The sequence below is a fragment of the Microbacterium wangyouchuni genome (assembly GCF_051546305.1).
Classification (GTDB): domain Bacteria; phylum Actinomycetota; class Actinomycetes; order Actinomycetales; family Microbacteriaceae; genus Microbacterium.
Genome location: NZ_JBPTMA010000001.1, coordinates 1 through 57,145 on the forward strand (window position 1 = coordinate 1; position 57,145 = coordinate 57,145).

Consider the following 57,145-nt stretch of genomic DNA (forward strand, 5'->3'; position numbering starts at 1 on the left):
TCCCCGCCGTCCCCGCCCATACCGGTGGTCACGGTATCCGCACCGCCAACAGCAACGGTGCTGTCTCCGTGCATGGCACGATCTTCATCCTCGGACGCGAACACGCCAGCCACCGCATTTACTCGCTCTGGGACCTCACCGAAATCTCCTTCTACGACGACCGCGGCACCCACATCATCACCCACCCCAGGCCCCCGAAAGGCACCACCTACGTCGGCAACGGCAAACCCCGCGGCTTCATGAACCGTTACCCATCTCCTGAGACAGAAACCGTCACCAATGTTCTGAGACAAGAACCGTCACCGAAGACCTGAGACATCACACATGAGACAGGTGTTCCTACGACGTTTCTCATGCGGGAAACTGTTTCTCGCGAGCTCAACCCCGGGCGCGGCCCGCGGCCGGCCTCAGCGCGCGATGGGCGGGGTGGAGTTCCAGGCCGCACGATCTGCGGCCGTAGGCGCTTCGGGGATGCGGCCCCGGCCGTCGGGCTCCGGGATCGCGGCGAGCAGTGACCGGGTGTACGGATGCTGCGGGTCGGCCCACAGTTCCGCGGTGTTACCCGACTCCAGCACCTGCCCTGCATACATCACGAGCGTCCGATCGGCGATGCGACGGACCACCGCGAGATCGTGCGAGATGAACAGCATCCCGGCGCCGACCTCGGCGACGAGATCGCGCATGAGGGCGGCGACGCTCGTCTGTGTCGATGCATCCAGAGCCGAGATCGGCTCGTCCGCGATGAGCAGCTTGGGCCGAGCGGCCAATGCGCGGGCGATCGCAATGCGCTGCTTCTGACCGCCCGAGAACTGGTGCGGGAAACGGCTCGTCCACGCGGGGTTCAGCCCGACGCGCTCCAGCCATTCCTCCACGCGCGAACCCTCATCGCCGCGTGCGACGGCGGTCTGGATGCCGTCCTGGATCTGTTCGCCGATGCGCCGCCGCGGGTTCAACGACGTAGACGGATCCTGGAACACCATCTGGATGCCGGTGAGCGCGAGCGAGCGACGCCGCAGCCCCATCGTGGTCACGGGCATCCCGTTGAACAGCACCGAACCGCCAGCAGTCTTCTCGATTCCCGCTGCCGCGCGGGCCAGCGAGGACTTGCCGCTTCCCGATTCGCCGACGAGAGCGACCGTCTCCCCCACCGCGACCTGAACCGAGACGGCATCAACCGCGACGACCGGCGGGTTTCCGGGGTAACGGACGACGATGTCCTGCGCATCCAGCACCAGTGCGTCACTCATCGCCTGCTCCTTCGATCCCATCTTCGGAGGCGATCCGCGAGCCGGGAAGCGCCGCCAAGAGCGTCCGCGTGTACTCGTGCTGCGGGTCGGCAAACAGGGTCGCCCGATCCGCGCGCTCCACGATCCGGCCGTCCTTCATCACCGCGACATCGTCCGCGATCGCGCTCATGACGCCGAGGTCGTGCGTGACCAGCAGGACGGCAAGATCGCGTTCGACAGCGAGATCGCGCAGCAGCTGCAGAATGCCGGCCTGAACGGTGACATCAAGCGCCGTGGTCGGCTCATCCGCGAGCAGCACATCCGGATCGCAGGCCAGAGCACATGCGATCGCGATGCGCTGTCGCTGACCTCCGGAGAACTGATGCGGGTAGCGCCCCAGCGACTCGGCCGCGCGCGGCACCTGCACCCGCTCGAGCATCTCGACAGCGCGAGCGTCTGCCGCCTTGCCCTTGAGCCCCAGGTGCACGCGCATGTGGTCGGTGAGCTGCTTGCCGATGGTGAGCTGCGGATGCAGTGACGCCGAGGGGTCCTGAAACACCATCGCGATGCGGTTGCCGCGAACGCGGTTCAGCGCGCGGCGGGGCATCCCGAGGAGTTCTTCATCACCGAGGCGGATCGAACCCGTCGTCGTCGCTTTGGGCGGCAGCAGGCCGAGCACGGCGAGTGAGGTGAGGGTCTTGCCCGAACCGGACTCGCCGGCCAGACCCTGCACGCGTCCGCGTTCCAGGTCGAGCGAGATGCCATGGACGAGGGGTCGGCCGATTGAGATGTGCAGATCACGGATGCTGAGGGCGGTCGAGGTCATGCGCTCGCTCCCTTCGCGGATGCTGGCGCCGCAGATGTCACGAGCTCGGCCTGGTTCTCATGAGTGATCTCAGCGGTGGGATCCAGCACGTCGCGCATGGCGTCGCCCAGGAAGTTGAAAGCGACCACGACGGTCAGGATCGCGAGACCCGGGAACACGCCCAGCCACCAGGCGTCGAAGTTCTGCATGGCTGCGGAGATCATCGACCCCCACTCGGCCGTCGGCGGCTGGGCCCCCAGACCGAGGAACGACAGGCCGGACAGCAGCAGGATGGCGGTTCCGATATCGAGCGTGGCCAGCACCAGCACGGGGCCGGCGATGTTCGGCAGGATGTCGACGAACAGGCTCCGTGCTGGAGAGTGCCCGAGCAGGCGCCCCGCGATCACGTAGTTCTGCCGCCGCAGGCTCAGCACCAGGCTGCGCGTGACACGGGCGTACTGCGGCCACGAGACGATGACCGCAGCGATCACCGCATTGAACAGCGAGGGTCCGAGGGATGCGGCGACCACCATCGCGAGGATGACCGTGGGGAAGGCCATGAACAGATCGGTGATGCGCATCAGGGTCTCATCGAGCCACCCACCGAAGTAGCCGGCGAGCGCTCCGATGACCGTGCCGATGAGGAGGGCGGCAACTACGAGGGTGAGCGCGAGTGGAATCGTCACGGTCGCACCGGTCATGAGCCGGGAGAAGATGTCGCGGCCGTTGCCGTCGGTGCCCATCAGGGTGTCGATCCCGGGCGCCTGCAGGCGCGGCAGCACCTGGGCGTTCGGGCCGAATGGCACCCACCACTGCGCGGTGAAGGCGATGATCACCCAGGCGAGGGCGATGACCGAGCCGATGATGCCCAGGGGTGTGCGCCAGGCCCGCGGCCAGCGGAAGCGGATCTTCCACCGCGATGCCACGCGGCGGTCGTCGAATGCACTCATGCGATCCTCACTCTCGGATCCAGCACGCCGTACAGCAGGTCGACGATCAGGTTGATGACGAGGTAGATGACACCGACCACCAGGCCGACACCCATGATGCCGGTGAGGTCGAGGTTGGCGGCCGCGTTGTAGGCGTAGGTGCCCAGGCCCGGCCAGGCGAACACCGATTCGACGAGCACCGTGCCGCTCAGCAGCGCACCGAAGGCGACACCCACGACAGTCATGATCGGCAGTGCGGCTCCGCGCAGCACGTAGTCGAGCACGACGCGAGTGCCGGAGAGACCCTTCGCCCGGGCGGCGCGCACGTAGTCGCTGTCGAGGACCTCGAGCACTGAGGTGCGCACGAACCGGGTCAGCAGTCCGATGGTCACGAGCGAGAGCACCATCACCGGAAGGGCGAGGTGAGCGGCTGCGTCGAAGAAGCCGACGCTGTCGCCGTTGAGCAGATAGTCGATCGTGTAGAAGCCGGTGATGCGCGGCGGCGGCGTGATCGACGGCGAGACGCGTCCGGATCCCGGTGCGATCCCCAACTCGAGGAAGAAGAAGTAGTAGCTCACCAGCGCGAGCCAGAACGTCGGAACGCTCAGTCCCACCAGGGTGACCACGCGCACGACCTGGTCCGTAACGAGCCCGCGCCGGTACGCGGCGAGGGTGCCGAGCACGATGCTGACCGCGAGGCTGACGACGATCGCGCAGACCGCAATTTCGATCGTCGCCGGAACGGCTGTTGCGAGATCTGCCGTCACCGCGCGCCCGGTCACGAGGGATGTGCCGAGGTCGCCCTGCAGCAGGTTCGCCATATAGATGAAGTACTGCACGATGAGCGGCTGATCGAGACCGTGCGCCTTGATGAACGCCGCCCGCGTCTCGGGGTTCTGCGCTGCACCCTCACCGAGCGCGGCCGACACCGGGTCGCCGGGTACGAGGTTGGTCAGCAGGAACGTCACGATCGTGACGCCGATCAGCAGCAGCACCGAAGTGCCGAGTCTGCGCAGCAGGTACCCGACCAGCGGAGAGCGGGTCGGGAGCCTGCGCGCGATGGTGGCAGTACTCATCGAGTCATTCAGCCGGCGGGTGCGATCTCGGCGATGTCAATCTCCCACACCGAGTTGTACACGGCGCCGGTGACGTCACCGGCGGTCGCGATGTTGCGACCGGGCACGATCAGCGGCACGAACGGGCCTTCGGCCTGCATGGCCTCGGCGAACTCTGTGAAGGCGGCGGTGCGCTCGTCGGCGTCGGTCGCACTGGCCGCCTCAGCGGCAAGGGCGGCGATCTCGGGGTTCGCCTCGGCTGCCCAGCCGGAGCGCAGGCCCACCTTCAGTCCCGGACCGAACGGCAGGAAGTTTGCCGAGTCGGCGTAGTCCGGGCCCCAGAACCACAGGCCGAAGCCCTCGGTTCCGTTGACGTAGGCGTCGAGCTCGGTCGCGAACGGTGCGGGTGCGAGTTCGACGTTGATGCCGGCGTCCTTCAACTGGGCCTGCACGCGCTCGGCGAGAGGCGTGAATTCGACACCACCGACGGGGTAGTCGTTCGGGAACTGCAGCTTCAGGGTCTGCCCGGTGTATCCGGCCTCGGCGAGCGCCGCCTGGGTGCGGTCGAGATCCTGCTCGACACCGGCATCCAGTGCACCCTCGAACCCGGGCGGGATGACGCCGGTGGCCTGCACGGAACCGGCCCCGGCGAGCTCCAGCAGCGCGTCGTAATCGAGGGCGTAACGGATCGCCTCGGCGATCTTGACGTTCGCGAGCTCGCCCGCGTTGTCGGCCGACTGGTTCAGCAGCAGGAAGATCGACTGACCCGAGGGGACTGCGTCGACGTTCAAGTCATCGCCGAGCGTGGCGACCTGGTCGCCGTTGAGGTCCATGGCGACCATCGTGTCGCCGCCCTTGAGGTTGGCGAGCTGCGTGGCGCTCTCGCTGACGTTGCGGATCACAACGCGGTCGTAGGCGCTGTCTTCCTTGCCGTCGTACTCGTCGTTACTGGTCAGCACGATCTGCGACGCGAGGTCGAGCGTGTCGAGCACGAACGGTCCGGATCCGGCCGAGGTGCCATCCAGGAATGCCTGGGCGGTGTCGGTGCCGTCTGTGGTGCCGCCGTTCTCGATCACGACGTCGGCGTTGACGATGCCGAGAGCAGGGTTCGCGAGGATCGCCGGCAGCTGCAGCAGCGGGGTCTCGGTGGTGAAGCGGATCGTCTTGTCGTCGACCTCTTCGATCGTGACGCCGTTGAGGAGGAAGTTCGGCTTGGCTTCGACCATGCCCTGGATCCGCTGCAGGGTGAACACGACGTCCTTCGCTTCAACCGGCGTTCCGTCGGAGAAGCTGCGCTCGCCCTCAAGCGTGAAGGTGAACTCTGTCGCGTCGTCGTTCTGCTCCCAGGAGGCAAGGCCCGGGATCGGTGTCGACACGTCAGATCCCTCGAAGTCGACCAGCGTCTCGTAGAGCGCCTTCGCCAACATGTTGCCGGTCGGGTCGTAGCTGTGGCCGGGGTCGGCGGTCTCGACCGAGAACGCGGTGTCGATCACGAGCGAGGCGGCAGAGCTGTTGCCCCCACCATTCGCGGAGTTTCCGCCAGAGCATCCGGTGACGGCCAAAAGCGCGACTGCACCGATGGCGATCAGGGACTTGCGAGACAACGAGGACATAGACCCTCCTAGGGAAGGGAGTGTTTGGGAAAGGTCGGACGGCTGTGGACGACCGAGTTCAGATTGTCATGATGCGTGACGAAATGTCCAATGAGAGCAGACGTTGTGAAACATATCGTTCTAGAATCCGAGCATGGTAGACACTACGTCCAATATTCGGCCCACCGATTCGGCATCCACTGGACGAAGTGCGTCGCCTGCTCTCGACGACGTCGGCTACCGCATCCTCGCCGCCCTCCGCGAGAACGGTCGAATCTCGATGGCGGCGCTGGCCGAACGCGTCGGAGTGTCGCGCGCCAACGCCTATTCGCGAGTGGAAGCACTCATGGGCAGCGGAGTCATCACCGGGTTTTCAGCATCCGTCGACCCGGCGAAAGTCGGCCTCTCCATCGGCGCACATGTCTTCGTCACCGTGCATCCGCAATCCTGGCCGGCATTCCGCGAGCGGGTGCTGGAGTTGCCCGAGGTCGAATATTGCGCCGTCACCACAGGCGAACACGACGCGATGCTGATGATCCGCGCGACCGACGTCGGTGGGGTGCATGACTTCTCCACCGCCGTGATCGCGCAGTTGCCCGAGGTGCGCACCGTCGTCAGCGTGGTGATCCTGGACGAGGTGGTGCGGCGGACATTCATCCTGCCCACCGACATCCCCCAGCGCGAACCAGCAGGGACGATGGGGATGACGCGATGGACACCGGCTCCCGGAGCCCGGGAACCGCTGCCGCCGCGGTAGGCGTCAGGCCGCGGGAACCTCGACGCAGATGCTGAGCTGCGGCTTATCGAACATCTCGTAGTGCTCGACCAGGCGCAGCCCGTTTTCGTCCTGCTCGATGTCGCTGTCACCCGATCCGGTGACAACGGAGCCGTCCGCGACCAGCACGTGAACGAAGTTGATGCTGATGACGTTCCCGGTGCGCGTGCCGACGAACTGGCCGAAGGTGACGGTGTCACCGATGTAGTCACCCCAGACGACGCCATCCTTCTCGAAGTAGCGGAATGTGCTCGGCGCGTCGTGGTTCACGACCGACGTCGTCGAGGAGGTCATCTTGAAGGTACGTCCGTCCAGTGACGGGAGAAGTGTCTGCGTGCTCACCCCTTGATTATGGCAACACCACGCGCAGTCGCTGACCATCAGGCTCCTGCGGTTACCGTGGACGGGTGACCATGCCCGCCTCCAGCTCCCAGCCGATCGCCTTCGACGCCCGACCGCTCACCGATCCGGTCGCCCCAGGCGCCGTGAGGGCGTTCGTGTCTGCGATGCGCGCGCGGCGCTCGTCGTCGATGACCGGGACCAAGGTCCTGATGATCATCATCTTCTCCGTCATCGGCATCGTCTTCCTCGCGATCCTGCTTCCGATGACGTCGTTGCTTCTCGCGGGGCTCAGCAACGGCGGGCCGCCCTTCATCCTGCTGCCTGTCGTAATCATCACGTTCCTTGCGATCGGACTCGGTCTTCTGATCTGGTCGACCAACCGCAGCGCTCGAATCGCTCGATACCGCCTCAGCCAGTTCGCTGCCGCGAACAACATGACCTACGAGGATCGGATCAATGATCCGCAGCTGCCGGGAATGATCTTCAACATCGGTCGCTCCCGTCATTCTGACCGCCTGGTGCGCGGGCATTCGCCGCGCTTCGTCGAGTTCGGCAATTATCAGTACACGACCGGGTTAGGGAAGCACTCCACCACGCACTCGTGGGGGTACGTCGCGGTGAAGCTGGATGTGCCGCTGCCCAATATCGTGTTGGATGCCCTCGGCAACAACGGGTTCGGCACCAACCTTCCGGCATCGTTCCAGAAGGAGCAGCGCCTCTCGCTCGAGGGCGACTTCGACCGGTACTTCACGCTCTACTGCCCCGAGGGTTATGAGGCGGATGCCCTCTACCTCTTCACCCCGGACATCATGGCGCGTTTCGTCGACAACGCGGCGCAGCTCGATGTCGAGATCGTCGATGACTGGCTGTTCCTGTACACCAAGCGTGCGGCGTCCACACTGGATCCGGCAACCTGGGCATGGTTGTTCGGCGCCGTCGGCGCGCTCATCACCAAATTCGACCAGTGGGCCCGGTGGCGCGACGAGCGACTGGCCGCCGCGCACAGCGATGCCCCCGCGCAGAGCACTGCTCCCGCGCAGGCGCCGATCGCGGGAACGCATGCGCTTCCCTTTGCGGCACCGGCCGGGATGCTGACCCCGCCGCCCGGCGTCGCGCACAGCGGTCGGCGCCTCAAGCGCAGCGGCCGCTGGATTCCGATCGTCGCCGTGGTGTGCTTCGGGATCGTCTGGTTCTGGATGCAGTTCGCGCGCTGAGCACCGGCACGAGCAGGTATCAGGGTGGGCGCTGTCTGGGGAACTGCGCCCACCCCATCCCCCCTTGGGATACAGAAGAAGACGAACTCCCTCCTTGTGGACGGCTGAGCCGTCCGACGCCACTTGTCAGCTGGGGACTGAACGATCGCGGCGTATGAGTCAGACGGTATACCAAACGAGGTTGCAGGAGGTTGCAGGGAGGTTGCAGGCCGTCAAACCCCTAGCAGCGCGGTCATCCGCCACGCGCGTCTGACCGGTGCGTTCAGTCGCGCAATCCGAAGTACGCCAGCTCCGCGTCATTCAGCATCCGCGACCGGATCAGAAACCGCATCCCGGTCGGTCCCTCGACGCTGAATCCCGCACCACGGCCGGGTACGACATCGATGGTCAGGTGGGTGTACTTCCAGTACTCGAACTGCGACTCGGACATGTACACCTCGATGGGCGCATCCAGTCCGGCGTCGATGTCGCCCAGCAGCACATCACTCGGCCCGGTGATGAACATGCCCACCGGGTAACACATCGGGCTTGAGCCGTCACAGCATCCGCCGGACTGATGGAACATGAGCGGACCATGCTGCGCGGTGAGTTCGCGCAGCAGCGATGCCGCGGCATCCGTCACCGCCACCCGATGGTAGGTCCCGATACTCACCATGTCGATCTCCTTCGGTGGTTCTCGGGTGGGCGCCAGCGGCGACGCCCACCCGAGGGTCGTGGTCCCTGAGCCTGTCGAAGGGTCAGAAGAAGCCCATCGGGCCCTCGGCGTACGACACGAGGAGGTTCTTCGTCTGCTGGTAGTGGTCGAGCATCTTCAGGTGGTTCTCACGACCGATGCCGGACTGCTTGTATCCGCCGAACGCGGCGTGCGCCGGGTACTGGTGATACGTGTTCGTCCATACGCGCCCGGCCTGAATGGCACGGCCCGCGCGGTAGGCGGTGTCTCCACTGCGCGTCCACACGCCGGAACCGAGTCCGTACAGAGTGTCGTTGGCGATGTCGATCCCGTTGTCGTAGTCGTCGAAACTCGTCACGGCGAGTACCGGACCGAAGATCTCCTCCTGGAAGATACGCATGCTGTTCGTGCCCTCGAACACGGTCGGCGCGACGTAGTAACCGTCGGTGAGGTCGCCCCCGAGGTCAACGCGCTCTCCACCGGTGAGCAGCTTCGCTCCCTCCTGCTTACCGATGTCGATGTAGCTGAGGATCTTCTCCAGCTGGTCGTTGGATGCCTGTGCGCCGATCATCGTGTTCTTGTCGAGCGGGTTGCCCTGGATGATCTTTCCCACCCTGGCCAGGCCGTCGCCCAGGAATCCGTCATAGATCGAGCGCTGGATGAGGGCTCGTGACGGGCAGGTGCAGACCTCGCCCTGGTTCAGCGCGAACATCGCGAAGCCCTCGAGTGCCTTGTCATAGAAAGAGTCGTTGGTCGAGCGCGCGACATCTTCGAAGAAGAGGTTGGGGGATTTTCCGCCGAGCTCGAGCGTGACCGGAATGAGGTTCTGCGAGGCGTACTGCATGATCAGCCTGCCGGTCGTCGTCTCACCGGTGAAGGCGATCTTGCGGATCTTCTTGTGCTGCGCGAGCGGAGCACCCGCCTCAATGCCGAAGCCGTTGACGATGTTGATGACGCCGGCCGGCAGCAGATCGCCGATGATCTCGAACAAATACAGGATGGATGCCGGAGTCTGCTCGGCCGGCTTCAACACGATGCAGTTACCTGCGGCGAGCGCGGGGGCGAGCTTCCACACCGCCATCAGGATCGGGAAGTTCCACGGGATGATCTGGCCGACCACTCCCAGCGGTTCTTGGAAGTGGTACGCGACGGTGTTCTCGTCGAGCTGGCTGAGCGAGCCCTCCTGTGCACGCAGTACGCCGGCGAAGTAGCGGAAGTGGTCGATGGCGAGCGGGATGTCGGCTGCGAGAGTCTCGCGCACCGGCTTGCCGTTGTCCCAGGTCTCGGCGACCGCGATCTCTTCGAGGTGCTGTTCCATACGGTCGGCGATTCGGTTGAGGACAAGGCTGCGCTCGGCCGGGCTGGTCTTACCCCAGGAGGAGAACGCCTTCCATGCCGTGTCGACGGCGCGGTCGATGTCTTCGACGGTGCCGCGGGCGACCTCGGTGAACGGCTTGCCGTTGACCGGGCTCACGTTCTCGAAGTACTGCCCCTTGACGGGTTCGACGAACTCGCCGCCGATGTAGTGACCGTAGCGCGGGCGATAGTTCGCGATGGCACCGGCAGAACCTGGTGCAGCGTAAGCGGTGGACACGGTCTCTTCGACGATCGTCATCTGCGTCTCCTTCGACGGGCCGCAGCATCTGGACTGCGCGGCGTTGGGTCGAAGATAAACCCCGCAACGTTGCGCCAGGATGCGGCACGTTGCATCCGCTTGCGCTCAGCCGCGCTCCAGCTTCTCGATTCGGCTGACCAGGCCCGCGCGCCGCGGCGAGCGCGCCGGCAGCATCTCCAGGCACAGGCGCAGCACCTCTTCGTCTTCGGCGCCCTCGGGGATCTCGATGTAGGCGAGCAGCACGTCGATGCTGGCCTCGGTGAGCATGACTTCACGCAGCGCCGCGCGCACGGATTCGCGGAACTCCTCCACCGCGGGCGCCGTGGAATCCGGAAGCACCGGCCCGCGGTATGCCGTCAGCGCTACCCGGTGTGCGCCGCGATCGAGCAGTGAGAGAACGTTACGAGCATCGGTCTCGAGCGGAACGGTCAGTCGATAGGGCCGGGATTCGGGTACGAGTTCCGGGGCGATGCGTTGCAGCACTTTTCGCAGGCGGACGAGCTCGGGCCGAAGCGTGTCGACGGATGCCCCGGGGCCGTAGATGAGTTCGGCGAGGCGGTCGGCAGAAAGCCCCTGCCGGTAGTTCGCAAGCGTGAGCAGAATCTCGGCATGGCGTGCGCTCAGGTCGATCATCGTCTCGGCGTCATTGCTGGCGACCTCCAGCCGCGCGCGGTCACGCCCGAGCACCTGCAGCACGATGCGGGTCGGCGCCGATGCACGTCTCTGTTTGCGGCGAGGGGTGGCCGGGGCGCTGCTTCGCGACCGCAGTCGTGCCACGAGAAGCTCGGATTCCACGGCCCGGGCGGTGGCATCCACCAGCAAGCGCGCCTGCGGCGTGACCACCTCGGGTCCGCCCGTGACGTCGATGACCCCGAGGATCCGCTTCGTCTCCGGGTCGAACACCGGCGCCGCCGTGCACGACCAGGGATGCACCAGACGGTTGTAGTGCTCCGCCTCGTGGATCTGCACCGATTCGCCCAGGGCGATCGCTGTTCCAGGAGCGGACGTTCCCACCGTATCTTCGGCCCAGTTCGCCCCCGCGACCAGTCCCGCCTCCCCGGCGAGCAACCGCTTCTGCAGGTCGCCCTCCACCCACAGCAGACGTCCGGCATGATCGCCGACAGCGACCATCACGCCGGATTCTTCCGGATCTCCCGGAAGGAGCAGTCCGCGGATCATGTCCATGACGCTGGCGAGTGGATGCTGCTGACGAAACAGCTGCAGCTCTTCTGCCGACAGCGCCAGCGGCGGCAGATCCTCGGCTCCGATGCGCCGCTTCCAGGATCTCTCCCAGGAGTCGCGCACCAGCGGGCGGATGTGTTCCAGGTGACGGTCGTCGAGATTGCCGGCGACAAGTTCTTCGTGCGCACGCTCGATGATCAACCGTGATGCCTCCGGGGAGTTATCACGTGATGCTGACCACGGCGATGACACTATGTCTCCGATCGACGATGACCGAGTGTGGTCCCAGTGTACGAGTACGGCGCATCCCTGTCTGCCCATCCGTCCGACTCGACCGATGGTCGACAATCACCCCCGCCTCGAAAGCCGGCACTTAGCCGCGCGCGGCCCACCATTCGCGCAGGCGCTGCTCGGCGGCATCCGCACCGATCACGCCCTCATCGAGGCGCACCTCGAGCAGGAACTTGTACGCCTCGCCGACCTCACGGCCCGGCGTGATGCCCAGGATCTGTTGGATCTGATTGCCATCGAGCTCTGGCCTGATGGAGTCGATCTCCTCCTGCTCGCGCAGGTCTGCGATGCGCTTTTCGATGTCATCGTACGCACCGGCCAGCCGCGCGGCCTTGCGACGATTGCGAGTGGTGACGTCGGCACGAGTGAGAATGTGCAGACGCTCCAGCACAGAGCCGGCATCGCGCACATAGCGGCGCACAGCGGCATCGGTCCACGCGCCCTCGGCGTAGCCGAAGAATCGCAGATGCAACTCGATCAGAGTGGTGACGGCATCCGTCGTCTCACCGTCGAAGCGCAACGCCTGCAGGCGCTTGCGCGCCATCCGCGAGCCCACCACATCGTGGTGATGGAAGCTGACGGCTCCCCCGGGCTCGAGCTTGCGCGTGCGCGGCTTGCCGATGTCGTGCAGCAGGGCGGCGATCCGCAGTGGCACATCGGGTTCGGCGTCGGGGTGCCGCACATGCTCCAACTCGATCGCCTGCTGCAGCACCGTCAGCGAGTGCTCATAGACGTCCTTGTGGTGATGGTGCTCATCGACCTCAAGCTGCAGCGCGGTGACCTCGGGCAGGAACTCGTCGATCAGCGACGTCTCCACCAGAACACGGATGCCCCGGACCGGGTCGTCGGTCTGCATGAGCCGTACGAGCTCGCTCTGGATGCGCTCGGGGCTGACGATCTTCAGCGTCTGGCGCAGTCGCACGATCGCGTCGCGCGTCGCGTCTTCGATGTCGAAACCGAGCTGCGCGCTGAAGCGGGCGGCACGCAGCATCCGAAGCGGATCGTCACCGAAACTCACGTTCGGGTCGGTGGGGGTGCGGAGGATTCCGATGACGAGATCCTCGACGCCGCCGGTCGGGTCGACGAGCTTCACCGCCGGCACCTGCAGGGCCATCGCGTTCACGGTGAAGTCGCGGCGCACCAGGTCGCCGTCGATCGCCGTGCCGAACTCGACGGTGGGCTTTCTCGTCACCCCGTCGTAGCTGTCGGCGCGGTACGTGGTGATCTCCACCTGCTCGCCCTGCACACGGGCGCCGATGGTTCCGAATGCGCGACCAATGTCCCAGTGCGCGGTTGCGATTGGCTTGACGAGCTCGAGAATCTCATCCGGCGAGGCGTTCGTCGTGAAGTCGAGGTCGTGGGTCACTCGGCCCAACAGCGCGTCACGCACCGGCCCCCCGACCACAGCGAGCTCGAAGCCCGCGGCCTGGAACGCTGTGGCGAGCGCCGAAACGACGGGTCCTTCTGCAAGGTCGCGCAGGCGCGCGAGCCCCTCGGCCATATTGAGCATGGGTTCCAGCGTACCGGGGGAGCTCTTGCCCCCGTCGTCAGCCCGGCGCGTGTGCACGCTGGGGCAGATTTTTATAAGTATTTATAAGTTTCGGTACGGTTCGTATTGTATAGAACCCAAACTTAATGCATAGTTGGTTGTTGCGAGGCTTCTGATCCGTGCCGTTCCGGCCGGATCTGCCCTCCTGTGCTGTTTCGAGCGACCCGAATCGCTGGAAACAAACCGCGTGATTGACGCGCTATTTGGCGTGCCTGCGGTTAGCAGTGCCCTGCTTCGCCGTGTCCCCCCGCACGGCGAAGCAGGTTCACATCACAACACAACAGAACCGGAGAGATTCGTGGCGATGTTCCGTCGGGAACGATCGGAGGCACCCGCTGAGGGAGCGCACTATGCGCGATCCTCGGGACTGGATGCTCCGCCGTCGTACCCCGACACAGCTGCCGTCAACCCAGACGGCGCGCCCACGACACGTGACCTGATCTGGAAGTCGCTGCTCACCGGCGACGCGCAGAACGCGCAGACAGCGCACACTTCTCCGGCACACACCTCGGCCTCGGTTCCGCGCTCCCCCGCCGTGGAACCGAGGTCGGCGAACCAGCACCTCTCCGCGCATCAGACCGGTACCCCCGCACCGGAGCCGACATCTCGACGCGCTCGTCGTCGCGCCGAGTCGGTGGCGTCGCTCGATGCCCGAGCCGTATCCGAGCCCGTTGCCCCAGCCGTCGTTGCGCCGGCAGCCGTTGCACCGGCCGTCGTTGCACCGGCCGTCGTTGCACCGATTGTTCACCCGGCCCCCACCGCCCCCGGGGCCCCCGCCGTTTCCGAACCGCCGACTGTCGCACCCGCACCCGCACCCGCGGCTGAGCCCGAGACTCCGCGCGAGCTCGCCATAGCGCTGGCCGAACGCCTCGGCCTCGCATATGTCGACCTGACCGAGTTCACTGTCGAGCCGACCGTCGTCGACCTGATCCCCGACCAGATGTGCCGCCGCCAGATCGTGCTGCCTATCTCGCGGGTCGGTGAACGACTCGTCGTCGCCGTGGCCGATCCCGAGAACGTCGTCGTGCTGGATGACGTCGCAGCCGTTGTTCGGATGCCGGTGGTTCCCGTCGTCGCCGAGCGCGACGCGATTCTCGCGGCCATTGACCGCTACCACCGCGTCGACTCCGAGCTGGAAGAGCTCACCTCCGCTTTCGAGGGCGAAGCCGCCGGTGAAACCGAGAAGTGGACACAGGATGTCGCCGATGCGGCGGCCGACGACGAAGCCCCCATCATCCGCTTCGTCAACCTCATCATCAGCCAGGCGATCATGGACCGCGCCTCGGATATCCACATCGAACCCGGTCGCGAAGAACTGCGCGTGCGCTACCGCATCGACGGTGTGCTCACCGAAGTGCAGCGTGTGCCGCGCTCGATGATCCCCGGCGTCATCAGCCGCATCAAGGTCATGTCCGACCTCGACATCGGCGAGCGCCGCAAGCCGCAGGACGGTCGCATCTCGATCACGCACGGTGGTCGAACTGTCGACCTCCGCGTCGCGACGCTGCCGACGGTGTGGGGCGAGAAGGTCGTCGCACGTGTGCTCGACTCACCGGTCGCCAGCCTCAAGCTCTCCGACCTTGGCATGCTCGATCGCAACATGGACATCTACCGCAAGAGCTTCTCCAAGCCCTACGGAATGATGCTCGTCACCGGTCCGACGGGTTCCGGAAAATCGACCACGCTCTACACAACGCTGGCGACCATCGCCAAGCCCACGGTGAACGTGATCACGGTCGAGGATCCGGTCGAGTATCGGATGCCCGGGATCAACCAGGTGCAGGTCAACAATCGTGCCGGCCTCACGTTCGCCTCGGCGCTGCGCTCGATCCTGCGATCCGACCCCGATGTGATCCTCCTCGGTGAGATCCGTGACGAGGAGACGGCGAAGATCGCGATCGAGTCGTCCCTGACCGGTCACCTCGTGCTCTCGACCCTGCACACCAACGACGCTCCGAGCTCGGTGACCCGTCTCATCGAGATGGGCGTCGAGCCGTTCCTCGTCGGTTCCGCCCTCGACTCGGTCGTCGCGCAGCGACTCGCTCGCCGTCTCTGCGAGCGCTGCAAGATCGAATCCGAAGCGACCGAGATGGAGCTTCGCGTTCTCAACGTGCCCATCGACCCGATGCAGGGTGCGCCGACGGTCTATCGGCCCAATGGATGCTCGCAGTGCTCGAACACCGGATATCGCGGTCGTATCGCCCTGCACGAGGTCATGGCCGTCGATGAGGAGATCGAGCGGATGGCGGTCGCCAACGCTCCCACCGCAGAAATCGCCGAGTACGCCGAGGCGAACGGCATGGTCCGGCTCCGGATGGATGGCTGGGCAAAGGTGCTACTCGGCCACACCGCCATCGAGGAAATTCTCCGAGTCACCGTGTGACCGCCTCCCCGGCGTAAATAAGCACACAGTTCCACATATGAAAGGCAGCACTAGTGGCGAACGACAATGAGTTCGCGTCTGATTTGGGCGGCTCCCGATTCGACGCACTGCTGGGCGGGTCCGAGGTCGACTCCGAGCTGCGCTCGTTCCTCAACGGCGTCCCCGGTGTGACGCTGCCCGCTATGACGCCGCCGGTGCAGCCCATGCAGGTGCAGCCCGAGCCCGTACAGCCCTTGCCCGTGCAGCCCTTGCAGCGCACTCAGCCGCAGCCCGTTCAGCAGCAGCCGGTTCAGCAGCAGCCGGTTCAGCGGCAGCCGGTTCAGCGGCAGCCGGTTTACTCGCAGCCCGTTCAGCCCCAACCGGTTCAGCAGCGCGCGTTCGACCCGGCACCGATGTACGCCGACGATGCTCCGATCCGGCGTCGCTCTCAGCCTGCGCCTGCCGCGGCCGCAGCGCCCGCAGCATTCATTCCTCAGGACCTCACCGTTGCGCTGCCGACGATGCCGCCGATGCAGCAGCCGCAGCGCGCGCCCGAGCCGGCGGCCGTCACCCAGATTCTCGACACGTCGATGTCTGATTTCAGCACCCCTTCCGCTTTCGCCGCCCCGGCGCACTTCCCGACCGCACACGACGCGTCGCTTCCGGATTTCACCGAGCAGACGATGTCGAAGCCGCCGATTGCCAGCCGTTTCGACGAGATCGAAGCGGTGCTGATCGGGCAGAACCCGGAGGTCGATCCGGAGTTCGTGGCATCCGTCGCCGCTGTTCTCGACCTGGGCGCTTCTGACCTCCACCTCGTCGCCGAGTCCACCCCGGTCGTTCGCATTGACGGGCAGCTGAAATCGGTTGCCGAGACGTCGATCTGGGACCGCGACCGCATCGCGCGTGTGATCGACGGCTTCGTTCCCGCCGAGCAGATGCGCGTCTTCGAGAAGGAACTCGAACTCGACCTCGCCTACTCCGTCGGTGACATCGCGCGTTTTCGCGTCAACATCTTCCAGGACCAGCGGGGTTTGGGCGCCGCGCTTCGAATCATCCCGACCGAGATCAAGTCCGTGACGAAGCTCGGTCTGCCGCGCGAACTCGTCGAACTGGCCAACCTGCCCCGTGGCCTGGTCCTCGTGTGCGGACCGACCGGTTCTGGAAAGTCCACGACGCTCGCCGCGATCATCGACAAGGCGAACTCCAGCCGCGCCTCGCACATCATCACGGTCGAGGACCCGATCGAGTTCATGCACAACCACAAGCGCGGGATCATCAATCAGCGCGAGGTCGGCGCTGATACCCACAGCTTCTCCGACGCTCTCAAGCACGCGCTGCGTCAGGACCCTGACATCATCCTGGTCGGTGAGATGCGCGACCTCGAGACCATCTCGACGGCCCTCACCGCAGCCGAGACCGGTCACCTCGTGTTCGCCACACTGCACACGCAGGATGCCGGACAGACCATCGACCGCATCATCGACGTCTATCCGGCGCACCAGCAGGCGCAGGTGCGCACCCAGCTCGCCGCGACCCTGCGCGCTGTCATCGTGCAAACCCTGATCCCCCGAGCAAGTGGCAAGGGCCGCGCCGTCGCCACCGAAGTGATGTTCGTGAACCCTGCGATCCAGGCGCTGATCCGCGCGGGGAAGACGCACCAGCTGCGCACCGCGCTGCAGGCCGGAACCGATATCGGCATGCACACCCTCGATCAGGACCTCGCGCGTCTCGTGCTCGCCGGCGACATCGAGTACGGCGTCGCTGTTGAGATCGCGCAGGATGTCGCCGAGTTCGAACAGCTCGTGCGCAACCGTGGCATCAGCCGGGCAGCGAACGTCGACATGACACCTGAGGGCACCCGCCAGTCGGTGGGCGGCCGGAGCGGAGCGAACTGAAAATGGCTGCTACCAAAACCCAGCAGTGGACCTACAAGGGCATCGACGCCGGCGGCAAAACCGTCAAGGGTGTTCTGGATGCCTCCTCCGAGGGCCAGGCGATCCAGCAGCTCAAGGCGCAGAGCATCATTCCCGACAAGCTCGTGGCCAAGGGCGGCGGCACCGGCCTGCAGCGTGAGATCAACATTCCGGGCCTGGAGCGCAACCCCTCGCTCAAGGACCTCGCCGTCCTCACCCGGCAGATGGCCACGATGGTCAACGCCGGTGTCTCGATTCTTCGTGCACTGTCGATCGTCACCGATCAGGTGGAGAACCCCAAGCTCAAGCGCACCCTCGTCGAGGTCACCACTGACGTCGAGGGCGGCTCTGCCCTGTCCGTGTCGCTCGAGAAGTTCCCGCTGATCATCCCGCCGATCATGGTGCACCTGATCCGCGCCGGTGAAGCGGGCGGATTCCTCGATCGCTCACTGCTGATGGTCGCTGACAACTTCGAGGCCGAGACCAAACTGCGCGGCAAAGTGAAGTCGGCCATGACCTACCCGGTCGTGGTGCTCATCGTCGCCCTGGTTGCGGTCGCCGCGATGCTGATCTTCATCGTGCCGGTGTTCGAGAGCATGTTCGCCGACCTCGGCAGCGCCCTCCCCGGCCCGACCCAGGTACTCGTCGACCTATCGGAGGCGATGCCCATCGTCGCGCCGATCCTCATCGTGTCGATCATCGCGTTCAGCATCTGGTGGGGCCGCAGCAAGAACACCGAGGCCGTGCGCCGTGTGGTCGATCCGATCAAGTTGAAGCTTCCGGTCTTCGGCAAGCTCAACAAGCTGATCGCGCTGACCCGCTTCGCCCGCAACTTCTCCACGATGCTCACCTCGGGCGTGCCCATCCTTCAGTCGCTGTCGATCGTGGGCGCGACGTCTGACAACTACGTCATCAATGCGGCGCTCATCAGCGTGCAGGATGCCGTTCGCCAGGGTCGTCCGATCGCCGAGGCGATGGCCGAGGCCGAGGTCTTCCCCGACATGCTCGTGCAGATGGTCGGCATCGGTGAGGAGTCCGGCGAGATCGACACGATGCTCGCGAAGACTGGCGATTTCTATGACGACGAGGTCGAGACGATGAGCTCGCAGCTGACCGCCATGATCGAGCCACTCATGATCGTGCTCATGGGTGGGCTGCTCGGCTTCATGATCGTCGCACTCTACATGCCGATGTTCATGATCTTCCAGGATATTCAGTCGCTATAGATCTCTCGAATTCAATTTGTTTCAGTAAAAGTGTGGCTATTTCACAATATGCGCCACACTTTGATTGATCGACCCAGAAAAATCTGATCTGACCTGGGATTTTTATGACACGCCCAGAATGACATTTGTTGCCTGAATGCGTGAAGAATTGCTAGCTTCAAGGCTGCCGACTAAACACACGTCGACAATCCCCCGAACTATTTCTTGAAAAGGAACACACATGAACAAGCGTGTTGCAGACGTCATGGCCAAGCGCCAGAACGGCGAAAAGGGCTTCACCCTGATCGAGCTCCTCGTCGTCGTCATCATCATCGGCATCCTGGCCGCTGTCGCCATCCCGGTTTTCCTGAACATGCGTCAGGGCGCATGGAAGGCATCGGTTGAGAGTGACATCACCAACGCTGCGCTGGCCGTCGAGCAGGCCGCCACCGCCAACAACGGGAGCCTCAACCTTGTGTCGCAGACCGGCGGCGCGGTTGGCGACTCGACCTTCACGCTCTCCGACGGCACCGATGAATTTGCCAAGGGCACGATCTCCGATGGCAACTACGTCACGATCACGATCAACGGCGACCAGAGCTACTCGATCGAGGGCAACAACGAGAACCTCGACGGCGCCCCGTACGTGTACACGAGCGAAACCGGCTCGGGCAACTGGGACGCGGGCACGCCCACCCCGTAATCCGCGCAAGCTGATTCACCGCGTTTTGTGCCTGCACGGTTCTCCGTGCAGGCACAAAACCGTCAGGCCCCCGAAACACCGAAGGAGCATGCTGATGCGCCCCCGCACATCACAGCGTGAAGAAGGATTCACCCTCATTGAGGTGATCATCGCCATCAGCCTGCTGATGACCGTCGCTGTCGCGGTCGGCGCCTTCACCATCCGCGGCCTGCACCTGTCCACCCAGCAACAGCGCACCCAGGCTGCCGTCTCCGTCGCCACCGAGCGCATGGACCAGGTGGTGCGTATGACGACATCCAGCGCGCAGCTCAGCAGCCTCGTCGCAGGACGCTCCGAAGCATCCGTCGCCGCCGCATGGAACGCCGCATCCGGCGTTCCCGGCATCGCCGAAACCTATCCCGCCTGGTCTGCCACAGCATCTCCCACCACAGCGATCGAGATCGAGCAGACGATCACCCGCAGCGGGTCGGACTACGACTCGGTCGTACTGATCGGCACCTGCTATCAGCTGCCCACCGGCGGCCTCTGCACTCCTCTGCCCGGCGCCGACCAAGACCCGGGCCCCACTTCTCCTCTTGCCGCAGACATGAGCCAGCTCATTCGCGCCGTCGTCGTCGTGACCTATGCCGGCAAGTGCGACGGCGGCGACACCTGCCGCTACACGACCACCGGGCTGTTCGACACGAAGGGCGACCTCACATGGCGAACCGACTGACCGCACCGCGCCGACTCGACCGGCGAGACGAGCAGGGCTATACGCTCATCGAGCTGATCGTCGCCATGGCCGTCTTCTCGGTGTTCCTGGCGGTGTTCCTCGCCGGAGTCGTCTCGGTGTCTCGAGCATCCACCCAGGCACGCGTCGACGCACAGACCTCGAGCTCTGTCGGTATCGCCATGCAGCGCATCGAGCGCTCGGTGCGCTATGCCGACTCCATCAATTACCCCGGCAGCAACGCTGGCGCCTCCTACGTGGAATGGCGTACCGATGCCGCATCGACGTCGACCGGCGTCGACACCTGCACGCAGCTGCGCTACACCGCAGGCGACGGCAAACTCGCGATGCGCAGCTGGGATGCTGCCAGCGCCCCGTCGACGGGCACCTGGAACGTTCTGGTCAGCGACATCCGCGGCGAATCCACCAACGTCTACCCGTTCCGCACCATCGCCGCAGATGGCGGTACCACCACCCACTATCAGGGACTCACCGTGCACACGCTCGCCGGTCTTTCCGAAGCCGCCGGAACCGAGACCTCGGCGACCATCTACGCGAAGAACAGCACTGTTGACTCGACCTCAAACGCGATCGGCGCGGCAGGTCAGAGCATGACCCCCGTCTGCGCAGGAACGGACTACCGCTCATGATCCGACTGGCACAGATGATCATGGATCCGGTGCGCAATCGCGCCACCCGCGAGTCCGGTTCCGCCCTGCTCATGAGTGTGCTGTTCACCGTCTTCGCCGGCGGTGTGATGCTGGTTTTGCTGAGCGTGCTGCTCTCGCAGGCCCAGTCCGCTCAGGTCGCGCAGAAGAACACCCGCACCGGCTACGCTGCACAGTCCGGCATCCAATCGGCACTCTCGGTACTGCGCTCGAACACGAAGACCGTCGGTGTCGGTGCGTCGGCAATCACCTACGGCGACCCGACCAAGCTTCCCCAGAGCCTCACCGGCACAGTTGATGGCGCCGGCGACGGCACGCTCAGCTACACCGTGGAACTGCAGTACTTCGAGCAAGACCCCACCGGGCAGAGCGATGCCTGGCTCGCCACCAATGCGATGCCCTTCCCGCTCACAGACGATCCCGGCGCACAACCGAAGTTCGTGCGCATGGTCTCTGAGGGCGCCGACTCTGCGGTCGGCGGACTGGCAGAATCTGTCGGCGACCGCACCATCACTGCCCTCTACGGATTCACCACCACCAACGTGAACATCCCGGGCGGGCTCATCCACAGCACCGACACCGCCAGTTGCCTGAAGGCCGGGGCGGCAACCGAGGGCAGCAGCGTTGCCATGGTTCCTGTCGCGGAATGCAATGACGACCAGGTCAACATGTGGGTGTACGACACCGACTATCGCCTGAAGCTTGCCAGCACGATCGGAGCGCCCACCGTGCTGTGCGTCACCGGCCAGGAGTGGGTGCCCACCCCCACCGGAACCAACAACAGCGCCGTGGATGCCACTCTGCGCTCGTGTGCGGCAACGAACGATGACGCCTATGGCAACCAGCTGTGGAGCTGGGACTTCCCCGGCTCCTGGGTCGGGCAGAACCGCGACAACGACGACCGCAGCCAACGCTGGCTCGGACTCAACGGCACGACTCTCGTGGAGAACACAACCAAAACCGGCGTCTTCAATCCCACGCCCAGCGTCGGTGCCGGCGGTGCGAGCCACGGCACCCACCAGATCGTGAACTTCAGCGAGTTCGGCCGCTGCATGGACGTCACGGATGCGGTGATCTCGAAAAACTTCATGATCGTGTACCCCTGCAAGCAGGACCCGACCGGAACCGGCGACAACATGCTGTGGAACCACAAGTGGTTCTACGACGAGCCGGTCGGCGCCGCAACGTCAGCGCCACAGTCACTGTCGGTCATCGCACCGGGCAACGTCACGTACTGCCTGACGGCGCGTCCGACCGGCTCCGGAAACACCGACGTCCACTTCACCACGTGCAATCAGCCCGATAACGTCGCATCGCTGTCGCACGCGCAGAAGTTCATCCGCAATGCTGACACCGGCTCCACGCTCACCAGCTACACGTTCCAACTCGCCGACAACCCTGCGCTCTGCCTGGCCGCGGTTCCCGAACCCGGCTACGCCTGGTCACACATCCGCCTACTCACCTGCAACGGCTCCTCCGCCCAGAAGTGGAACGCTCCGGCCATCACCTCGGGCTCGACCCTCGGCGGTTACAAGGAGATCGGATGACCGAGGCTTTGATTCCGGCGTGGTTTGCCGTCACCTTCGCCGCACTGTTCGGCGGGCTGATCGGCTCCTTCCTCAACGTCGTCGTGTGGCGTGTACCGCGCGGGGTCAGCATCGTGCGCCCCGGCAGCGCGTGCCCCGGGTGCGAGCATCCACTCGCCTGGTTCGACAACATCCCGGTGCTCTCTTACCTCATTCTCCGCGGACGTTGCCGCTACTGTTCGGCAGGAATCTCGGCACGCTATCCCGCTGTTGAAGTTGCCACGGCGGCAGCCTTCGCCGCCGTCATGTGGGGCGCGTACGCCGGATGCTATCCCTTCGCGGTGCTGCCGGTGCTGCTGTTCTGGGCCGCCACCGGCATCGCCCTGGCGTTGATCGACCTCGACCATCATCTGCTCCCCAACGTCATCACCTATCCCTCGTATGTCGTCACTGCAGCGCTTCTCGTGCTGGCATCCGTTCTCACCGGCGACTATCCCCGCCTGATCACGGCCGTGATCGGTTTCGCGGCTCTCGGTGGCCTGTACCTGCTGCTCGCCGTCGGATACCGCGGCGGAATGGGCGGCGGCGATGTGAAACTCGCTGGCGTCCTCGGGATGCTGCTGGGCTGGCTGGGTTGGCCGCAGCTCATCATCGGCGGCTTCAGCGCCTTTCTCATCGGCGGCGTCGTCGGCGTCACCCTCATGCTTGCCCGAAAAGCTGACCGGAAATCCGGTCTTCCCTTCGGCCCGTTCATGCTCGGCGGATCGTGGATCGGCATCTTCGCCGGCCCCGCGATAGCCGGGCTCTACCTCTCTCTGGTCGGTCTGTCATGACCCGCCAGGATTCATCGTCAACACACTACGGAGGACACACATGGCAGGAGTAGTCGCGCTCGACCTCAGCAGACGCGGACTGCGGGGCGTGCAGGTCGACGCTCCTTATTCGGAGCGCCCCAAGCTGAGCAAGTTTGCAGCCGTCACCGTGCCGGAGGGCACCATCTTCGATGGCGAGATCATCGATGAGCGTCGCGGTGTCGCCGCGATCAAGGACCTGTGGAAAGCTGGCGGCTTCACGACCAACAAGGTCGTGTTCGGCATCAGCAACCGCAAGGTCGTCGTTCGTGAGGTCGTCCTCCCGGACATCGCCGGCGCCCGTCGCAAGGCCGCCCTGCGATTCGCTGTCGAAGGCCAGGTGCCCATCGACCTCGACGACGCCATCCTCGACTTCCTGCCGCTGCGCTCGGTCACCGACAACCACGACCAGAAGCAGGAGGGCCTGCTCGTCGCGACAGCGCGCAGCAGCCTGGAAGCGACCGTCAACGCCATCGAGAAGGCCGGCCGTTACGTCGACGCGATCGACTTCTCTGGTTTCGCGCTGCTGCGCACTCTGGCGGATGCCCGAAGCGGCACCCAGGCGATCATCAACGTCGGCGCGGCCAGCACGACCGTTGTGATCTCCAACGGTGCCATGCCCGAATTCGTGCGTATGGTGCCCAGCGGCGGTGACGACGTCACGCGCAGCATCGAGCGTGCGCTCGGCATCAGTTTCGCCGAAGCTGAGCAGGACAAGATCAGCCGTGGTCTGCAGGGTGGCGCCGCCACCGCGCGCGATATCGAAGCGGAGACCGTGCTGCGAGAGACCGTGGCTGCTTTGATCGACAGCATCCGGAACACCCTGAAGTTCTACAGCAACGCGCACCCGACCAAGCCAATCTCGAATGTCGTGCTCACCGGTGGCGGAAGCCGCCTGACCGGGCTCGCCCCCGTGCTGACCCGCGCGCTGGGCGTGCCCACCTCGTACGGCGACCCGCTCGAGTCGTTCTCGGTCAGCCGCAAGCTGCGTGCGTCGGGGCTTGAGCGCTGGGCACTGGAACTGGCGGCACCGCTGGGTGTCACCGTGGGAGGGAAGTGATGAAGAAACTAGGAAAGTCCGCTCCGGCACAGCCGCGGCGCACGGCGCAGTCCAGCGTCGCGACCATCGCCCGTGTCGACCTGCTGCCTCCGATCGTCGGAGTGCGTCGCAAGGAGAACGCGACGACCAGACTGCTCGCCCTGGGTCTGGTGGGTCTCGCGCTGATCGCCGCGGTTAGTGCCCTGGCTGTTTCGTTCCTGGCCAACGCCGCCGAGGGTGCGCTGGCTGACGAGAATGCGCGCAAGGCGCAGCTGCTCATCGAACAGAAGCAGTACTCCGAGGTCTCCGGAATCAAGGCGCTGCTCGTCGACTACGAGACAGCGGAATACTCGGCGCTGTACTCCGAGACAGACTGGGCACGGCTCATGCGCGAACTCGACATGGCGATGCCTGAGGGCGTCGAGATCACCTCAGAAGTGATCACTGTCAAGGGTGTGTCCACGACATCGAGCAGTGCATCTGCGCTCGACGTGACCGGCCTCGACCACGCCGGAGTCATCGAGATCAGCTTCACCGCTGCCGCCGAAGTCTTCGACTCGCCGACGCCGCTGCTGAATGCACTTCAGGCGTTCACGGGGTACTCCACAGCCACCGTCTCGGCCGTCTCCGGCCAGAACGACGAGGGCTACGTCATCACGGGCTCCGTGCAGCTGAACGCTGCGGCTCTCGGTGGGACCGGACGCGTCGGAGAGCTCGACGCGGAGCAGCTCGCCGCGCTGCACAGTGCACTGGAGGCCAGTGTCGCACTGCCCGAGGTGGCTCCGGCCGCACCCGCTGATGGCGAGGCGGCAGGCTCGGACGAGCTGACCGAAGACGCGACAGGCGCGGGGGAATAACAACATGTCCAAATATCGTTTGACACTGGTCGCCATCGGTCTGCTCGCCGTGATCATCCTCATGGCGGGATGGTTCGTCGGTGTGCAGCCGCAGCTCGACCGCATCTCCACCGCTAATGCGCAGACCGCATCGATCAAGCAGATCAACCTCGTGCAGGAGCGCAAGAACGCCGCCCTCGCCGAAGACCATGCGCGCATCGATGAGTACCGGGGACAGCTGGCTCATCTGCAGACGAAGGTGCCCGCAAACCGTTCGCAGCAGGCCCTGATCGACCAGATCAACGCCGCGGCCGAATCGACCGGCGTGACCATGAGTAACCTGTCGTTCGACACTCCTCACGCTTACGCGGCACCGGAGGGTGTGCCGATCGGTACAACGGCCAGCGGCACGCTGATCGCGGTCAACGTCACCCTGTCGGCATATGGCGACCGTGGTCAGCTCGAGCAGTTCGCCGGTAACGTGCAGGGCTCGCAGCGCCTGATCACCGTCGTCGACAGCCAGTACACCGGCCCGGATGATGCTCAGCTCACCCTCAATGGGATCACCTGGGTGCTCAAGCCGCGGTAATAGCTGCTGTTCCCGCCGCAGTGTTGGGCGGAGATCGCACGGATGGGCGGAGCTTCAGTTGCTGAGGCTCCGCCCATCGCTGCGTTTTCCGCCCATCCGTGCGGGGTCAGCCCATCGAGGCGGGGTCAGCCTGACACGACGACCGAGGGTAGTGACTTGCTCATTCGGAAGTTCACGAGGCTCACTCCCTGCCTGACAGGATGCTGCTCCTGCTCGACCGAGAAGCCGGAGCTCTCGAAGAACGGTCGTGCAGTGATACTCACATCAGCGGTCACGCATGTTCCTCCGTGTTCGCGGAATCGTCGTTCGGCCTCAGCGAGCAGCGCTCGGGCGATTCCCTTTCTCTGGTGGCGGGGTGCAACGAACAGCATGTCGATGTAGCCGTGCTCATCGATGTCGGAGAACCCGGCAACCTCGTCGTTCACAGTGGCAACGAAGCTGGTTCTGCCGGACATGGACAGGTTCCAGCTCACGGTGTTTCTTTGCCCTGGCCGCGCCCACGCCTGCACCTGTTCCGGGGAGTAGTCGAGCGCCGCAGTGATGGTGATTGCGTCGATGAAGATAGCCAGCGTTGCGGCGGCATCTGTCTCCGCGTAGGAACGGATCGATGGCTTCCCCAGGGCGCTTGTCACGATCTTGATGCTGTCACACGAACTGCCGGACTCATGAGGGCTCCTCAGATCGCGTATCCCTCGACAGGCCCCTCGGTATTGGGCTTCCACCCCAGCTCGGGGGCGACATGCTTCGCGAACGACTCCAGCACATGCAGGGTGTAGTCGACCCCCAACTGCGTCGGGACGGTGAGCATCAGCGTGTCAGCGGCCATGACGGCTTCGTCTGCGCGCAGCTGCGCGATCAGAGCATCCGGTTCTGCCGCGTACGTCTTGCCGAACGTCGAGCGGAACCCGTCGATGATGCCGATCTGGTCGCCGTTGTCGGCATTGCGCATTCCGAAGTACGCGCGGTCCTTGTCGGACACCAGCGGGAACACGCTGCGGCTGACTGATACCCGCGGCGTACGAGTGTGGCCGGCGGCCTGGTACGCCGCGCGGTACTGGTCGATCTGCTCGCGCTGCAGCACGTGGAACTCTGCTCCCGTCGCCTCAGTCAGCAGCGTCGAACTCATGAGGTTCAGGCCCCGGCGCCCAGTCTCTTCCGCGGTCGCTCGCGAACCCGAGCCCCACCAGATGCGATCGCGTAGCGCCGGGGATTGCGGTTCGATCGCCAGGTAACGCCCCTCACCGACCTGCTGCGGATCGCCCTGTACGACGGCTCCACCATCGATCGCCTCGAGGAAGAAATCGAACTTGTCCCGGGCGAGATCTGCGCCTCGGGGATCTTCGCTGCCGACATAGCCGAAGGCTTCATACCCACGCAGCGCCGTCTCGGGTGAGCCGCGGCTCACACCAAGCGCAATGCGGCCCCGGGCGATCAGGTCGAGCGCGGCCGCTTCCTCTGCGAACTGCAGGGGATTCTCGTAGCGCATGTCGATGACACCAGTGCCGACCTCGATGCGCTCCGTCTTCGCAGCCATCGCGGCCAGCAGCGGCATCGGCGACGCGGCCTGTCGGGCGAAGTGGTGCACGCGCATATAGGCACCGTTGACGCCGAGCTCATCGGCGCCGACAGCGAGGTCGATGCTCTGATGCAGCATGTCCCCCGCCGTGCGAGTGCCCGAGCCGGGGACGTCGGCATAGTGCCCGAACGAGAGGAATCCGAAAGCCTTCATGCTCGTATGCAACCGAATGGATGCCGGTGGCATTCCTTCTTCTCAGACCGCACCATCATCGCCCTCGATGAGCTTGACCTCAACGGACGCGAACCTCGTAAACCCGACATCCCGGGTGAAAACGGGAACTCCGAGGCTCTGCGCATGGCCGGCGATGAGAGCATCTTTGACACGCATCGCCTGTGTCGTGCTGGCGGTCAGTTCGCCGCACCCATCGGATGCCGCAGCGTCGAAGTCCTTCCAGAATCCAGGGAGAGAATCGAGCACCCGAAGCAAAGTCTCGCGCCGACTCGCCTGCGCTATCCGTGAGGATGTGCGGAAAGCTCCGCCCATGCGTGCGAACTCCTCCCAACGCGGCGGGCCCGCGGGCCCGGAGGTCCCGATGGCCCGGGAGTCCCGGCGCCGCCCCAGTCACCCCTCGACGAGGAACCCGTCCAGCACGAGCTGGCGGATGCGCGGCTCGAGATCCGTCCACAGATCTGCCAACGGCACCTCGAACAGATCGGCCAGCGCCGCCACAATCTGCGTGACCTGCAGCTCGCCGTCGCAGGCGCCCACAAAGCCGGCGAGTGCGGAGTCGACCGAAATCGTGCGACCGAAGCCACCGCCCTGACGGAGCTCGATCACGCTCGGATCGTCATTGCCGGGCATGAAGTGCCGCGCCTCCGTCACATCGGGCGCCGTGATCAGTGTCATCGGGATGCCGTCGGCTAAGGAGTCGTGGGCGATAAGGCCGCTGTGCAGCGCGCGACCGGTCCCCGACAGCGGTTGTGAAACCTTCTCGAAACGGCGCAGGCGCGGGGCATCCGCCGACGCCGGGCGGCGCAACAGAATGTATCCGAACCCGACCGCGGTGACCTGCCGCTCGGTGAAATCGTCCAGCCAGGCAGTCAGCATCCGGTCGAAAGCGCCATCGCGCGGCGTGGTGCCGCCGTCGCGGATCCACAGTTCGGCGTATCCGAGCGGTGTGAGCTCCTCCCGCTCGATGACCCAGGCGTCCAGCGTCGGGTCGATCCAGGACTCAAGCCGGGTGAGGCCCGGGTCGATCGTGGCACGCGACTCCCAGTTCCCCAGCAGCTGCGCGACACCGCCGACGGCGAGGTGCTCCGGCACCGCCTGCAGGAACTGCTCCACCAGTGCGTCGCCGATCAGCCCGCCATCGCGGTACTCGTAAGCGGTCACACCATCCACGCGCGGCGTGATGACGAACGGCGGGTTCGAGACGATCAGATCGAACTGCTCGCCAGCAACGGGCTCAAACATGCTGCCCGACCGGAACGTGATGTTCGTAACCCCGTTCAACAGGGCATTGAGCTCAGCGAAAGCGAGCGCCCGCGCCGAGATGTCCGTGGCAACAACCTCATCGGCGTGCCGTGCGACCAGCAGCGCCTGGATACCGCATCCGGTGCCCAGATCCAGCGCACGAGCCACCGGAATCGGCATGATGAGTTCGGCAAGCGTGCGGGATGCTCCACCCACGCCCAGCACGTGATCAGCCGGCAACTCCGTGCCGAGCGCGAGCTCATCCAGGTCGCTGGCGATCCACCACTCCCCGATGCCATCCGCGTCGACGAACGACTGCGGACGCACGAGCACCGAGGGCACGGCATCCGCATCATCACCGATCGTCACGAAACCCAGGTGTTCCAGGCCCGAAAGGCCCAGCCGCGGCAGCGCGGCGGCGACAAGATCGCTCGGCTGCGGCATCCCGAGCACGAAGAATCGACCAAGCGTCGCCAACGGTCCCACATCGCGCGCGATCGCGCGCAGCACCGGTTCGCGAACGCCACGTCCGAGCGCGTCGTCGGCCTCTTCGCCCCAGAGCCGGCGCAGCGGTTCAGAGAAGAAGTCCGCCGCGGTGAGGTCGGCGGCGAGGGCGGCGACCAGCGGCTGGTCGGGTTTGGGCGGGAGAGGTACAGACACGGCGTCACTTTACGCGCCTTCAGGCTTCCCCGATGACGCCCGCCTAGAATTGCAGGGTCACAACTCACGGGCTGGCCGCCACGGCGCCCGAGGAAGACCAGAGACGTTGATCAGCCCCCGAATCGGCAGTCGTGTGCGCGCGCAGCGCTGTGCACGCGGTTTCGTCGCGTTCTCACTCGCGGCCGGACTCCTCGTCACCCCGCAGTTCCTCGCCGTCTCCCCCGCCTCTGCCGCGATCGACGAAGTCATTTCCGACGCGGTGCAGATCTCACTCTCCACCGGATTGCACGGCGTGATCGAGCCCGGATCTCCGCTGCTGGCGAGCATCACCATCACCAATGACACCGACACGGACTTCCCTGCCGGCCTCGTCACCGTCGAACTGAACCGCACACCGATCACCGACAGTGCAGCCCTGGCGTCGTGGCTTGATGCCGGCGCTTCCACCGGCACGTTCGCTCCGGTCAACAGCGAAAGCTCCACGGTCGTTGCAGCATCCGCGTCAGCGACGATGTCGGTCGTCACGCCAGCCGCGGCACTGGGAGAGCTCGACGAGGGCGTCTACCCGCTTCGGGTCACTCTGCACAGTGCTGACAGCGAGAACGCCGGAGAGACGGATGCTGCCGACCTCACCGCCACGAGCGTCCTCATCGTCAACGCCGACAGCACCGCCCAGGTGTCGGTCATCGTCCCCCTCACGGCCACTCCCGCAGACGGCGGCCTGCTGACCGCAGAAGAACTCACCACGCTCACCGCCGCCGATGGCGCGCTCACCGCCCAGCTGGACGGCGTTGCCGGCACCCCGGCTGCCCTGGCGATCGATCCGTTGATTCCCGCCGCTATCCGAGTTCTCGGGTCGGCAGCCCCGCAGACGGCGACCGCTTGGCTCGAGCGACTCGACGCGCTCCCCAATGAGCGCTTCGCCCTACAGAGTGGCGATGCGGATGCCACGGTGCAAGCCCAAGCGGGACTACCCGGGCTGCTGACGCCGCTGTCGTTCTCGCCATACATCGAAGAGAAAAACTTCGTCGAACTACCCTCGCCCACTCCGAGCACTGCCGCTCCGGGCACGGGCACGGCCACGCCCACTCCGACACCATCGTCGACACCGGCCGCGCCCGAGATTCCGACCGATGATGAGTTGATCGCGATCGACGGTGCTGAATCTGGCATCCTCTGGCCGCTGGGAGATCTCAGAACCGCAGATATCGAGGTTTTCACAAGCTATCTCGAATCGGATGCAACGACCGCTGCGACAACGATCATCCCGTCTACCGCCGTCTCCGCGCCCACCAGTGCTGCCGTGGAGATCGACGGTCACCGGCTGCTGGTGCTGGATGCCCGCGCTTCTGAAGCCCTCTCCGAAGCCGCGACCACCGAGGATGCCGAAGCGCGCGAGCGCAAGGTCGCGGAGGGAATTGCCGAGCTCAGCTTCACCGATGTGCGAAGCCCCCTGCTGATCGGACTCGACCGCGACGAGAATCGACCTGCGGACGCCCTGCGCGAGACGATCCTGTCACTGAGCGCGATCGCCGCTCCCCTGAGCTTTTCCGAACTGCGCGCTGTAGCGCCGGCATCCGTGACCCTCGCCGGAGGCGCCTCGACAGATCGTGCCGCGGCCCTGGGCCAGATGCTCGCAGAGGAAACCCACCTCACCGCGTTCTCCTCGATACTCGACGACCCTCAGGTCATGCTCGCGCCCGAACGCCTGCAGATCCTGCGTCTGATCGGTGTCGGAGCATCCGAAGAGTATGCCGAAGCCGCAACCGCCCACCAGGAACAGACCCGCACCACGCTGAATGCGGTCAGCGTTCAGCAGCCGAGCCCCGTCCAGCTGTTCACGGCGGCGGCGCCGCTACCCGTCTGGGTGCGCAACGATCTTCCCTGGCGAGTGAACGTGCGACTCACCTCGCTCCCCTCAGATGCCCGTCTCGACGTGCAGCCCCTCACCGAAGTGGTGGCGCAGCCGGCGAGCAACGAGCGGGTGAAGGTTCCCGTCGAAGCACGCGTCGGAAGCGGTGAGCTCGAAGTGAGCTTCAGTCTGAGCTCCCCCACCGGCGTGCCGATCGGCACCGACCAGACCGCGAAAGTCACCGTGCGCGCCGAATGGGAGGGCATCGGCCTCGGCATCCTCGGCGGAATCATCGGGGTGCTGCTGATCCTCGGAATCGTGCGGACCGTGATTCGTCGGCGGCGGGATGCCGATTCATCGGATGATTCTTCACGTTCGGATGCTGCGGAGGAACAGGTGACGGGTGAGTAGTCTCGGGCGCGCGAGTGCGGTCATCGCCGCCGGCACCATGGTCTCGCGTGTCACAGGGCTGCTGCGCAGCATTGTGCTGGTGACAGTGATCGGCTCGGTCGGCTCAGGCGCCGCTGATGCGTTTGGAATCGCTAATCAGCTGCCGAACAGTGTTTTTTCGCTGATATCTGTTGGCATTCTGACCGCCGTGATCGTGCCGCAGATCGTGAAAGCAAGCGCGCAGGCCGACGGTGGCAACGCCTTTATCTCGAAGCTCTTCACGCTCGGCACTGTGGTGCTCGTTGTCGTGACGGGCCTGGCCACCATAGCTGCCCCCTGGCTGATCTGGGTCTCGGCAGATGCAACGCCGGCCCAGTACGCATTGGCGACGGCATTCGCCTACTGGTGCCTCCCCCAGATCCTGTTCTACGGTCTCTATGCCCTGCTGGGCGAGGCGCTCAACGCTCGCCGCGTGTTCGGACCATTCACCTGGGCTCCGGTGGTCAATAACATCGTGTCAATCATCGGCTTCCTGGTTCTCGGAGCTGTGTTCGGTGAAACGATGACGAGCGTCGAGGGTTGGACTCCGGCAATGATCGCGGGCCTCGGAGGCACCGCCACGCTGGGAATCGTTATTCAGGCGGTCGTGCTTCTCCTGTTCTGGCGACGCACCGGCCTTTCGCTGCGGCCAGACTTCCGCTGGCGTGGCGTCGGCCTCGGCAACGTCGGCAAGCTCGCCGGTTGGACCTTCCTGATGGCCATAGCCAGCCTGACCGCGGGAACGGTGCAGAACAGAATCGCCTATCTTGCGTCCGCGGACGGCGCTTCTGTTGCGACAATGCAGTACGCGTGGCTAGTCTTCATGCTCCCCTACTCGATCATCGTGATATCGATCGGAACCCCCTACTTCACGCAGATCAGCGAGCACGCCGCTGCGGGCCGGCACGATGAAGTTCGCTCGGACATCGGGCGCAGCATTCGCACCCTCAGCTTCTTCATGTTTGCGGCCGTCGCCGCCGTCGCGGCTGCAGCGCTTCCGGCATCCCGTGTCTTCACCAATACGGCGCCGAACTCGATTGATGCCGCGATCGTGCTGCTCTGTTACCTCGTCGGACTGCTTCCGTTGATGGTGCTGTTCATCGTGCAGCGCACCTTCTATGCCTACGACGACACACGCACCCCGTTTTGGTTCACGCTGTTTCAGTGTGTGCTCATCGTGGGAGGCGCGTTCGTCGCACTCTGGCTGTTGAACACCGGCGTGATCGAGATCACTGGGCTCGCCGCCACAATCGCGCTCACCCAGTCCGTCGCCAGCACGATCCAGACGATCATCGCGACCTGGCTCTTGCACCGCAAGATCGGTGGTCTGCAGGTCAGATCATGGCTCCTGGCCTTCGGCCGGTTCGCCCTCGCCGCTGTGCCCGCCGGCTTCGCCGGATGGGGAGTGTTCCTGCTGCTTGGGGGCATCGGCGGCTGGACGCTGTCGAGCCAGTTGCTCGGCGCCATCGGCACCTGCATCATCGGCGCGGTCGTCGTGATCGTCTACATCGCACTGCTCGCCGTGATGCGCGCTCCGGAGCTCGCGGTCGCCGGCACGATGCTCAAGCGTTTCCTCCCCGGCCGCTGAGGTTTTCTGGGCTTCTGCTGCTCCTTCTGCTGCCCGCCTGCTCCGGCTGCTGCCTCTGCTGCTCCGCCTGCTGCCTCTGCTGCTCCGCCTGCGGGAATGCCGCGCGGTTACCATTGGTTGAAGCAGTCGAACCTCCTGCCAGGCGAAGAGAGAGAGCACATGCGCAAGGTCATCATCATCGGGTCAGGCCCAGCCGGATTCACCGCCGCCATCTATGCGGCCCGCGCGAATCTCGAGCCGCTGCTTATCGCCAGTTCTGTCGAGGTCGGCGGTGAACTGATGAACACCACCGACGTGGAGAACTATCCCGGCTTCCCCGAGGGCATTCTGGGCCCGGAGCTCATGACGAAGTTCCAAGAGCAGGCCGAGAAGTTCGGCACCGAGGTCGTCTACGACGATGTCACCTCGCTCGATCTCGACGGCCCGGTGAAGACCGTCACGCTCGGCAGCGGGGCAGTGCATGAGACGCAGTCGCTGATCTACGCGACGGGCTCGGCCTATCGCAAACTCGGCGTCGAGGGCGAAGAGCGCCTGTCCGGCTACGGGGTCTCCTGGTGCGCGACCTGCGACGGCTTCTTCTTCCGTGAGAAGACCATCGCCGTCGTCGGTGGCGGCGACTCGGCGATGGAAGAGGCCACGTTCCTCACCCGCTTTGCCTCGAAGGTGTACGTCATCCACCGCAAGGACACCCTGCGCGCCTCCAAGATCATGCAGGAGCGCGCGTTCGCGAATGAGAAGATCGAGTTCATCTGGAACAGCGAAGTCACCGACGTCGTCGGCGAGGCTGCCGTCTCCGGTGTGAAGCTGCGCTCGACGGTCGATGGCTCAGTTTCGGACCTCGCGCTCGACGGCCTGTTCGTCGCGATCGGCAACGACCCGCGCACGCACCTCGTCCACGACAAGCTCGACCTCACCCCCGAGGGCACGATCTGGGTCGACGGCCGGTCCTCGAAGACGTCTGTACCCGGCGTCTTCGCCGCCGGTGACGTGATCGACCCGACATACCGTCAGGCGATCACTGCTGCCGGGTCCGGAACCGTGGCAGCACTCGACGCGGAGCACTTCCTCGCAGATCTCGAGGATGCTTCGGTCGAGGTTCCCGCGGCTCAGGCCGCGGCGATCATCGCCTGACGGGAACACAACCGACACCGCTGCTGTTGCAGTCGGTGAACCTCGAACAAGGAGAATCTGATGACTGCCAAGGCAACAAGCCAGGCCACCTGGGACCAGGACGTCATGCAGGCCGAGGGGCCTGTGCTCGTAGACTTCTGGGCCGAATGGTGTGGACCGTGTCGCATGGTCGCGCCCGTTCTCGACCAGATCCAGGCCGAGAACGCTGACAAGATCACGATCGTCAAGCTCAACGTCGACGAGAACCCCGAGCTGGCTATGAAGTACCAGATCACGTCGATTCCGGCGATGAAGGTCTTCCAGGGCGGCGAGGTCAAGACGACCATCATCGGCGCGAAGCCGAAGCCCGCGCTCGAGAAGGATCTCGCCGCGTTCATCGGCTGAGTTTCTCCCCTTTTATAAAGGCATCGGGCCCGCGTCTTGTCGACGTGGGCCCGATGCTTTTTGGGTTCAGTGAGGGGTGCGGCTCAGGATGCGTCAGCGACGGTCGTATCCCACTTGCGGTGTCGTGAGCCTTCGTCAAGCAGTCCCCAGACGGCCTCTGTGAGCTCGGGATACTCCAAAGCGATCTGGCGCATCACTCGGTAATTGCGGGCCGCATTCGGGCGCACACCGTCGTTGGCCATGATGTTGTCGGCGCGCAGCAGGTAGACCACCAGCTCGTCCACGCTCGGCAGCTCCTCCATGAAATCCCAGGGGTCTTCACCGTTGAGGAGGCGCTCCTGAATCAGCACAGCGAGCTCGTCAGCGGCCTCCGCTCGAAGAACTTCGAGACTGGCACGGCGCGGAACAGCTTCTGACATGCATCCAGCCTACGCGCGCTTACGACCCCCGCGGCGCGGCAGGTTCACGACATCCGTCATCGTCTCCAACTCGCGTCCCTTGGTTTCTGGCACCTGGAAGTAGACGAAGAAGAACGACACGATTGCGAAGAATGCGTAGAACCCGTACGCGAAGGTGAGTCCGATCTCGGCGAACGCCGGGAACGTCGTCGAGATGAAGAAGTTCGCCACCCACTGCGCAGCGGCGGCAACGGCAAGTGCACCGGCACGGATGTTGTTCGGGAACATCTCCCCCAACAGAACCCAGACCAGTGGACCCCATGTTGCACCGAAGAAGACCACGAAACCGTTCGCGCAGATCAGGGCGATCAGCGACCACGGGTCTGGAAGTACGACGTTTCCGTCTTGCAGAGTGCCGAACGAGAACGCCACCGCCATCATCCCGAGGGTGACCGCCATGCCGACCGATCCGGTCAGAAGCATCGGGCGCCGACCAACCTTGTCGACCAGCAAGATCGCGATGATCGTGACGACGATATTGGTGATCGACGTGATCACCGACGTCATCAGAGCACTGGATTCATCGAACCCGACCGACAGCCAGAGCGTCGTCGAATAGTAGAAGATGACGTTGATGCCCACGAACTGCTGGAACACACTCAGCAGAATGCCCACCCAGACGATAGGTTTCAGCCCGAACTTGTCACCGCGCAGATCCTTGAGCGACTCGCGCTGCTCGACATTGAGCGTCTTGCGAATCTCCTCGATCTTGAGATTCACATCGGTTTCGCCGGAGAAATCGTAAAGCACCTGCGAGGCCTTGTCGATATCGCCGCGTGCCACCAGGAAACGCGGAGATTCCGGCAGCCGCAGCGCCATCACACCGTAAACAATGGCCGGGATGGCCTCAATCATGAACATCCATCGCCACGCATCGATGCCCAGCCACAGCACGTTAGCGGCGGAGCCTGCGATGTTGGCGAGCAGCGCGTTGGAGAGGAGTGCCGTGAAGATACCGGTGACGATGGCGAGCTGTTGGAGCGAGCCCAGGCGCCCCCGGACCTTCGCCGGCGATACCTCGGCAATGTAGGCCGGTGCGATGACAGAGGCCGCGCCGACGCCGAGACCGCCGATGACCCGCCAGATGATCAGGTCAATGACACCGAAGGCGAAGCCCGAACCAAGAGCGGATGCCAGAAACAAAATGGCGGCGATCACCATGACCGGAATCCGGCCCAGCCGGTTAGCGAGGCTGCCGGCGAACCAGGCACCGATCGCGCAACCGATCAGAGCCGACGAAACGGCAAAGCCCTGCAGACCCGGGCCCAGTTTGAATGCTCCGGCGAGAGCATCCACCGCCCCATTGATGACCGCGGTGTCGAACCCGAACAGGAATCCACCGAGTGCTGCGGCGATGCTGATGCCGACAACCCGTCCGCTGAGGCGTCCGGCCGTGCTCTTCTTCTCTGACATGTGCTCTCCCCCGTCTGTGCTCACTCTAGGAGTCAGGCACGCTTGAACGCGAGGAAGAATTCAGTCGATCAGGATCCGTAGCCGTCCTCGCCCAGTTCGGAAAGGATGCGATTCAGATCCTGGATCGATGCGAATTCGATCGCGACCTGGCCTTTTCGTGCACCAAGTGTGATCTTCACCCGCGTGTTCAGGCGATCACCGAGCTTTCCGGAAACCTCGTCGAGATATGCGCGCCGCGCGCCGGGCTGGGGCTTCGGGGTCTTTGTACCGGCAGACGCGACCGACTTGGCGGCTTCCTCAGTGGCACGTACGGAGAGATCCTCGTTCACGACCTTGTCTGCAAGCTTCTGCATTGCAGCGGCGTCATCAAGGGAGAGCAGAGCGCGCGCGTGGCCCGCAGTGAGCACACCTGCGGCCACTCGCTGCTGCACCGGAACGGGGAGCTTCAGCAGACGGATCGTGTTGCTGATCTGTGGACGGGAGCGCCCGATGCGGGTAGCGAGCTGCTCCTGCGTGATACCGAAGTCTTCGAGCAGCTGCTGATACGCGGATGCCTCTTCCAGAGGATTCAGTTCAGAACGGTGCAGGTTCTCCAAAAGCGCATCGCGCAGGAGATCTTCATCGGCGGTCTCACGGACGATCGCGGGAATGACATCGAGGCCGGCCTCGCGCGCTGCGCGCGTACGCCGCTCCCCCATGATGAGCTCGAAATCGCCGTCGCTGTTCTTGCGCACAACCACCGGCTGCAACACGCCGAACTCACGAACGCTGTGCACCAGCTCGGCCAGATCACTCGAGTCGAAATGGGTGCGCGGCTGGCGCGGGTTCGGAACAATCTTGTTCGGGTCGACCTGGATCAGATGGATGCCAGGAACTTCGGCGAGATCAGCGTTTTCCACGACTGTTGTGTTGACCGTGGCGACTGCCCCTGCAGCTGCCGGCGGAAGTGAACCACCCGGGAAGAACACATCGACCGGGCGTGCGGTCTGATCTGCGGTGGGGATGAGTGCGCCGATTCCACGGCCCAATCCAGTGCGCTTGGCCATCAGTTCTCCTTGCTCTGCGTCTTCTGGGACGCGATTTCGACAGCAGCCTCGCGGTACGCGATCGCGCCGGCGGAGTTACCGTCGTATGCGATCACCGTCTGGCCGAAACTTGGGGCCTCCGACACGCGCACGGAGCGCGGGATCACGGTGCGCAGCACCTGGGTCGGGAAATGGGTGCGCACCTCGTCCGCGACCTGCTGGGCAAGGCGAGTACGTCCGTCGTACATCGTCAGCAGGATCGTCGAAAGATGCAGCTCAGGATTGAGGTGCTTCTGGATCATCTGAATACTGCCGAGCAGCTGACTCAGGCCTTCTAGCGCGTAATACTCGCACTGAATAGGGATGAATACCTCGGATGCCGCGGTAAAAGCGTTGATTGTGAGCAGTCCGAGCGATGGTGGGCAGTCGATAATGACAAAATCCACGGTGTTCGACGTGAAGTACTGATCCAACGACCGGCGAAGTCGGTGTTCTCGAGCAACCTGCGAGACGAGCTCGATCTCAGCACCGGCGAGGTGAATGGTACTCGGAGCACAGAACAGGTTCTCGGACTCGGGACTCTGCTGCACGACATCAGCCAGCGGCACGTCGTTGATCAGAACGTCGTAGATACTCGCGGTCTCGGCATTGTGCGGTACGCCCAGTGCAGTGGATGCATTGCCCTGCGGGTCGAGGTCAATGACAAGGACCTTCGCACCGAGGTTCGCCAGCGCAGAACCGATGTTCACGGCAGTCGTAGTCTTACCGACGCCACCCTTCTGGTTCGACACCGTAAGAACACGGGTGCCACCAGAGAACTCCACCGCTGTCGTCTCCAACGCCTGACGTCGGGCGCTCAGATCGGCAAGTTCTCGTGCCAGTGGTGTATCGACCCCAAAAGTACTGCTTGGCGTTGCCTTTTCAGACTGTTTCACGTGAAACATCCACTCCTTTCGAGGACCGCGTTCTACTCTAATCGCTACGTGGGACGTTGGTTGAATCGGGGGCGAGTTCGGGGCTGGTGGGGTGGGGTGATGGGGCGTGCTTCCGGGCTATTCGCGCGTACTTCCGGGCTCCGGGGTGCCGACTCTCTCGCAGAACGGGCACCCTCCCCGCAAGCGGGGACCCCTCCCGATGCTCGTTCGGACGGCACCCCTGCGCCCTCGCATTATTCGCATGAACACTCGACGCGGCAACTATTGGATCGGGGGTGGCAGCGTCTCGCTTCGCTCTACGACTGCGTTAGATACCGGGCACAGTAGAGACGCACGGTCCCCCCGGGTGAATATTTGGAATGTTTCACGTGAAACGGGGATCTTTGAGAAACGTGACGTTGTCTCCGCGGCGAGGAATGGATTGGCCGCTACTCCCAGCCGTCGACCGGTCACATTGATGGATGTTTCACGTGAAACGGAACGTACCCGACCATGCGACCTGCGCGATCCCTACTCAGGACAGGCGGTCCGTGTTTCACGTGAAACATCTCACCTATACGACCCGAAAGGATGACAGATGAAGCAGCTACGCCCGTCCGTCCGTAAAGGGCGCAGGGATGCCGGATGAGCGAGCATCGGGAGGGGTCGCCGCTTGCGGGGAGGGTACCCGTTCTGCGAGTGAACCGGCATCCCGGAGCCCGCCCCGAGTCACCCAAACCGCAGAGTTCGCCTCGGTGGGATCAGCCTCGAACGACCGCACGAACAACGCGAGTAGTCTCCGCCAGTATGCCTTCGCCGAGAACCTCGACCCGTACATCGCTGAGCTTGAACTTCTTGATCTGCTTTGCGGCGGCGTCTATTTCAGCCTCAGCGTTCTTTCCCTTGAGAAGGGCGATCTCTCCCCCATCGCGCAGCAGCGGTGCAGTGAATGGGATGAGTGTACGCAGCGCGCTCACCGCGCGCGCGGTCACAACGTCGAACTTCTCCGAGGTTCGCACGTCTTCTGCTCGAGCACGCAAAACGGTAACGTTGTCCAGTCCCAACTCCGCTACCTGTTCATTGAGCCAGGTGACTCGTCGTTCCATCGGTTCGATGAGCGTGAGCTTCACATCGGGTCGGGCAATAGCGATCACCAGACCGGGCAGCCCTGCTCCAGAACCAATATCTGCGGTAGAGCCGTGCACGAGCGGTGCAGCAATCGCGCTGTTCAGAACGTGACGGGTCCACAGCCGAGGAAGCTCCAGCGGCCCGATAAGACCGCGCTCTTCGCCCTGCGCAGCAAGCGACGTCGTGAAAGCACGTGCGATATCGATGCGATCACCGAAAAGGGATGCCGCAACTTCCGGCTCAGCCTCAAGGGCAGACATGCTCATCCTTCCTGATGTTTCACGTGAAACATCAGCGACGACGGATGACGGTGTGCCGGTCGGGCCCTTCGCCATACGACTCTGAGATGAGGTCCCGATCGGCAACAATGTCGTGCACGAGCTTGCGTTCGTAACTCGACATTGACGGGAGTGACGCCTTCAACGCACCCTCATCGAGCTTGATCATGGCAGCATCCACCAGCTTCTCCAGCTGCTGGCGGCGGGCATCCCGTGACCCACCCACGTCGAGAATCAATCGCGAGAACGAACCGGTCTTGTTCTGCACGGCCAGGCGTGTGATCTCCTGCAGCGCCTGAACAGTATCCGGATTCGACAGCACGGAAATGCTCTCGTCCTCGGACTCGACCGACACGTAGGCGCGGCCCTGTCGGACGTCGAGGTTCAAGTCGCCATCGATGTCAGCGATGTCCAGCAGCTCTTCGAGGAAGTCGGCTGCGACATCACCCTCATGCTCGAGCTGTTCGGTAGTGGGCTCTGCCCGCTCCATTGTGTTGTCGCTGCTCATGCGTTCGGCCCCTTCTTCTTCGCACGCTTCTTACCGACGGGCTGCTGGCGCTTAGGTGCGTTCTGCTTCGCCTTCTCAACTTCGTCGAGCATGCGCTGCTGCTCGGCCTCATAAGCCGCCATCGGCACGACCTTTCCAGAGGAATCGATCGCTTTGCCCTTGCGGGCAAGACGCTCTTCGCGAGCCTTCGCCGCCTCAGAACCAGGGGTGGGCATCTCACGAATGACAAGGAACTGCTGCGCCATCGTCCACAGGTTAGACACGAACCAGTACACGACCACACCGAGGGGGAAGAAGACACCCGAGAAGATAAAGCCCAGTGGCAGCACGTAGAGCATGATCTTCTGCATCTGGTACGCCTGGCCGGTCTTGGCCTCGGGAGAGAGGTTCTTCGAGATGATCTGCAGCTGCGTGAAGAACTGCGAACCGATCATCAGCACGACGAGGATCACGAGGATCACGATCGCAATCGTGTTCTGAGTCTCGACCGCGTGGCCGAGGGTACCGTGCAGCGAAACATCGCCGAAGATCGTCGCTTCGTAGAACTGCTTGGTCAGCGCCGAACTCAGAAGACCGACGCCACCGACGCCGGCATCCGCGTGCTTAGTGACGTCATTCAGCACGCTGAACAGAGCGAAGAAGACCGGCATCTGCACCAGCAGCGGCAGACAGCTCGACATCGGAGACGTGCCATGTCGCTTGTAGAGCGCCATCGTCTCGCGGCTCATGGCCTCACGAGAGAGCTGGTCCTTCTTGCCCTTGTACTTCGCCTGAACCTTCTTCATCTCCGGCGCGATTTCCATCATCTTGCGCTGGCTTTTGATCTGCCGCACAAAGAGCGGGAAGACCGAAGCGCGCACGACGATGACGAGACCGACGATAGAAAGGATCCAGGTGATACCCGCTGCATCGGGAAGACCGACAGCGGTGAACAGCCAGTGCCAGGCGACGAGGATGAGCTCAACGGCCCACTTCAACGGCCACAGAATCGTGCCGAGAAGATCGAAGCCACCGGACTCGGGTGCTTTCTCCGCAGCGGCGAGCAGAAGGTCAAGACCCACTGTTCAGTCCTTTCGAGAAGGTACGACGAAACCTCGGGCGGTCAGGTCGTGTCGGAAATGGTCTTGGGGGCGGACGTCATCGACGCCGCCTTTTGTCCAGGGGTTGCACCGCAGAATGCGCCATGCCGAGAGCACTGCGCCCTTTGCTGCACCGTGCTGCTGCACCGCACCTACAGCGTAAGCCGAGCAGGACGGGTAATACGCACATACATCACCATAGATCGGCGAAATGACGGCGCGGTAGGCGGTGAGGAACCCGAGCACGAGATTACGGGGGATCAGCGGGATGCTGCGAGCCAGATCGCCGGCATGCAGATGAGCCGACCCGAAAGCGTAAGACGGCAGCGCGCTCATGACGATGTCCTGGTGCGGCTCAGCCGTGACAGGCAGCGCGTCACATCCGCGTTGAGCTCGGCAAATGTCGCGGTGGCAGACGCAGGAAGGGCACGGATGACGACATCCGTGCCCTCGGGCACTGTTGAGAGCGCTTCCGCGCACACGGCTTTGAGCCTTCGGCGCACGGTATTGCGGATCACGGCAGTGCCTACCTGTTTGCTGATGATGAACCCGAATCTGGGTTCACGGGTCTCACCCGTCGCCAAAACAGAGGTGACGACGCGAGCGCCCCCGCATCGGACCCCGCGACGGACGACCAACCGGTAGTCGGTTCCTCGCGTCAGTCTGAACGGACGGGCGAGCACGAGGCTTACGCCGAGAGCTCGACGCGGCCCTTCGCGCGGCGGGCCGCAAGGATGCCGCGGCCGGCGCGGGTGCGCATGCGGGCGCGGAAGCCGTGCTTCTTGGCGCGACGGCGGTTGTTGGGCTGGAACGTACGCTTGCTCATGGAATCACTCCGGGAACGCTGTCACCGGATGTGTACGACCGGAGACATAGGGAACTGCCCTTTTTCGGGCATAAGTCAACCGATTCAGGGTACGTCTTACCGGCGCAGAGAGCAAATCTCCGCGCCACGACCGGTCTGAGCTGCAACGCTCCGCACGTTAATTATCCACAACCCTCGCTCACCCGGTCGACTCGACACACCATTGATTTTCCGAGGCAGGTTGCCGTTCACAGCTTGGGTGACTACCGTTGCATCCGAAGTTATCCACAGGGGGGATCTGTCCGAATTCGACTACCCTCCGCGAGCCTTTTCCCGGAGCACCATGTCCTCTCCTGCCCAGCCTGACGTTCCAATCTGGAGCCAGGTGATGGACCTGCTCGATCAGGATGATCGCGTCACTCCCCAGTTGCAGGGATTCCTGAGCCTCGCTGTCCCGGCCGGCGTCATGAGCGCAACGCTCTATCTCGATGTTCCAAACGACCTCACCGCAGCCCAGATCAACAAGCGACTGCGTGTTCCCGTGATGGAAGCTCTCGCTCACCTCGGCGAGGAGGTCACCTCGTTCCGGGTCGTGGTGAACCACGAGCTCGCAGACCAGCAGACCGCTCCGATCGCCGTTGCTGATTTCGGTCGCCCCGACGCTCCGCGCACGGACTACACCATCGATCAGCCGACCCCGATGCGTCATGAGTCACGACTGAACCCGAAGTACACCTTCGATAACTTCGTCATCGGGCAGTCCAACCGTTTTGCTCATGCTGCAGCCGTCGCTGTCGCCGAGGCTCCGGCGAAGGCCTACAACCCGCTGTTCATCTATGGCGATTCGGGTCTCGGCAAGACGCACCTTCTGCACGCCATCGGGGATTATGCACAGTCTCTCTATACGGGCGTGAAGGTTCGCTACGTCTCGAGTGAAGAGTTCACCAACGACTTCATCAACTCCATCGCGAACAACCGCGGATCCGCATTTCAAGCGCGCTACCGCGACGTCGACATCCTCCTCATCGATGACATCCAGTTCCTGCAGGGACGAGCAGAGACACAGGAGACCTTCTTCCACACCTTCAACACGCTGCACGATCACAACAAGCAGATCGTCATCACCAGTGATGTCGCGCCCAAACACCTCACCGGGTTCGAAGATCGGATGCGCAGTCGTTTCGAGTGGGGCCTGATCACCGATGTGCAGGCGCCTGACCTGGAAACCCGCATCGCGATCCTCCGTAAGAAGGCGCAGAGCGAAGCCCTGCATATTCCGGATGAGGTACTGGAGTACATCGCCACTGTCGTCTCATCGAACATCCGTGAACTCGAGGGCGCTCTCATCCGTGTCTCGGCGTTCGCGAGCTTGAACCGGTCTTCGCTGGACATCTCACTCGCCCAGACGGTGTTGCGCGACATCATCGATACGGCCGAGGACAACATCATCTCGCCGACCGACATCATCACGGCCACCGCTCGCTATTTCAAGCTCACTGTCGACGATCTCTACGGCTCGAGCAGATCGCAGCAGATCGCGACCTCGCGTCAGATCGCCATGTACCTGTGCCGGGAGCGTACGAACCTCTCGCTGCCGAAGATCGGTCAGCTGTTCGGAAACCGCGATCACACCACGGTCATGTACGCCTATAAGAAGATCAGCGATCTGATGAAAGAACGACGCTCGATCTACAACCAGGTGACGGAAATCACGACTCAGCTCGGCCGGCGCTGACTCATTTTCCGCGCCGAGGAGTGTCACTTCACCCGCGAGTCGCAGAAAAATGCCGGTTTGCACATGTGGATAACCTGTGGATGAATCCGCTTAACATCTGGACGATCGTGTGAGATTTTCCTCAACCTGTGGATAACTCCCACACCTCACCGGTCGCAGGGCATCGCGTATTGATGCGGATTCCTCAGCATTTCCACATCTCACACGCATGTAGTTCCCTACTCGCGATTGATATCCACCGAGTTATCCACAGTATCCACAGCTGTTAACACTGTTAAGAAGTTAATCCTGAAAGAGCGCGATCCGATCACCTCAAGGGTGTGCAGAACTGCGCGTATGGCGCAGCGCGGCTGTGGGGATACGATGGGAACCCCCTGACGCATGGGCCCATGATCGTCAGGTTTTGTAATTACGACGAGGGAGCGCCCGTGAGGTTCCAGGTCAATCGCGATGTCTTCAGCGAAGCAGTGTCCTTCGTCGTCAAGCTGTTGCCGCAGCGCAATCCGCAGCCGATTCTGGCCGGAGTTCTCATTGAAGCCGGCGCCGATGGGTTGACACTTTCGGCATTCGACTACGAGGCATCCGCTCGTACGACGATCGAAGCGACAGTCGAAACACCCGGCACGATCCTCGTTCACGGCCGGTTGCTTTCTGACATCGCTAGCCGGCTTCCGAATGCGCCGATCGAGATCGCCGTCGAAGACGATGGCGGGATCACTGTCACGTGCGGTTCGGCGCGATTTACGCTGGCAGCCATGCCGGTTGAGGAATATCCGTCGATTCCCGAGGTTTCCGGTTCTTCGGGCGTCGTCCCCGCTGACGATTTCGGCACCGCGATCGCACAGGTCGCCTTCGCCGCATCACGCGATGATGTGACTCCGGTTCTGACGGGTGTGCAGCTCGAAGTCTCCGAACAGAACTTGAGTTTGGTCGCAACTGACCGCTATCGCGTTTCGCTTCGCAACGTTCCGTGGGACGGTGAGACACCCGAGCAGACGGCCCTCGTTCCAGCGCGCACTCTGACCGAGGTCGGAAAGACGTTCGGCCACGCAGGAAACATCCAGATCGCGTTCTCCGGAGCGGGCGATCGCGAGATCATCGCGTTCACCTCCGGCAACAAGACCGTTACTTCTTTGCTGATCAAGGGCAATTTCCCTCCGGTTCGTCGCCTGTTCCCCGAGCAGACCGATCACTACGCGGTCGTCAACACCGCAGATCTCATCGAGGCTGTTCGCCGCGTCGCGCTCGTCCTTGATCGTGCTGCTCCGCTCCGGTTCACGTTCACTTCCGACAGCGTGACCATGGATGCCTCCGGCAGTGAGCAGGCGCGAGCTTCAGAGTCGGTGGATGCTCACCTCTCCGGTGGCGACGATGTCACTCTCGGCCTCAACCCGCAATATTTGACCGAAGCTCTCGGCGCGGTCAAGAGCGAGTTCGTCCGCGTCACGTTCACCTCGAGCGACAACGCCAACAAGCTCAGCCCTGTGCTCATCACCAGCCAGACGTCGGTCGATCAGGCGGGGCTCGACTCGTACAAGTACCTGCTTCAGCCGAACCTTCTGCTGCGCTGACGCTTCGACAGGCTCAGCGACCGCGATAACTCACGGACCGCGACAGCTCAGGAGCCGGTGTCAGAGGCGAAAGGTAGGCTGATCACGTGATTGTGGAGCACCTGAGCCTGGCGGATTTTCGCAATTACGCGACCGCTGAACTCGCGCTGCATCCGGGTCCCAATGTTCTGGTCGGCCGAAACGGCCAGGGCAAGACCAACCTCGCCGAAGCAATCGTTTTTCTTGCAACGCTCGGCTCCCATCGGGTGTCATCAGATGCCCCGATGGTCCGCGATGGCAAAGATTTCGCCGTCATCCGTGCTCGGCTCTCGGTCGGAGAGCGCAAAGTTCTCGCTGAAGTCCAGATCAACCGGCAGGGTTCGAACAAGGCGCGTATCAACGGCTCCGCTTCGAAGACCAGTGAACTCCCCCGGTACGCGCATGTTGTTCTCTTCGCTCCGGAAGATCTGCAGATCGTGCGCGGCGACCCGTCAGCACGCCGGCGTTTCGCCGACCAGCTGCTGATTCAGCGCACCCCGCGAATGTCGGCGGTGCTGGCCGATTATGACCGGGTTCTGAAGCAGCGCACCGCGCTGCTGAAATCTGCTCGCGCCCGGGGCATCCGGGGTGAAGGACTTAACACCCTCGAGGTGTGGGACGACAAACTTGTTCTTCTAGGCACCGAGATCATCGACGCGCGACTGCGTCTGGCAGCCGACCTGCGTACCCCGCTGGTTTCGGCATATGCCGCGATCGCCGGCGAAGATCACCATCCCGAGATGGATTGGGCACTCTCCGTTCGCGGTGGCGACCCGGAAGAGGGCGAAGATGCCTCCTTTGACCCGAATAATCGTTCGCTGAGTCTGGCGAAGGGCGCCGAGATGTTCCGCGCCGCGCTGCAGGCTAAACGCTCCAAAGAACTTGAGCGCGGACTGACCCTCGTCGGACCCCATCGTGACGATCTGGTGCTGCGAGTGCGCGGACTTCCGGTGAAGGGCTATGCCTCGCACGGAGAATCATGGTCGGTCGCACTCGCTCTGCGGCTAGCATCCGCTGAACTGCTTCGCGAAGAATCGCCGGCTGGCGACCCGGTGCTGATTCTGGACGACGTGTTCGCCGAACTCGACGCCGATCGGCGAAAGCGTCTGGCGGCCCTCACGGTCGGCTATGAACAGGTGGTCGTCACGGCCGCAGTCGAGGAAGATATTCCTGATGAGCTGCACCGTCATGTGGTGCGCATCCATGCCGGCACGATCTCCGATGAGCGAAAGGGGGATGACGGTGATGAGTGACGCAGCGTCCGATACCCCCGAAACAGTGGCGACATATCTGCGTCTTCGCGGACTCAAGCCCAGCTCGAAATCGTGGAAGCGCAAGCGTCGCATTCGTGATGACGACGAGAACGCTCCGTTCACTCCCGGGCGTGATCCGGGCGCCCTCGGCGCGGTGCTCGACAAGCTCAGTCGAGATTCCGGCTGGGAGATCACACTCGCCCGCGAAGACCTCGTTCGCCAGTGGGCAGATCTTGCCGGTGCCGATACCGCCAAGCACTCCGAACCGGTCGGTCTCGAGAACGGGATGCTGACGGTCAAATGCGACTCGACGGCGTGGGCGAAAAACCTGCAGTTCATGCGCGCAACTATCCTCACGGAGATCGGCCGACGCTATCCGCAAGCGGGTGTGAACAACCTTCGTTTCATCGGCCCGGACGTTCCCTCCTGGAAATGGGGGCCGAGAGCCGTTCCAGGGCGCGGTCCGCGCGATACCTACGGGTAGGGCATCAACGGACGCCCCTCGATCGATTTCAGGGCCATACACGGGCGTCTAGCGAGGCTTTCGACGGGCAGACCCGCTAGACTGGACATTCGAGATATCGATGTGGAGAATGCCCTCTGATGACGCCTGAATCACCTGCTGACGAGCCTGAATCGACAACCGGGGTCACCCCCGACGAGAATGCTGCTGTTGATTACGGTGCCGACGACATTCAGATTCTTGAGGGTCTTGAGGCCGTTCGTAAGCGGCCCGGCATGTACATCGGGTCCACGGGCCCGCGCGGACTCCACCACCTGGTCTATGAGATCGTCGACAACTCCGTCGATGAGGCCCTGGCCGGGTACTGCGACACGATCCGGGTGACGATACTCCCCGACGGCGGTGTTCGCGTCTTTGACAACGGTCGAGGAATCCCAGTCGACCCGCACTCTTCCGACCCGAACAAATCGACCGTCGAGGTCGTGCTGACCATTCTGCACGCCGGTGGAAAGTTCGGCGGTGGCGGTTATGCCGTCTCCGGTGGACTGCACGGTGTCGGATCCTCCGTCGTCAACGCTCTCTCCACGCGTTTCGACGTCGAGATCCGGCGTCAGGGGCACGTCTGGAATCACCGTTTCGCCAACGGTGGTCACCCGCAGCAGGCCCTGGTCAAGGGTCCCGAGACTGACGAGACCGGAACCATCATCACGTTCTGGCCGGATCCCGAGATCTTCACTGAGTCGGTCGAATTCGAGTACGACGTGCTGCGCACGCGCTTCCAGCAGATGGCGTTCCTGAACAAGGGCCTGCGCATCGAACTCTCTGACGAGCGCGAAGGTGCAACGTACGAGGTCGAAGAAGAGGGCGCTCTGGTCAGCAAGCAGCGCAGCGATGTGTTCCTCTATGAGCGCGGACTTGTCGATTACGTCGAGTATCTGAACAAGGTGCGTCACGCCGAGGTCGTCACCGAGGAGATCATCGACTTCGAATCCGAAGACACCGATCGAAAGATCTCGCTCGAAGTCGCGATGCAGTGGACGACCGGTTACACCGAGAACGTCTTCACCTACGCGAACACGATCAACACTCACGAGGGTGGCACGCACGAAGAGGGTTTCCGCGCGGCCTTGACGACACTCGTCAACAAATACGCCCGGGCGAACAATCTGATCAAGGAGAAGGAAGAGAACCTCTCCGGTGACGACGTGCGCGAGGGTCTCACCGCAGTGATCTCGATCAAGCTCGGTGAGCCGCAGTTCGAGGGTCAGACCAAGACCAAGCTCGGCAACACCGAAGCGAAGGCCTTCGTGCAGAAGGTCGTCGGCGATCAGCTCGGTGACTGGTTCGATCGCAACCCCGCGCAGGCCAAGAACGTCATTCGCAAGGCGATCGATGCGGCAACTGCTCGGATGGCTGCCCGCAAGGCGCGCGAGACTGCTCGCCGCAAGAGCGTCTTCGAGTCGGCCGCCATGCCGGACAAGCTCAAGGACTGCACGAGCAAGGACCCGTCGATCAGTGAGATCTTCCTCGTCGAGGGTGACTCGGCCGGTGGTTCTGCCGTGCAGGGTCGCGATCCGCACACGCAGGCGATTCTCGCCCTTCGCGGCAAGATCCTGAACGTCGAGCGCGCGCGGCTCGACAAAGCACTCGGAAACCGTGAAGTTCAGGCGATGATCCAGGCCTTCGGCACGGGCATCGGCGAGGACTTCGATATCTCCAAGGCTCGCTATCACAAGATCGTTCTGATGGCGGATGCCGATGTCGACGGCCAGCACATCACCACCCTGTTGCTGACGCTGCTATTCCGCTACATGCGCGGTCTCATCGAGGCCGGATTCGTGTATCTCGCGATGCCGCCGCTTTATCGCCTGAAGTGGTCGAATCAGCCGCACCAGTATGTCTACTCGGATGCTGAGCGTGACGCGCTGCTCAAGCACGGGCTGGACAACGGCAAGCGCATCCCGAAGGACTCCGGCGTGCAGCGCTACAAGGGTCTCGGCGAGATGAACGCCAAGGAACTGTGGGAAACCACGATGGATCACACCACCCGAACCCTTCGCCAGGTCACCATCGAAGACGCGGCATCCGCTGACGAGATCTTCAGTGTCTTGATGGGCGAGGACGTCGAGTCCCGACGAAGCTTCATTCAGCGAAACGCGAAGGATGTCCGCTTCCTGGACATCTGACCCGTCGGCAACGCTCAGCGAACGATTGAAAGAAACACATGACTGACGACAATTCGACCGGCGAAGCGACCGGATCCGGTCGCGAAGAGCCCTTCCACGAACACGGCAAGATCGACCAGGTCGATCTGCAGTCGGAGATGCAGCGCAGCTACCTCGACTACGCGATGGCGGTCATCGTCGGCCGTGCGCTCCCCGACGTGCGTGATGGTCTCAAGCCTGTGCACCGCCGGGTCATCTTCGGCATGTACGACGGCGGATTCCGCCCCGACAAGTCGTTCTCCAAGTGTGCTCGTGTCGTCGGTGAGGTGATGGGTCAGTACCACCCGCACGGTGACACCGCGATTTACGATGCCCTGGTCCGTCTCGTTCAGCCCTGGTCGCTGCGCTACCCGCTCGCTCAGGGCCAGGGAAACTTCGGCTCTCCCGGCAACATGGGCGCTGCAGCTCCTCGTTACACCGAGACGAAGATGGCGCAGCTGGCCCTCGAGATGGTGCGTGACATCGAAGAGGAGACCGTCGACTTCCAGGACAACTACGACGGTCAGACGCAGGAGCCGACGGTTCTTCCTGCGCGCTTTCCGAACCTGCTGGTCAACGGCTCGGTCGGTATCGCGGTGGGTATGGCCACCAACATCCCGCCGCACAACCTGCGTGAGATCTCGGCCGCCGCACTGTGGGCGCTCGATAACCCCGACCTGTCCCGTGACGAGCTTCTCGAGGGACTGATCCAGCGCGTTCCCGGACCCGATTTCCCGACCGGCGCGCAGATTCTCGGGTCCAAGGGCATCCAGGAGGCTTATCGCACCGGGCGCGGCTCGATCACGATGCGCGCGGTCGTCAACATGGAGGAGATCCAGGGCCGCAATTGCCTCGTGATCACCGAGCTGCCCTACCAGGTCAACCCGGACAACCTCGCGGTGAAGATCGGTGACCTCGCCCGTGACGGCAAGATCACTGGCATCGCCGACATCCGCGATGAGACCAGTGACCGCACCGGTCAGCGTCTCGTCGTAGTTCTCAAGCGGGATGCTGTCGCCAAGGTCGTGCTGAACAACCTGTACAAGCACACCCAGCTGCAGGACAACTTCGGCGCGAACATGCTCGCGATCGTCGACGGTGTGCCGCGCACACTGGCGCTGGACGGCTTCATCTCGAACTGGATCGCTCACCAGATTGATGTGATTGTTCGGCGGACTCGTTTCCGTCTGCGCAAGGCCGAAGAGCGGATGCATATCCTCCGCGCCTATCTGAAGGCGCTCGATGCGCTGGACGAGGTCATCGCTCTGATCCGGCGCTCGCCCACGGTCGATGAGGCGCGCGATGGACTGAAGACGCTGTTGGACATCGATGACATCCAGGCGGATGCGATCCTGACGATGCAGCTGCGTCGCCTCGCAGCTCTCGAGCACCAGAAGATCGTCGATGAGGCCACTGAGCTCGAACTGCAGATCGAGGACTTCAAGGCGATCCTTGCCGATGAGATGCGTCAGCGCGCGATCATCCGCGAAGAACTCGAGGGAATCGTCGAGCGTTTCGGCGACGAGCGCCGCACGCACATCCTGCAGGGCTTCGACGGCGATGTGTCGATGGAAGACCTTATCGCTGAAGAAGAGATGGTCGTCACCGTCACCCGCGACGGATACATCAAGCGCACGCGCAGCGACAACTACCGTTCGCAGCACCGCGGTGGCAAGGGTGTCAAGGGCGCCCAGCTGCGCGCGGATGATGTCGTCGAGCACTTCTTCGTGACGACGACGCACCACTGGCTGCTGTTCTTCACCGACAAGGGCCGCGTCTACCGGGCGAAGACCTATGAGGCACCCGAGGCCGGTCGTGACGCGAAGGGAACGCACGTCGCGAACCTGCTGGCGCTGCAGCCGGACGAGAACATCGCACAGATTCTCGCGATGCGCGACTACGAGGTGGCGGATTATCTGGTGCTCGCCACTCGTACTGGCGTTGTGAAGAAGACGCGCCTGAGCGATTACGACACGAACCGTCAGGGCGGCGTCATCGCCATCCGTCTGCGCGAGGGCGATGAACTGGTCAGCGCGATGCTGGTCGACAACACCGATGACATCCTGCTCATCTCCCGCCATGGCATGTCGCTGCGCTTCAACGCGACCGATCAGGCCCTTCGTCCGATGGGGCGTGCGACCGAGGGTGTGAAGGGCATGAGCTTCCGGGGCGAGGACGATCTGCTGTCAGCATCCGTCGCTGGCGAGGACGGTTATGTGTTCGTCGTCACCGATGGGGGATACGCCAAGCGCACCTCGATCAGCGAATATCGCGTTCAGGGTCGCGGCGGTATTGGCATCAAGGTCGCCAAGCTCAACGACGATCGTGGGGTGCTCGCCGGCGGTCTGATCGTGGATGAGGACGACGAGGTTTTGGTGGTTCTGTCCAGCGGCAAGGTGGTACGCTCTGCCGTGGCCGAGGTGCCTGCGAAGGGTCGAGACACCATGGGAGTGGTGTTCGCCCGGACGTCCGAGAAGGACCGCATCCTCGCCATTGCCCGCAACAGTGAGCGGGGCCTCGCCGATGAAGAGGCAGAGGAGGAGTCAGCACCCGAAGATGCGGCTCCCGAATCCACCCAGACCCCCGAGGAAAGTACCGACGCATGAGCACAGTAGCCGACAAGCTGGCGAAGAAGTCGACGCGCAAAACCGGTGGCAAGCAGGTCCGCCTGCGCCTGGTCTACATTGACTTCTGGTCGGCCGTGAAGCTGTCGTTCCTGGCGGCGGTTGCGCTGGCGATCGTGACCATGGTCGCGTTCTTCCTGATCTACATGGTCGTGCAGGCCACTGGCCTTCTGGGCGAGGCGGATGAGCTGATCGGCAACATCACTGAGGGTGCCGTGTCGATCTCGTCGCTGCTCGGATTGCCGCAGGTCATGGCGTTCGCTGCCGTCGTGTCGATTCTGAATCTGATCGTGGTGACCGTGCTCGGTGCCGTCGTGGCCGGTATCTACAACCTCGCCGTGAAGGTCACCGGCGGCCTCCTGGTCGGCTTCATGTCGAACTAGTACCCCCTTTTACCTCCTTTTTACCTCCTTCCGAGTGGCCATTTGTGGCTCGCTTTCGCCCCGGCGAAGCGCCACAAATGGCCACTCGCAGGTTGGAGGAGGTTAAAGAGTAGGGAAAACCCGAAGATGGGATGCTGGGTGGCACGGTGTTGACGGGGTGAAGCGCGGCCTACCTTTGAAACATGACCACTCAGACAGCTTCCCCAGCCGCGGAAACACCGCCTCGGGTGACTCCGCCGCTGCGCATCTTCTTGACCGTTCTGCATCTTGCCGCGCTCGGCAGTCTCGGCGGCATTATCCTCGGCATCCTTGCGGGTTTCTTCGGCGCTGGAGTCGGACTGCTGTTCGCTCTCGGAATCGGCGCCCTGTTCTTGGTCGGCTTCGTCTACGCGGTGTACGGCATCGGGTGGTTCGAGGTTGTGCGGGTCAGAAGCCTGTACGATCTGGACATCCCTGATCTGCAGGCACGCCAGCGCAGAACCCCCGGATTTGGCGGTTGGATCCGCTCGCTCGGACGCCAGAGCATCGACGGCTCGATGTGGCGCGCAGTAGCGAACTTCGCGATCGCGTGCATCTTCGGCTCGCTGGTGATTCGCCTGTTCTGGGGCCTGGTGTGGTCGGCGATCTTCGCCTTCACTCCCCTGTTCAGCACCGAAGACACCGCGGGGCCGTTCGGCACGACAATGTCAGCCGCCTGGGCGCCGGTGGTCGGTATCCTCGGTGTTCTGGCGGCTGCCGCCGGCATCATCGGATTCGCGCTTGTGCACCGCGTGATCACACGCAGTCTGGTCGTTCCCAGCAGAGAGGCGGAGCTCACCGAGCGCGTGCGCACCACTTCGGCGCAGCGCGAAGGCGCGGTCCGCGCGGCGGATGTCGAGCGCAGCCGCATCGAGCGGGACCTCCACGATGGTGTCCAGCCGCGGCTGGTCTCGGTGGGTATGACTCTCGGTCTCGCGCAGCAGAAGATCGACAAGGATCCGGCGACCGCGAAGGCGCTGATCAATGAGGCGCACACATCCACGAAGGCTGCGATCACCGAGCTGCGTCAGCTTGCTCGCGGCATCCATGCGTCTGTTCTCGATGATCGAGGGCTGGATGCCGCGCTATCAGCGCTGGCCAGCAGGTCGCACATTCCCGTGAATCTCGACGTCCGCATGGATGGCGCGTCGCCGGGTGCTCACGCCGGATGCCGGGATGCTGAGGCGGCGGTGTACTTCGTCATCGCCGAGTCGCTGACGAACGCGGCCAAGCACTCCCGGGCCAGTGAAACACGGGTCGTGGTGCGGCAGCGTGAGGGCGGTGTGCTTTGGGCGCGCGTCGAAGACAACGGCATCGGCGGCGCGCAGGTGCAGCCCGGTGGCGGTCTCGACGGCATCTCGAACCGCGTTCTTGCAGCCGGCGGGACGATCCGCATCGAAAGCCCGCAGGGCGGTCCGACATCCGTGGAGGTGAGTGTGCCATGCGCATCTTGATCTGTGAGGACTCGGTCCTGCTTCGGGAAGGACTCGTTCGCCTGCTTGAGGATGCCGGCCACGAGGTGGTCGCAGCCCTGAACGACACCGTCGGTCTGACAGACGCGGTCGAGGACGCGAATCCGGAGCTGTGCATTCTGGATGTTCGGCTGCCGCCGACATTCACGGATGAGGGCATCAGGGCAGCGCTCGGACTGCGCAAGACCCACCCGTCGCTGCCGCTGCTCGTGCTTTCGCAGTATGTCGAGGAACGCTACGCCAGCGATCTGATCGCAGCGCAGGGCGGACCGCTCGGATATCTGCTGAAGGATCGGGTCGCCGATGTCGCCGAGTTCCTCGCGTCGGTGGCGCGGATCGCCGAGGGGGCGACGGTACTCGACCCCGAGGTAGTTGCGCAGCTTCTGACCCGGCGCAACCGTGACGATCGGATGCTGCGGCTCACCGAACGCGAACGAACCGTGCTGGCACTGATTGCCGAGGGAAAGTCCAACCAGGCGATCGCCGGGATGCTGTTCCTCTCGGCCGCCAGCGTCGAGAAGAACATCACGGCCATCTTCCAGAAGCTCGGATTCGAACAGGATGAATCGGGCAACCGGCGCGTGCTCGCAGCACTCGCTCACATTGAGAACTCGGGTAGCGCAGCGCCATCCGCAAACCAGCCAGGAGCGACACGATGAACACCGAACCGCAGAACCCGCAGGGCGGACATGACGTTCCGCTGACGCCTCCGCCGGCATCATCTGGTGCGCCGGCATCCGGTGTTCAGAGCCCGCCCGTTCCGCCCGCGGCATCCGTTCCGCCGGCGCCGTCTTCACAGGGCCCGTCTTCACAGTCCCCGTCTTCGCAGGGCCCGCGCAGCGGGGCTGGTGCACGCGCCGCCGCCATCGCCGTTGCGGTATTCGGTGGCGTGGTGCTGCTGGGCACCGGCGCCACGGCCGCCGTCGCAGCAGTGCACGATGTATCGCGTAGTAGCAGTACGGTCAGCGGCGACGTCCTGACAGTCGACGTCAAGGGCATCGAGAGTATCGATCTCGAGGTCGGAGCGAGTGCTGTGAGCACCCGGTTCGGCGACGTTGACGAGGCGACGCTGGAGGTGACAGGAACCCGCGGTGGCAATTGGCGTCTGGATCGCGATGGTGATGAACTCATCGTGCGCGGACCTGATCACGGCTTCGGCTGGTTCGGGAACGGCTGGTTAGGCGGCAACTGGTTCGGTGACAACTTGTTCGACGAAGAAAGTGCGATCCTCACGCTCCCGGAGAGCCTGAACAACTCCGGACTGGACGCCGATTTCGATCTCAGCGCCGGCAGCCTCACCATCGATGGGTCCTTCGGCGAGGTAGGCATCGCGGTCGGTGCCGGAATCCTGCGCATGGAGGGATCCGCGACATCCGTCGATGTCGAACTCAGCGCGGGACGCGCCGATCTGGAGTTGGCCGACGTCACCGAGGCGGAGTTCTCGCTCTCGGCGGGCAAACTGGTCGCCGATCTGACCGGGGATGCCCCGCGCACGGTGAGCATCGATGTCAGCGCAGGAGCACTGGAGCTGACCGTGCCCGATGAGTCGTACGATGTCACGCAGGATGTCAGTGCGGGAAGCCTAGATAACCGCCTGGATACCTCGAGTTCATCGCAGCACACGATCGATGCAACCGTGTCTGCGGGCAGCGCGATTCTTCGCTCGGGCAACTGACGGGCTCGATTCGGATTTTCCGTCAATCTCCGGTAATGTTTACGAGGTTGACGGGGCTATAGCTCAGTTGGTTAGAGCGCTTCACTGATAATGAAGAGGTCCCTGGTTCAAATCCAGGTAGCCCCACTCGTCACAATTTAATACCCCTTGAGGGGCCTTAGCTCAGTTGGTAGAGCGCCTGCTTTGCAAGCAGGATGTCAGGAGTTCGAATCTCCTAGGCTCCACAATCAGAACCCCCGGCTTCGGCCGGGGGTTCTCTCGTTCCTGGGCTCTCGTTCGACAGATTCACCGTAGGATCGAAGTGTGCTGATCGGTCTGATGCGTCCCGTGGAATTTCAGTCCTTTGACGTCGAGGCGGCTGATATCGCCGGCATCCACACCGAGCTCGCCACGCATCGGCCGGATGGGTTCGACCTCGTCTCCGCACCTGTGCAGATGATCAAGGGCGCCCAGATTCTCAAGTCGACGGGAACCTTCTCGCGACGTGACTCGATCCAAGAGATCGAGGCCGAAGACATGGATGCCCTGCACGCCAAAGTTCCCGAAGGCTGGCAGCTGCTCAACGTGCGCAGCACTGTCTGACTCCCCCGTTCGGCAGAACCCCACTTCCCGTTCCGGTCGCAATTGGTGCTGCTCTCAGCGAGTTTTAGCAGCACCAACTGCGACCGGAGCCAGAGTGGGGTCGGGTGGGGGCCAGACCAGTCAGCGCGATCAGCCGCGCCGGGAGCGGACGCCGCCGGCCAGCGCGGCCAGTGAAGCGGCCGTAGCATCCCAGTCCATGCAGGCATCCGTCACGCTCTGGCCGTACACGAGACGTCCACGCACCGAGACATCGAGCTTCTGCGCTCCCGCGACGAGGTTGCTCTCCAGCATCACGCCGGCGATCGCCGCACCATCCGTGGCGATCTGCGAACCGATCTCCACCGCGACCTCGGCCTGACGCACATGATCCTTGCCGCTGTTTCCGTGGCTGGCGTCGATGATCACACGTGGGGTGAGCATCGCCGCAGCCAGGCGCGCCGATGCGTGCCGCACGGTTTCCGCATCGTAGTTCGGGCCATCGGCTCCGCCGCGCAGAATGACGGACGTATCCGGGTTTCCGGTCGTCGAGACGAGACTTGCCCGCCCGTCGGCGCCGATCCCGAGGAACGCCTGCGGAGCGGATGCTGCGGCCGCGGCATCCAGCGCCACCTGAAGTCCGCCATCCGTACCGTTCTTGAAACCGATCGGCATCGACAGACCGGATGCCAACTGCCGGTGGATCTGGCTCTCCGTAGTCCGCGCGCCGATGGCACCCCACGTGATCAGGTCGGCGGTGTACTGAGGGCTGATCGGCTCGAGGAACTCCGTCGCACACGGGACACCGAGAGCGGTGACATCGCGGAGGAACCCACGGGCCATGCGAAGCCCGGCCTCGATGTCATGGCTGC

Annotated in this window: 53 protein-coding genes, 2 tRNA genes and 1 pseudogene (1 of these 56 cut by a window edge); 31 read left to right on the plus strand and 25 right to left on the minus strand. The window is 63.7% G+C overall.

Features of this window, described 5'->3' with window-relative positions; translation table 11 throughout:
* Positions 1–314, plus strand: a pseudogene (locus ACSS7Z_RS00005) (hypothetical protein); the annotation flags it as partial.
* Between the two features lie 93 nt (positions 315–407).
* Here ACSS7Z_RS00005 and ACSS7Z_RS00010 read toward each other — a convergent pair.
* The 5 genes from ACSS7Z_RS00010 to ACSS7Z_RS00030 are packed head-to-tail and all read right to left on the minus strand — an operon-like array spanning position 408 to position 5,628.
* Positions 408–1,247, minus strand: coding sequence for an ABC transporter ATP-binding protein (locus ACSS7Z_RS00010; RefSeq protein WP_438252358.1), 840 nt, complete (start codon positions 1,245–1,247; stop codon positions 408–410).
* The gene (locus ACSS7Z_RS00015) at positions 1,240–2,052 is read right to left on the minus strand and encodes an ABC transporter ATP-binding protein (protein ID WP_438252359.1); all 813 of its coding nucleotides are present in this window, start codon (positions 2,050–2,052) and stop codon (positions 1,240–1,242) included. Before ACSS7Z_RS00015 ends, ACSS7Z_RS00010 begins: the two co-directional genes overlap by 8 nt.
* Positions 2,049–2,981: an ABC transporter permease gene (locus ACSS7Z_RS00020; protein WP_438252360.1), complete on the minus strand. Its 933-nt coding sequence runs from the start codon at positions 2,979–2,981 to the stop codon at positions 2,049–2,051. Before ACSS7Z_RS00020 ends, ACSS7Z_RS00015 begins: the two co-directional genes overlap by 4 nt.
* A complete protein-coding gene (locus ACSS7Z_RS00025; RefSeq protein ID WP_438252362.1) occupies positions 2,978–4,036 on the minus strand; it encodes an ABC transporter permease in 1,059 nt (352 codons plus the stop codon). Before ACSS7Z_RS00025 ends, ACSS7Z_RS00020 begins: the two co-directional genes overlap by 4 nt.
* 8 nt (positions 4,037–4,044) lie before the next feature.
* Positions 4,045–5,628 (minus strand): ABC transporter substrate-binding protein, encoded by a 1,584-nt coding sequence (locus ACSS7Z_RS00030; RefSeq protein ID WP_438252364.1) that lies wholly within the window; start codon positions 5,626–5,628, stop codon positions 4,045–4,047.
* A 133-nt stretch (positions 5,629–5,761) separates the two neighbouring features.
* On the opposite strand from ACSS7Z_RS00030, the gene ACSS7Z_RS00035 reads away from it, so the two are divergent.
* Complete coding sequence (locus tag ACSS7Z_RS00035) at positions 5,762–6,364, plus strand: Lrp/AsnC family transcriptional regulator (RefSeq protein ID WP_438252365.1); 603 nt, start codon at positions 5,762–5,764, stop codon at positions 6,362–6,364.
* Between the two features lie 3 nt (positions 6,365–6,367).
* Here ACSS7Z_RS00035 and ACSS7Z_RS00040 read toward each other — a convergent pair whose 3' ends face one another.
* Positions 6,368–6,724, minus strand: coding sequence for an avidin-fold protein (locus ACSS7Z_RS00040; protein ID WP_438252366.1), 357 nt, complete (start codon positions 6,722–6,724; stop codon positions 6,368–6,370).
* A 71-nt stretch (positions 6,725–6,795) separates the two neighbouring features.
* Here ACSS7Z_RS00040 and ACSS7Z_RS00045 point away from each other — a divergent pair, with 71 nt between their 5' ends.
* Positions 6,796–7,938 carry a hypothetical protein gene (locus ACSS7Z_RS00045; protein ID WP_438253049.1) on the plus strand — a complete coding sequence of 381 codons (1,143 nt, stop codon included), beginning with the start codon at positions 6,796–6,798 and terminating at the stop codon, positions 7,936–7,938.
* 262 nt (positions 7,939–8,200) lie between these two features.
* Here the strand turns inward: ACSS7Z_RS00045 and ACSS7Z_RS00050 are convergent, their stop codons facing one another.
* The 4 genes from ACSS7Z_RS00050 to ACSS7Z_RS00065 form a co-directional block, all read right to left on the minus strand.
* The gene (locus tag ACSS7Z_RS00050) at positions 8,201–8,593 is read right to left on the minus strand and encodes a DUF779 domain-containing protein (RefSeq protein WP_438252367.1); all 393 of its coding nucleotides are present in this window, start codon (positions 8,591–8,593) and stop codon (positions 8,201–8,203) included.
* Between the two features lie 82 nt (positions 8,594–8,675).
* Positions 8,676–10,226, minus strand: coding sequence for an acetaldehyde dehydrogenase ExaC (exaC, locus tag ACSS7Z_RS00055; RefSeq protein WP_438252369.1), 1,551 nt, complete (start codon positions 10,224–10,226; stop codon positions 8,676–8,678).
* A gap of 105 nt (positions 10,227–10,331) precedes the next feature.
* Complete coding sequence (locus tag ACSS7Z_RS00060) at positions 10,332–11,660, minus strand: GAF domain-containing protein (protein ID WP_438252370.1); 1,329 nt, start codon at positions 11,658–11,660, stop codon at positions 10,332–10,334.
* Between the two features lie 121 nt (positions 11,661–11,781).
* A complete protein-coding gene (locus ACSS7Z_RS00065) occupies positions 11,782–13,209 on the minus strand; it encodes a CCA tRNA nucleotidyltransferase (RefSeq protein ID WP_438252371.1) in 1,428 nt (475 codons plus the stop codon).
* Positions 13,210–13,552: 343 nt separating this feature from the next.
* Here ACSS7Z_RS00065 and ACSS7Z_RS00070 point away from each other — a divergent pair, with 343 nt between their 5' ends.
* The 11 genes from ACSS7Z_RS00070 to ACSS7Z_RS00120 all read left to right on the plus strand — a co-directional run bounded on the left by ACSS7Z_RS00070 (position 13,553) and on the right by ACSS7Z_RS00120 (position 25,655).
* Positions 13,553–15,631, plus strand: a complete 2,079-nt coding sequence (locus ACSS7Z_RS00070) for a GspE/PulE family protein (RefSeq protein WP_438253050.1) — start codon at positions 13,553–13,555, stop codon at positions 15,629–15,631.
* Between the two features lie 53 nt (positions 15,632–15,684).
* On the plus strand, positions 15,685–17,508 hold the full coding sequence (locus ACSS7Z_RS00075) for a type IV pilus twitching motility protein PilT (RefSeq protein ID WP_438252372.1): 1,824 nt from the start codon (positions 15,685–15,687) through the stop codon (positions 17,506–17,508).
* A gap of 2 nt (positions 17,509–17,510) precedes the next feature.
* Complete coding sequence (locus tag ACSS7Z_RS00080; protein WP_438252373.1) at positions 17,511–18,752, plus strand: type II secretion system F family protein; 1,242 nt, start codon at positions 17,511–17,513, stop codon at positions 18,750–18,752.
* Between the two features lie 220 nt (positions 18,753–18,972).
* Positions 18,973–19,434 carry a type IV pilin protein gene (locus ACSS7Z_RS00085; RefSeq protein WP_438252374.1) on the plus strand — a complete coding sequence of 154 codons (462 nt, stop codon included), beginning with the start codon at positions 18,973–18,975 and terminating at the stop codon, positions 19,432–19,434.
* Positions 19,435–19,528: 94 nt separating this feature from the next.
* Positions 19,529–20,149 (plus strand): type IV pilus modification PilV family protein, encoded by a 621-nt coding sequence (locus ACSS7Z_RS00090; RefSeq protein WP_438252375.1) that lies wholly within the window; start codon positions 19,529–19,531, stop codon positions 20,147–20,149.
* Positions 20,134–20,796 (plus strand): prepilin-type N-terminal cleavage/methylation domain-containing protein, encoded by a 663-nt coding sequence (locus ACSS7Z_RS00095; RefSeq protein WP_438252376.1) that lies wholly within the window; start codon positions 20,134–20,136, stop codon positions 20,794–20,796. Before ACSS7Z_RS00090 ends, ACSS7Z_RS00095 begins: the two co-directional genes overlap by 16 nt.
* On the plus strand, positions 20,793–22,361 hold the full coding sequence (locus ACSS7Z_RS00100; protein WP_438252377.1) for a DNA-directed RNA polymerase subunit beta family protein: 1,569 nt from the start codon (positions 20,793–20,795) through the stop codon (positions 22,359–22,361). Before ACSS7Z_RS00095 ends, ACSS7Z_RS00100 begins: the two co-directional genes overlap by 4 nt.
* Positions 22,358–23,173, plus strand: coding sequence for a prepilin peptidase (locus ACSS7Z_RS00105; protein WP_438252378.1), 816 nt, complete (start codon positions 22,358–22,360; stop codon positions 23,171–23,173). Before ACSS7Z_RS00100 ends, ACSS7Z_RS00105 begins: the two co-directional genes overlap by 4 nt.
* 40 nt (positions 23,174–23,213) lie before the next feature.
* Positions 23,214–24,251 carry a type IV pilus assembly protein PilM gene (gene pilM / locus ACSS7Z_RS00110; RefSeq protein WP_438252380.1) on the plus strand — a complete coding sequence of 346 codons (1,038 nt, stop codon included), beginning with the start codon at positions 23,214–23,216 and terminating at the stop codon, positions 24,249–24,251.
* On the plus strand, positions 24,251–25,087 hold the full coding sequence (locus ACSS7Z_RS00115; protein ID WP_438252381.1) for a PilN family protein: 837 nt from the start codon (positions 24,251–24,253) through the stop codon (positions 25,085–25,087). Before pilM ends, ACSS7Z_RS00115 begins: the two co-directional genes overlap by 1 nt.
* Before the next feature lie 4 nt (positions 25,088–25,091).
* On the plus strand, positions 25,092–25,655 hold the full coding sequence (locus tag ACSS7Z_RS00120) for a type 4a pilus biogenesis protein PilO (protein ID WP_438252382.1): 564 nt from the start codon (positions 25,092–25,094) through the stop codon (positions 25,653–25,655).
* Between the two features lie 125 nt (positions 25,656–25,780).
* Here ACSS7Z_RS00120 and ACSS7Z_RS00125 read toward each other — a convergent pair whose 3' ends face one another.
* The 4 genes from ACSS7Z_RS00125 to ACSS7Z_RS00140 all read right to left on the minus strand — a co-directional run bounded on the left by ACSS7Z_RS00125 (position 25,781) and on the right by ACSS7Z_RS00140 (position 29,307).
* On the minus strand, positions 25,781–26,287 hold the full coding sequence (locus ACSS7Z_RS00125) for a GNAT family N-acetyltransferase (protein WP_438252383.1): 507 nt from the start codon (positions 26,285–26,287) through the stop codon (positions 25,781–25,783).
* A 44-nt stretch (positions 26,288–26,331) separates the two neighbouring features.
* Positions 26,332–27,384, minus strand: a complete 1,053-nt coding sequence (locus ACSS7Z_RS00130) for an LLM class flavin-dependent oxidoreductase (protein ID WP_438252384.1) — start codon at positions 27,382–27,384, stop codon at positions 26,332–26,334.
* Positions 27,385–27,426: 42 nt separating this feature from the next.
* A complete protein-coding gene (locus tag ACSS7Z_RS00135; RefSeq protein WP_438252385.1) occupies positions 27,427–27,651 on the minus strand; it encodes a type II toxin-antitoxin system VapC family toxin in 225 nt (74 codons plus the stop codon).
* A gap of 144 nt (positions 27,652–27,795) precedes the next feature.
* The gene (locus ACSS7Z_RS00140; RefSeq protein ID WP_438252386.1) at positions 27,796–29,307 is read right to left on the minus strand and encodes a DUF7059 domain-containing protein; all 1,512 of its coding nucleotides are present in this window, start codon (positions 29,305–29,307) and stop codon (positions 27,796–27,798) included.
* Positions 29,308–29,413: 106 nt separating this feature from the next.
* Here ACSS7Z_RS00140 and ACSS7Z_RS00145 point away from each other — a divergent pair, with 106 nt between their 5' ends.
* From ACSS7Z_RS00145 to trxA, 4 genes are all read left to right on the plus strand, one after another.
* A complete protein-coding gene (locus ACSS7Z_RS00145; protein ID WP_438252387.1) occupies positions 29,414–31,570 on the plus strand; it encodes a DUF6049 family protein in 2,157 nt (718 codons plus the stop codon).
* Positions 31,563–33,176 carry a murein biosynthesis integral membrane protein MurJ gene (murJ, locus tag ACSS7Z_RS00150; RefSeq protein WP_438252388.1) on the plus strand — a complete coding sequence of 538 codons (1,614 nt, stop codon included), beginning with the start codon at positions 31,563–31,565 and terminating at the stop codon, positions 33,174–33,176. The genes ACSS7Z_RS00145 and murJ overlap by 8 nt, the downstream gene beginning before the upstream one ends.
* A gap of 159 nt (positions 33,177–33,335) precedes the next feature.
* Complete coding sequence (gene trxB / locus ACSS7Z_RS00155) at positions 33,336–34,307, plus strand: thioredoxin-disulfide reductase (protein WP_438252389.1); 972 nt, start codon at positions 33,336–33,338, stop codon at positions 34,305–34,307.
* A gap of 60 nt (positions 34,308–34,367) precedes the next feature.
* On the plus strand, positions 34,368–34,691 hold the full coding sequence (gene trxA / locus ACSS7Z_RS00160; RefSeq protein ID WP_438252390.1) for a thioredoxin: 324 nt from the start codon (positions 34,368–34,370) through the stop codon (positions 34,689–34,691).
* Positions 34,692–34,774: 83 nt separating this feature from the next.
* Here the strand turns inward: trxA and ACSS7Z_RS00165 are convergent, their stop codons facing one another.
* The 10 genes from ACSS7Z_RS00165 to rpmH all read right to left on the minus strand — a co-directional run bounded on the left by ACSS7Z_RS00165 (position 34,775) and on the right by rpmH (position 42,320).
* Positions 34,775–35,110, minus strand: a complete 336-nt coding sequence (locus ACSS7Z_RS00165; RefSeq protein WP_438252391.1) for a tryptophan synthase subunit alpha — start codon at positions 35,108–35,110, stop codon at positions 34,775–34,777.
* Positions 35,111–35,119: 9 nt separating this feature from the next.
* Positions 35,120–36,562, minus strand: coding sequence for a sugar porter family MFS transporter (locus ACSS7Z_RS00170; RefSeq protein WP_438252392.1), 1,443 nt, complete (start codon positions 36,560–36,562; stop codon positions 35,120–35,122).
* A 68-nt stretch (positions 36,563–36,630) separates the two neighbouring features.
* Positions 36,631–37,608: a ParB/RepB/Spo0J family partition protein gene (locus tag ACSS7Z_RS00175; protein WP_438252393.1), complete on the minus strand. Its 978-nt coding sequence runs from the start codon at positions 37,606–37,608 to the stop codon at positions 36,631–36,633.
* Entirely contained in the window at positions 37,608–38,531 is a 924-nt protein-coding gene (locus ACSS7Z_RS00180; protein ID WP_438252394.1) for a ParA family protein, read from the minus strand. Before ACSS7Z_RS00180 ends, ACSS7Z_RS00175 begins: the two co-directional genes overlap by 1 nt.
* 731 nt (positions 38,532–39,262) lie before the next feature.
* Complete coding sequence (gene rsmG / locus ACSS7Z_RS00185) at positions 39,263–39,889, minus strand: 16S rRNA (guanine(527)-N(7))-methyltransferase RsmG (protein WP_438252395.1); 627 nt, start codon at positions 39,887–39,889, stop codon at positions 39,263–39,265.
* Between the two features lie 31 nt (positions 39,890–39,920).
* A complete protein-coding gene (locus ACSS7Z_RS00190) occupies positions 39,921–40,415 on the minus strand; it encodes a Jag family protein (protein WP_438252396.1) in 495 nt (164 codons plus the stop codon).
* Entirely contained in the window at positions 40,412–41,476 is a 1,065-nt protein-coding gene (gene yidC, locus ACSS7Z_RS00195; protein ID WP_438252397.1) for a membrane protein insertase YidC, read from the minus strand. The genes ACSS7Z_RS00190 and yidC overlap by 4 nt, the downstream gene beginning before the upstream one ends.
* 3 nt (positions 41,477–41,479) lie before the next feature.
* Positions 41,480–41,830 (minus strand): membrane protein insertion efficiency factor YidD, encoded by a 351-nt coding sequence (gene yidD / locus ACSS7Z_RS00200; protein WP_438252398.1) that lies wholly within the window; start codon positions 41,828–41,830, stop codon positions 41,480–41,482.
* Positions 41,827–42,177 (minus strand): ribonuclease P protein component, encoded by a 351-nt coding sequence (gene rnpA, locus ACSS7Z_RS00205; RefSeq protein ID WP_438252399.1) that lies wholly within the window; start codon positions 42,175–42,177, stop codon positions 41,827–41,829. Before rnpA ends, yidD begins: the two co-directional genes overlap by 4 nt.
* A gap of 5 nt (positions 42,178–42,182) precedes the next feature.
* Positions 42,183–42,320, minus strand: a complete 138-nt coding sequence (gene rpmH, locus ACSS7Z_RS00210; RefSeq protein WP_438252400.1) for a 50S ribosomal protein L34 — start codon at positions 42,318–42,320, stop codon at positions 42,183–42,185.
* Positions 42,321–42,687: 367 nt separating this feature from the next.
* Here rpmH and dnaA point away from each other — a divergent pair, with 367 nt between their 5' ends.
* The 13 genes from dnaA (at position 42,688) to ACSS7Z_RS00275 (ending at position 56,297) form a co-directional block, all read left to right on the plus strand.
* Positions 42,688–44,034, plus strand: coding sequence for a chromosomal replication initiator protein DnaA (gene dnaA, locus ACSS7Z_RS00215; protein WP_438253051.1), 1,347 nt, complete (start codon positions 42,688–42,690; stop codon positions 44,032–44,034).
* A gap of 428 nt (positions 44,035–44,462) precedes the next feature.
* Positions 44,463–45,605: a DNA polymerase III subunit beta gene (dnaN, locus tag ACSS7Z_RS00220; protein ID WP_438252401.1), complete on the plus strand. Its 1,143-nt coding sequence runs from the start codon at positions 44,463–44,465 to the stop codon at positions 45,603–45,605.
* A gap of 86 nt (positions 45,606–45,691) precedes the next feature.
* Entirely contained in the window at positions 45,692–46,876 is a 1,185-nt protein-coding gene (recF, locus tag ACSS7Z_RS00225; RefSeq protein ID WP_438252402.1) for a DNA replication/repair protein RecF, read from the plus strand.
* On the plus strand, positions 46,869–47,360 hold the full coding sequence (locus tag ACSS7Z_RS00230) for a DciA family protein (RefSeq protein ID WP_438252403.1): 492 nt from the start codon (positions 46,869–46,871) through the stop codon (positions 47,358–47,360). The genes recF and ACSS7Z_RS00230 overlap by 8 nt, the downstream gene beginning before the upstream one ends.
* 119 nt (positions 47,361–47,479) lie before the next feature.
* Positions 47,480–49,525 (plus strand): DNA topoisomerase (ATP-hydrolyzing) subunit B, encoded by a 2,046-nt coding sequence (gyrB, locus tag ACSS7Z_RS00235; protein WP_438252405.1) that lies wholly within the window; start codon positions 47,480–47,482, stop codon positions 49,523–49,525.
* A gap of 38 nt (positions 49,526–49,563) precedes the next feature.
* The gene (gene gyrA, locus ACSS7Z_RS00240) at positions 49,564–52,149 is read left to right on the plus strand and encodes a DNA gyrase subunit A (protein WP_438252406.1); all 2,586 of its coding nucleotides are present in this window, start codon (positions 49,564–49,566) and stop codon (positions 52,147–52,149) included.
* Complete coding sequence (locus tag ACSS7Z_RS00245) at positions 52,146–52,550, plus strand: DUF3566 domain-containing protein (protein ID WP_438252407.1); 405 nt, start codon at positions 52,146–52,148, stop codon at positions 52,548–52,550. Before gyrA ends, ACSS7Z_RS00245 begins: the two co-directional genes overlap by 4 nt.
* A gap of 182 nt (positions 52,551–52,732) precedes the next feature.
* Positions 52,733–54,022 carry a sensor histidine kinase gene (locus ACSS7Z_RS00250; protein ID WP_438252409.1) on the plus strand — a complete coding sequence of 430 codons (1,290 nt, stop codon included), beginning with the start codon at positions 52,733–52,735 and terminating at the stop codon, positions 54,020–54,022.
* A complete protein-coding gene (locus tag ACSS7Z_RS00255; protein ID WP_438252410.1) occupies positions 54,010–54,699 on the plus strand; it encodes a response regulator in 690 nt (229 codons plus the stop codon). Before ACSS7Z_RS00250 ends, ACSS7Z_RS00255 begins: the two co-directional genes overlap by 13 nt.
* Positions 54,696–55,715 (plus strand): DUF4097 family beta strand repeat-containing protein, encoded by a 1,020-nt coding sequence (locus tag ACSS7Z_RS00260; protein WP_438252411.1) that lies wholly within the window; start codon positions 54,696–54,698, stop codon positions 55,713–55,715. Before ACSS7Z_RS00255 ends, ACSS7Z_RS00260 begins: the two co-directional genes overlap by 4 nt.
* A 52-nt stretch (positions 55,716–55,767) precedes the next feature.
* A tRNA-Ile gene (locus tag ACSS7Z_RS00265) sits at positions 55,768–55,841 on the plus strand.
* A gap of 25 nt (positions 55,842–55,866) precedes the next feature.
* A tRNA-Ala gene (locus ACSS7Z_RS00270) sits at positions 55,867–55,939 on the plus strand.
* Between the two features lie 79 nt (positions 55,940–56,018).
* A complete protein-coding gene (locus tag ACSS7Z_RS00275; RefSeq protein WP_438252412.1) occupies positions 56,019–56,297 on the plus strand; it encodes a hypothetical protein in 279 nt (92 codons plus the stop codon).
* Between the two features lie 129 nt (positions 56,298–56,426).
* Here ACSS7Z_RS00275 and ACSS7Z_RS00280 read toward each other — a convergent pair whose 3' ends face one another.
* Positions 56,427–57,145, minus strand: the 3' portion of a protein-coding gene (locus ACSS7Z_RS00280) for a 3-deoxy-7-phosphoheptulonate synthase (protein WP_438252413.1). 358 nt of this gene lie beyond the right edge of the window; 719 of the gene's 1,077 nt are visible here — the last part of the coding sequence; its start codon lies beyond the right edge, outside the window — the gene reads right to left on this strand; it ends in the stop codon at positions 56,427–56,429.

What these genes read in the sequence shown, in the direction of transcription:
- ACSS7Z_RS00010 (WP_438252358.1), bottom strand. Translation starts at nt 1,247, where the DNA reads ATGAGTGACGCACTGGTGCTGGATGCGCAGGACATCGTCGTCCGTTAC.
- ACSS7Z_RS00015 (WP_438252359.1), bottom strand. Translation starts at nt 2,052, where the DNA reads ATGACCTCGACCGCCCTCAGCATCCGTGATCTGCACATCTCAATCGGC.
- ACSS7Z_RS00020 (WP_438252360.1), bottom strand. Translation starts at nt 2,981, where the DNA reads ATGAGTGCATTCGACGACCGCCGCGTGGCATCGCGGTGGAAGATCCGC.
- ACSS7Z_RS00025 (WP_438252362.1), bottom strand. Translation starts at nt 4,036, where the DNA reads ATGAGTACTGCCACCATCGCGCGCAGGCTCCCGACCCGCTCTCCGCTG.
- ACSS7Z_RS00030 (WP_438252364.1), bottom strand. Translation starts at nt 5,628, where the DNA reads ATGTCCTCGTTGTCTCGCAAGTCCCTGATCGCCATCGGTGCAGTCGCG.
- ACSS7Z_RS00035 (WP_438252365.1), top strand. Translation starts at nt 5,762, where the DNA reads ATGGTAGACACTACGTCCAATATTCGGCCCACCGATTCGGCATCCACT.
- ACSS7Z_RS00045 (WP_438253049.1), top strand. Translation starts at nt 6,796, where the DNA reads ATGCCCGCCTCCAGCTCCCAGCCGATCGCCTTCGACGCCCGACCGCTC.
- ACSS7Z_RS00050 (WP_438252367.1), bottom strand. Translation starts at nt 8,593, where the DNA reads ATGGTGAGTATCGGGACCTACCATCGGGTGGCGGTGACGGATGCCGCG.
- exaC (WP_438252369.1), bottom strand. Translation starts at nt 10,226, where the DNA reads ATGACGATCGTCGAAGAGACCGTGTCCACCGCTTACGCTGCACCAGGT.
- ACSS7Z_RS00065 (WP_438252371.1), bottom strand. Translation starts at nt 13,209, where the DNA reads ATGCTCAATATGGCCGAGGGGCTCGCGCGCCTGCGCGACCTTGCAGAA.
- ACSS7Z_RS00070 (WP_438253050.1), top strand. Translation starts at nt 13,553, where the DNA reads ATGTTCCGTCGGGAACGATCGGAGGCACCCGCTGAGGGAGCGCACTAT.
- ACSS7Z_RS00080 (WP_438252373.1), top strand. Translation starts at nt 17,511, where the DNA reads ATGGCTGCTACCAAAACCCAGCAGTGGACCTACAAGGGCATCGACGCC.
- ACSS7Z_RS00085 (WP_438252374.1), top strand. Translation starts at nt 18,973, where the DNA reads ATGAACAAGCGTGTTGCAGACGTCATGGCCAAGCGCCAGAACGGCGAA.
- ACSS7Z_RS00090 (WP_438252375.1), top strand. Translation starts at nt 19,529, where the DNA reads ATGCGCCCCCGCACATCACAGCGTGAAGAAGGATTCACCCTCATTGAG.
- ACSS7Z_RS00095 (WP_438252376.1), top strand. Translation starts at nt 20,134, where the DNA reads ATGGCGAACCGACTGACCGCACCGCGCCGACTCGACCGGCGAGACGAG.
- ACSS7Z_RS00100 (WP_438252377.1), top strand. Translation starts at nt 20,793, where the DNA reads ATGATCCGACTGGCACAGATGATCATGGATCCGGTGCGCAATCGCGCC.
- ACSS7Z_RS00105 (WP_438252378.1), top strand. Translation starts at nt 22,358, where the DNA reads ATGACCGAGGCTTTGATTCCGGCGTGGTTTGCCGTCACCTTCGCCGCA.
- pilM (WP_438252380.1), top strand. Translation starts at nt 23,214, where the DNA reads ATGGCAGGAGTAGTCGCGCTCGACCTCAGCAGACGCGGACTGCGGGGC.
- ACSS7Z_RS00115 (WP_438252381.1), top strand. Translation starts at nt 24,251, where the DNA reads ATGAAGAAACTAGGAAAGTCCGCTCCGGCACAGCCGCGGCGCACGGCG.
- ACSS7Z_RS00120 (WP_438252382.1), top strand. Translation starts at nt 25,092, where the DNA reads ATGTCCAAATATCGTTTGACACTGGTCGCCATCGGTCTGCTCGCCGTG.
- ACSS7Z_RS00130 (WP_438252384.1), bottom strand. Translation starts at nt 27,384, where the DNA reads ATGAAGGCTTTCGGATTCCTCTCGTTCGGGCACTATGCCGACGTCCCC.
- trxB (WP_438252389.1), top strand. Translation starts at nt 33,336, where the DNA reads ATGCGCAAGGTCATCATCATCGGGTCAGGCCCAGCCGGATTCACCGCC.
- trxA (WP_438252390.1), top strand. Translation starts at nt 34,368, where the DNA reads ATGACTGCCAAGGCAACAAGCCAGGCCACCTGGGACCAGGACGTCATG.
- ACSS7Z_RS00165 (WP_438252391.1), bottom strand. Translation starts at nt 35,110, where the DNA reads ATGTCAGAAGCTGTTCCGCGCCGTGCCAGTCTCGAAGTTCTTCGAGCG.
- ACSS7Z_RS00170 (WP_438252392.1), bottom strand. Translation starts at nt 36,562, where the DNA reads ATGTCAGAGAAGAAGAGCACGGCCGGACGCCTCAGCGGACGGGTTGTC.
- ACSS7Z_RS00175 (WP_438252393.1), bottom strand. Translation starts at nt 37,608, where the DNA reads ATGGCCAAGCGCACTGGATTGGGCCGTGGAATCGGCGCACTCATCCCC.
- ACSS7Z_RS00180 (WP_438252394.1), bottom strand. Translation starts at nt 38,531, where the DNA reads ATGTTTCACGTGAAACAGTCTGAAAAGGCAACGCCAAGCAGTACTTTT.
- rsmG (WP_438252395.1), bottom strand. Translation starts at nt 39,889, where the DNA reads ATGTCTGCCCTTGAGGCTGAGCCGGAAGTTGCGGCATCCCTTTTCGGT.
- ACSS7Z_RS00190 (WP_438252396.1), bottom strand. Translation starts at nt 40,415, where the DNA reads ATGAGCAGCGACAACACAATGGAGCGGGCAGAGCCCACTACCGAACAG.
- yidD (WP_438252398.1), bottom strand. Translation starts at nt 41,830, where the DNA reads ATGAGCGCGCTGCCGTCTTACGCTTTCGGGTCGGCTCATCTGCATGCC.
- rpmH (WP_438252400.1), bottom strand. Translation starts at nt 42,320, where the DNA reads ATGAGCAAGCGTACGTTCCAGCCCAACAACCGCCGTCGCGCCAAGAAG.
- dnaA (WP_438253051.1), top strand. Translation starts at nt 42,688, where the DNA reads ATGGACCTGCTCGATCAGGATGATCGCGTCACTCCCCAGTTGCAGGGA.
- ACSS7Z_RS00230 (WP_438252403.1), top strand. Translation starts at nt 46,869, where the DNA reads ATGAGTGACGCAGCGTCCGATACCCCCGAAACAGTGGCGACATATCTG.
- gyrB (WP_438252405.1), top strand. Translation starts at nt 47,480, where the DNA reads ATGACGCCTGAATCACCTGCTGACGAGCCTGAATCGACAACCGGGGTC.
- gyrA (WP_438252406.1), top strand. Translation starts at nt 49,564, where the DNA reads ATGACTGACGACAATTCGACCGGCGAAGCGACCGGATCCGGTCGCGAA.
- ACSS7Z_RS00245 (WP_438252407.1), top strand. Translation starts at nt 52,146, where the DNA reads ATGAGCACAGTAGCCGACAAGCTGGCGAAGAAGTCGACGCGCAAAACC.
- ACSS7Z_RS00250 (WP_438252409.1), top strand. Translation starts at nt 52,733, where the DNA reads ATGACCACTCAGACAGCTTCCCCAGCCGCGGAAACACCGCCTCGGGTG.
- ACSS7Z_RS00255 (WP_438252410.1), top strand. Translation starts at nt 54,010, where the DNA reads ATGCGCATCTTGATCTGTGAGGACTCGGTCCTGCTTCGGGAAGGACTC.
- ACSS7Z_RS00260 (WP_438252411.1), top strand. Translation starts at nt 54,696, where the DNA reads ATGAACACCGAACCGCAGAACCCGCAGGGCGGACATGACGTTCCGCTG.